This is a genomic window from Naasia sp. SYSU D00948 (assembly GCF_017916515.1).
In the GTDB taxonomy this organism is placed as follows: Bacteria; Actinomycetota; Actinomycetes; order Actinomycetales; family Microbacteriaceae; genus Naasia.
In genome coordinates, this window is the sequence record NZ_JAFMTA010000001.1 from 2945610 (window position 1) to 3001624 (window position 56015).

General features: G+C 72.1%; 55 protein-coding genes and 1 tRNA gene (2 of these 56 cut by a window edge). 30 read left to right on the plus strand and 26 right to left on the minus strand.

Going from position 1 to position 56015, the window contains the following annotated elements:
• From J3P30_RS13725 to J3P30_RS13765, 9 genes are all read left to right on the plus strand, one after another.
• Positions 1–277: the final stretch of a hypothetical protein gene (locus J3P30_RS13725; RefSeq protein WP_210481565.1), read on the plus strand. The gene continues 2093 nt to the left of window position 1, outside the view; the window shows 277 of its 2370 coding nt (coding positions 2094–2370); the start codon falls outside the window, past its left edge; its stop codon occupies positions 275–277.
• Between the two features lie 48 nt (positions 278–325).
• Entirely contained in the window at positions 326–628 is a 303-nt protein-coding gene (locus J3P30_RS13730) for a hypothetical protein (RefSeq protein WP_210481566.1), read from the plus strand.
• A gap of 162 nt (positions 629–790) precedes the next feature.
• Positions 791–1459 carry a nucleoside/nucleotide kinase family protein gene (locus J3P30_RS13735; protein WP_210481567.1) on the plus strand — a complete coding sequence of 223 codons (669 nt, stop codon included), beginning with the start codon at positions 791–793 and terminating at the stop codon, positions 1457–1459.
• Between the two features lie 96 nt (positions 1460–1555).
• On the plus strand, positions 1556–2332 hold the full coding sequence (locus tag J3P30_RS13740; RefSeq protein WP_210481568.1) for an isocitrate lyase/phosphoenolpyruvate mutase family protein: 777 nt from the start codon (positions 1556–1558) through the stop codon (positions 2330–2332).
• Between the two features lie 240 nt (positions 2333–2572).
• Positions 2573–5119, plus strand: a complete 2547-nt coding sequence (locus J3P30_RS13745) for a carboxylate--amine ligase/circularly permuted type 2 ATP-grasp protein (protein ID WP_210481569.1) — start codon at positions 2573–2575, stop codon at positions 5117–5119.
• Entirely contained in the window at positions 5100–6884 is a 1785-nt protein-coding gene (locus J3P30_RS13750; protein WP_210481570.1) for an N-acetylglutaminylglutamine amidotransferase, read from the plus strand. The genes J3P30_RS13745 and J3P30_RS13750 overlap by 20 nt, the downstream gene beginning before the upstream one ends.
• Positions 6881–8743 carry a S9 family peptidase gene (locus J3P30_RS13755; protein ID WP_210481571.1) on the plus strand — a complete coding sequence of 621 codons (1863 nt, stop codon included), beginning with the start codon at positions 6881–6883 and terminating at the stop codon, positions 8741–8743. The genes J3P30_RS13750 and J3P30_RS13755 overlap by 4 nt, the downstream gene beginning before the upstream one ends.
• Positions 8744–8801: 58 nt before the next feature.
• Positions 8802–9830, plus strand: coding sequence for an L-glyceraldehyde 3-phosphate reductase (mgrA, locus tag J3P30_RS13760; protein WP_210481572.1), 1029 nt, complete (start codon positions 8802–8804; stop codon positions 9828–9830).
• Positions 9830–11419, plus strand: coding sequence for a bifunctional phosphatase PAP2/diacylglycerol kinase family protein (locus J3P30_RS13765; RefSeq protein WP_210481573.1), 1590 nt, complete (start codon positions 9830–9832; stop codon positions 11417–11419). The genes mgrA and J3P30_RS13765 overlap by 1 nt, the downstream gene beginning before the upstream one ends.
• 4 nt (positions 11420–11423) lie before the next feature.
• Here the strand turns inward: J3P30_RS13765 and J3P30_RS13770 are convergent, their stop codons facing one another.
• Genes J3P30_RS13770 through J3P30_RS13785 form a run of 4 tightly spaced genes read right to left on the minus strand, consistent with a single transcriptional unit; the run spans position 11424 to position 13727 of the window.
• On the minus strand, positions 11424–12590 hold the full coding sequence (locus J3P30_RS13770; protein ID WP_210481574.1) for a molybdopterin molybdotransferase MoeA: 1167 nt from the start codon (positions 12588–12590) through the stop codon (positions 11424–11426).
• The gene (locus tag J3P30_RS13775; protein ID WP_210481575.1) at positions 12587–12835 is read right to left on the minus strand and encodes a DUF6457 domain-containing protein; all 249 of its coding nucleotides are present in this window, start codon (positions 12833–12835) and stop codon (positions 12587–12589) included. Before J3P30_RS13775 ends, J3P30_RS13770 begins: the two co-directional genes overlap by 4 nt.
• Positions 12832–13404, minus strand: coding sequence for a molybdenum cofactor guanylyltransferase (locus J3P30_RS13780; protein WP_210481576.1), 573 nt, complete (start codon positions 13402–13404; stop codon positions 12832–12834). The genes J3P30_RS13775 and J3P30_RS13780 overlap by 4 nt, the downstream gene beginning before the upstream one ends.
• Before the next feature lie 56 nt (positions 13405–13460).
• Entirely contained in the window at positions 13461–13727 is a 267-nt protein-coding gene (locus J3P30_RS13785; RefSeq protein ID WP_210481577.1) for a hypothetical protein, read from the minus strand.
• 185 nt (positions 13728–13912) lie between these two features.
• Here J3P30_RS13785 and J3P30_RS13790 point away from each other — a divergent pair, with 185 nt between their 5' ends.
• Entirely contained in the window at positions 13913–14182 is a 270-nt protein-coding gene (locus J3P30_RS13790) for a GlsB/YeaQ/YmgE family stress response membrane protein (protein WP_210481578.1), read from the plus strand.
• 64 nt (positions 14183–14246) lie between these two features.
• Here the strand turns inward: J3P30_RS13790 and J3P30_RS13795 are convergent, their stop codons facing one another.
• Both J3P30_RS13795 and J3P30_RS13800 read right to left on the minus strand, forming a co-directional pair.
• The gene (locus tag J3P30_RS13795) at positions 14247–14534 is read right to left on the minus strand and encodes a hypothetical protein (protein WP_210481579.1); all 288 of its coding nucleotides are present in this window, start codon (positions 14532–14534) and stop codon (positions 14247–14249) included.
• Positions 14535–14696: 162 nt separating this feature from the next.
• Positions 14697–14894, minus strand: coding sequence for a hypothetical protein (locus tag J3P30_RS13800; RefSeq protein ID WP_210481580.1), 198 nt, complete (start codon positions 14892–14894; stop codon positions 14697–14699).
• A gap of 417 nt (positions 14895–15311) precedes the next feature.
• Here J3P30_RS13800 and J3P30_RS13805 point away from each other — a divergent pair, with 417 nt between their 5' ends.
• Positions 15312–16334, plus strand: coding sequence for an isopenicillin N synthase family oxygenase (locus J3P30_RS13805; RefSeq protein ID WP_210481581.1), 1023 nt, complete (start codon positions 15312–15314; stop codon positions 16332–16334).
• Between the two features lie 172 nt (positions 16335–16506).
• Here the strand turns inward: J3P30_RS13805 and J3P30_RS13810 are convergent, their stop codons facing one another.
• The 5 genes from J3P30_RS13810 to J3P30_RS13830 form a co-directional block, all read right to left on the minus strand.
• A complete protein-coding gene (locus tag J3P30_RS13810) occupies positions 16507–16986 on the minus strand; it encodes a cupin domain-containing protein (protein WP_210481582.1) in 480 nt (159 codons plus the stop codon).
• A gap of 117 nt (positions 16987–17103) precedes the next feature.
• Complete coding sequence (locus J3P30_RS13815) at positions 17104–18294, minus strand: ROK family protein (protein ID WP_210481583.1); 1191 nt, start codon at positions 18292–18294, stop codon at positions 17104–17106.
• Between the two features lie 2 nt (positions 18295–18296).
• Positions 18297–19205: a carbohydrate ABC transporter permease gene (locus J3P30_RS13820; RefSeq protein ID WP_210481584.1), complete on the minus strand. Its 909-nt coding sequence runs from the start codon at positions 19203–19205 to the stop codon at positions 18297–18299.
• Positions 19202–20215 (minus strand): sugar ABC transporter permease, encoded by a 1014-nt coding sequence (locus J3P30_RS13825; RefSeq protein WP_307807514.1) that lies wholly within the window; start codon positions 20213–20215, stop codon positions 19202–19204. The genes J3P30_RS13820 and J3P30_RS13825 overlap by 4 nt, the downstream gene beginning before the upstream one ends.
• A gap of 55 nt (positions 20216–20270) precedes the next feature.
• On the minus strand, positions 20271–21680 hold the full coding sequence (locus J3P30_RS13830; RefSeq protein ID WP_210481585.1) for an ABC transporter substrate-binding protein: 1410 nt from the start codon (positions 21678–21680) through the stop codon (positions 20271–20273).
• A 268-nt stretch (positions 21681–21948) separates the two neighbouring features.
• Between J3P30_RS13830 and J3P30_RS13835 the strand changes: the two genes are divergently transcribed.
• The 3 genes from J3P30_RS13835 to J3P30_RS13845 are packed head-to-tail and all read left to right on the plus strand — an operon-like array spanning position 21949 to position 25063.
• Positions 21949–22995: a zinc-binding alcohol dehydrogenase gene (locus tag J3P30_RS13835; RefSeq protein WP_210481586.1), complete on the plus strand. Its 1047-nt coding sequence runs from the start codon at positions 21949–21951 to the stop codon at positions 22993–22995.
• The gene (locus tag J3P30_RS13840; RefSeq protein ID WP_210481587.1) at positions 22992–23792 is read left to right on the plus strand and encodes a sugar phosphate isomerase/epimerase family protein; all 801 of its coding nucleotides are present in this window, start codon (positions 22992–22994) and stop codon (positions 23790–23792) included. The genes J3P30_RS13835 and J3P30_RS13840 overlap by 4 nt, the downstream gene beginning before the upstream one ends.
• Positions 23789–25063 carry a hypothetical protein gene (locus tag J3P30_RS13845; protein ID WP_210481588.1) on the plus strand — a complete coding sequence of 425 codons (1275 nt, stop codon included), beginning with the start codon at positions 23789–23791 and terminating at the stop codon, positions 25061–25063. The genes J3P30_RS13840 and J3P30_RS13845 overlap by 4 nt, the downstream gene beginning before the upstream one ends.
• Positions 25064–25146: 83 nt before the next feature.
• Here the strand turns inward: J3P30_RS13845 and J3P30_RS13850 are convergent, their stop codons facing one another.
• From J3P30_RS13850 to J3P30_RS13865, 4 genes are all read right to left on the minus strand, one after another.
• Positions 25147–25617, minus strand: a complete 471-nt coding sequence (locus tag J3P30_RS13850) for a heme-binding protein (RefSeq protein ID WP_210481589.1) — start codon at positions 25615–25617, stop codon at positions 25147–25149.
• Positions 25618–25775: 158 nt separating this feature from the next.
• The gene (locus J3P30_RS13855) at positions 25776–27821 is read right to left on the minus strand and encodes a chromosome segregation ATPase (protein WP_210481590.1); all 2046 of its coding nucleotides are present in this window, start codon (positions 27819–27821) and stop codon (positions 25776–25778) included.
• 174 nt (positions 27822–27995) lie between these two features.
• Positions 27996–28241: a hypothetical protein gene (locus tag J3P30_RS13860; protein WP_210481591.1), complete on the minus strand. Its 246-nt coding sequence runs from the start codon at positions 28239–28241 to the stop codon at positions 27996–27998.
• A 77-nt stretch (positions 28242–28318) separates the two neighbouring features.
• Entirely contained in the window at positions 28319–28969 is a 651-nt protein-coding gene (locus J3P30_RS13865; RefSeq protein WP_210481592.1) for a DUF6226 family protein, read from the minus strand.
• Positions 28970–29199: 230 nt separating this feature from the next.
• On the opposite strand from J3P30_RS13865, the gene J3P30_RS13870 reads away from it, so the two are divergent.
• The gene (locus J3P30_RS13870) at positions 29200–30039 is read left to right on the plus strand and encodes a BTAD domain-containing putative transcriptional regulator (protein ID WP_210481593.1); all 840 of its coding nucleotides are present in this window, start codon (positions 29200–29202) and stop codon (positions 30037–30039) included.
• 82 nt (positions 30040–30121) lie between these two features.
• On the opposite strand, the gene J3P30_RS13875 is transcribed toward J3P30_RS13870, so the two are convergent.
• The 8 genes from J3P30_RS13875 to J3P30_RS13910 all read right to left on the minus strand — a co-directional run bounded on the left by J3P30_RS13875 (position 30122) and on the right by J3P30_RS13910 (position 41196).
• Positions 30122–31558, minus strand: a complete 1437-nt coding sequence (locus J3P30_RS13875; protein WP_210481594.1) for a phage tail tip lysozyme — start codon at positions 31556–31558, stop codon at positions 30122–30124.
• Between the two features lie 13 nt (positions 31559–31571).
• Positions 31572–33800 carry a peptidoglycan-binding domain-containing protein gene (locus J3P30_RS15665; RefSeq protein WP_210481595.1) on the minus strand — a complete coding sequence of 743 codons (2229 nt, stop codon included), beginning with the start codon at positions 33798–33800 and terminating at the stop codon, positions 31572–31574.
• A 15-nt stretch (positions 33801–33815) separates the two neighbouring features.
• Positions 33816–35108, minus strand: a complete 1293-nt coding sequence (locus J3P30_RS13885; protein ID WP_210481596.1) for a hypothetical protein — start codon at positions 35106–35108, stop codon at positions 33816–33818.
• Positions 35109–35121: 13 nt separating this feature from the next.
• Positions 35122–35754 carry a hypothetical protein gene (locus J3P30_RS13890; RefSeq protein WP_210481597.1) on the minus strand — a complete coding sequence of 211 codons (633 nt, stop codon included), beginning with the start codon at positions 35752–35754 and terminating at the stop codon, positions 35122–35124.
• A 31-nt stretch (positions 35755–35785) separates the two neighbouring features.
• Complete coding sequence (locus tag J3P30_RS13895; RefSeq protein ID WP_210481598.1) at positions 35786–37045, minus strand: hypothetical protein; 1260 nt, start codon at positions 37043–37045, stop codon at positions 35786–35788.
• The gene (locus J3P30_RS13900) at positions 37038–39281 is read right to left on the minus strand and encodes a hypothetical protein (RefSeq protein WP_210481599.1); all 2244 of its coding nucleotides are present in this window, start codon (positions 39279–39281) and stop codon (positions 37038–37040) included. The genes J3P30_RS13895 and J3P30_RS13900 overlap by 8 nt, the downstream gene beginning before the upstream one ends.
• Positions 39282–39457: 176 nt before the next feature.
• On the minus strand, positions 39458–40396 hold the full coding sequence (locus J3P30_RS13905) for a multidrug DMT transporter permease (protein WP_210481600.1): 939 nt from the start codon (positions 40394–40396) through the stop codon (positions 39458–39460).
• 77 nt (positions 40397–40473) lie between these two features.
• Complete coding sequence (locus tag J3P30_RS13910) at positions 40474–41196, minus strand: class I SAM-dependent methyltransferase (RefSeq protein WP_210481601.1); 723 nt, start codon at positions 41194–41196, stop codon at positions 40474–40476.
• A gap of 176 nt (positions 41197–41372) precedes the next feature.
• Between J3P30_RS13910 and J3P30_RS13915 the strand changes: the two genes are divergently transcribed.
• The gene (locus J3P30_RS13915; RefSeq protein WP_210481602.1) at positions 41373–42161 is read left to right on the plus strand and encodes a formate/nitrite transporter family protein; all 789 of its coding nucleotides are present in this window, start codon (positions 41373–41375) and stop codon (positions 42159–42161) included.
• Positions 42162–42279: 118 nt separating this feature from the next.
• Here J3P30_RS13915 and J3P30_RS13920 read toward each other — a convergent pair.
• Positions 42280–42364 (minus strand) — tRNA-Leu (locus J3P30_RS13920).
• Positions 42365–42563: 199 nt separating this feature from the next.
• On the opposite strand from J3P30_RS13920, the gene J3P30_RS13925 reads away from it, so the two are divergent.
• Both J3P30_RS13925 and J3P30_RS13930 read left to right on the plus strand, forming a co-directional pair.
• Positions 42564–44144 (plus strand): hypothetical protein, encoded by a 1581-nt coding sequence (locus J3P30_RS13925; RefSeq protein WP_210481603.1) that lies wholly within the window; start codon positions 42564–42566, stop codon positions 44142–44144.
• Between the two features lie 76 nt (positions 44145–44220).
• The gene (locus J3P30_RS13930) at positions 44221–45528 is read left to right on the plus strand and encodes a M20/M25/M40 family metallo-hydrolase (RefSeq protein WP_210481604.1); all 1308 of its coding nucleotides are present in this window, start codon (positions 44221–44223) and stop codon (positions 45526–45528) included.
• Between the two features lie 98 nt (positions 45529–45626).
• Here J3P30_RS13930 and J3P30_RS13935 read toward each other — a convergent pair whose 3' ends face one another.
• A complete protein-coding gene (locus tag J3P30_RS13935; protein WP_210481605.1) occupies positions 45627–46040 on the minus strand; it encodes a CBS domain-containing protein in 414 nt (137 codons plus the stop codon).
• A 197-nt stretch (positions 46041–46237) separates the two neighbouring features.
• On the opposite strand from J3P30_RS13935, the gene J3P30_RS13940 reads away from it, so the two are divergent.
• The 3 genes from J3P30_RS13940 to J3P30_RS13950 all read left to right on the plus strand — a co-directional run bounded on the left by J3P30_RS13940 (position 46238) and on the right by J3P30_RS13950 (position 48518).
• Entirely contained in the window at positions 46238–47125 is an 888-nt protein-coding gene (locus J3P30_RS13940) for an undecaprenyl-diphosphate phosphatase (protein WP_210481606.1), read from the plus strand.
• Between the two features lie 80 nt (positions 47126–47205).
• On the plus strand, positions 47206–48198 hold the full coding sequence (locus J3P30_RS13945; RefSeq protein ID WP_210481607.1) for a pirin family protein: 993 nt from the start codon (positions 47206–47208) through the stop codon (positions 48196–48198).
• The gene (locus tag J3P30_RS13950) at positions 48195–48518 is read left to right on the plus strand and encodes a GNAT family N-acetyltransferase (RefSeq protein WP_210481608.1); all 324 of its coding nucleotides are present in this window, start codon (positions 48195–48197) and stop codon (positions 48516–48518) included. The genes J3P30_RS13945 and J3P30_RS13950 overlap by 4 nt, the downstream gene beginning before the upstream one ends.
• A gap of 21 nt (positions 48519–48539) precedes the next feature.
• On the opposite strand, the gene J3P30_RS13955 is transcribed toward J3P30_RS13950, so the two are convergent.
• Entirely contained in the window at positions 48540–49466 is a 927-nt protein-coding gene (locus J3P30_RS13955) for a PAC2 family protein (RefSeq protein WP_210481609.1), read from the minus strand.
• A 135-nt stretch (positions 49467–49601) separates the two neighbouring features.
• Here J3P30_RS13955 and J3P30_RS13960 point away from each other — a divergent pair, with 135 nt between their 5' ends.
• The 9 genes in view from J3P30_RS13960 to J3P30_RS14000 are tightly spaced (at most 51 nt apart) and all read left to right on the plus strand, a layout consistent with a single transcriptional unit that may run on beyond the window.
• Positions 49602–50294 carry an HAD family phosphatase gene (locus J3P30_RS13960; RefSeq protein ID WP_210481610.1) on the plus strand — a complete coding sequence of 231 codons (693 nt, stop codon included), beginning with the start codon at positions 49602–49604 and terminating at the stop codon, positions 50292–50294.
• Positions 50291–51334 (plus strand): tRNA (adenine-N1)-methyltransferase, encoded by a 1044-nt coding sequence (locus J3P30_RS13965; RefSeq protein WP_210481611.1) that lies wholly within the window; start codon positions 50291–50293, stop codon positions 51332–51334. Before J3P30_RS13960 ends, J3P30_RS13965 begins: the two co-directional genes overlap by 4 nt.
• 51 nt (positions 51335–51385) lie before the next feature.
• Positions 51386–52348, plus strand: a complete 963-nt coding sequence (locus tag J3P30_RS13970; protein ID WP_210481612.1) for an FKBP-type peptidyl-prolyl cis-trans isomerase — start codon at positions 51386–51388, stop codon at positions 52346–52348.
• A gap of 7 nt (positions 52349–52355) precedes the next feature.
• Positions 52356–53348, plus strand: a complete 993-nt coding sequence (locus tag J3P30_RS13975; RefSeq protein WP_210481613.1) for a YafY family protein — start codon at positions 52356–52358, stop codon at positions 53346–53348.
• On the plus strand, positions 53345–54349 hold the full coding sequence (locus J3P30_RS13980; RefSeq protein WP_210481614.1) for a YafY family protein: 1005 nt from the start codon (positions 53345–53347) through the stop codon (positions 54347–54349). The genes J3P30_RS13975 and J3P30_RS13980 overlap by 4 nt, the downstream gene beginning before the upstream one ends.
• Before the next feature lie 9 nt (positions 54350–54358).
• Positions 54359–54733 carry a hypothetical protein gene (locus tag J3P30_RS13985; RefSeq protein ID WP_210481615.1) on the plus strand — a complete coding sequence of 125 codons (375 nt, stop codon included), beginning with the start codon at positions 54359–54361 and terminating at the stop codon, positions 54731–54733.
• A complete protein-coding gene (tatA, locus tag J3P30_RS13990) occupies positions 54694–54960 on the plus strand; it encodes a twin-arginine translocase TatA/TatE family subunit (protein WP_210481616.1) in 267 nt (88 codons plus the stop codon). Before J3P30_RS13985 ends, tatA begins: the two co-directional genes overlap by 40 nt.
• 43 nt (positions 54961–55003) lie before the next feature.
• Positions 55004–55750 carry a twin-arginine translocase subunit TatC gene (gene tatC, locus J3P30_RS13995; RefSeq protein ID WP_210482016.1) on the plus strand — a complete coding sequence of 249 codons (747 nt, stop codon included), beginning with the start codon at positions 55004–55006 and terminating at the stop codon, positions 55748–55750.
• 16 nt (positions 55751–55766) lie between these two features.
• Positions 55767–56015: the start of an RNA helicase gene (locus J3P30_RS14000; RefSeq protein ID WP_210481617.1), read on the plus strand. Its footprint extends 2193 nt past the window's final position; 249 of the gene's 2442 nt are visible here — the first part of the coding sequence; it begins with the start codon at positions 55767–55769; the stop codon falls past the right edge of the window.

Sequence of the window (56015 nt, forward strand, 5' to 3'; positions counted from 1 at the left end):
CGATCCTGCCGCCGTTCCCGGGGGCGGGAGTGCGCCGACACCGGCGCCGTCACGCCCGGCGGAGGCAGCGCCCACCGAGGAGCCGACGGACGAGGAGTCCGGGCAGCCGCTCGGCGGAACGACGACCGACGATCAGCCTGCACCGGAGGACGGAGCGCCGGCGGGGTCGGACGGGGAGCAACCTGCCTCCGACTCCCCGTCCGAGCCGTCCCCGCCCCCGACGACCGCGCCGACAGCGGAGTCCACTCCGGAGCCGGACAGCACTCCGGCGGGCTGATGGGCTGTCCCCGCGGCGTCCGCCGAGCGGTCCCGTTAGCGTGATCGGGTGCCGTCGTACCGGGTGACCCTCACGGTCGGCGCTCTGCGGCCGGGCGTTCCGCCCGAGTCGGTGCTTCCGGCGGCCGCCGACGCGGTGAAGGAGCTGACGACGCTCGAGGCGTCGAGCGTGGCGGTCGTCCGGGGCGAGCCGCGCCTCGTCGTGCGCTTCACCGCGGAGGACGACGAGATCGCGCGGCAGATCGCCGCCCATGCCGCATCCGTCGCGGGACAGCTCGCCGAGGTGCTCGATGCTCGGGTCACGCGCCGCTCCCGGAACCGGTGGCTGAGGGTCCCCGAGGACCGGGGCTGATCCGCTGCTCGGGCGGGGCTCCGGAGGCGACCGCGCAAGGACCTGGGCTGATTCGCTGCTTGGAGCGGAAGCCCCGGGAGCGTATGACCCGAGGGCCGCAGCCGGCCCGCGGCTCGAGGGCGCAGCTCGGAAGGCGGAAGCAGCGGGCTGGGCGGCCGTAGCATGGCGGCCGTGACCGCCCCCACCGCCCAGAGCCTCCTCGACCGGGTCCGCGCCCTCGCCGACGGGAGCGAGCGCGTGCTGCTCGGCATCACCGGCGCGCCGGCCGCCGGGAAGTCGACGCTCGCGGAGTGGATCGCCACGACGCTCGACGGCGAGGGCCTGCCCGCCGTGTGGGTCCCCATGGACGGGTTCCACCTCGCCGACGCCGCCCTCGACCGGCTCGGCCGCCGGAACCGCAAGGGAGCGATCGACACCTTCGACGCCTACGGCTACCTCGCCCTCCTCCGCCGCCTCCGGGCCGAGACCGGGAACACCGTGTACGCGCCGGCGTTCGAGCGGGACCTCGAGCAGCCGATCGCGGGGAGCATCCCGGTGCCCCCGGACGCCCGGGTGGTCGTCACGGAGGGCAACTACCTGCTCACGGACCCGGACCCGTGGCCGCACGTCCACCGCGAGCTGACGGAGGTGTGGTTCACCGAGACCGAGCACGAGGTGCGGCGCGCGCGTCTCATCGCCCGGCACGTCCGCTTCGGGAAGGCCCCGGACGCCGCCGCAGCCTGGGCGGACGAGGTCGACGAGCCGAACGCCCGCCTCATCGCCGCGACCCGATCGCGCGCCGCCCTCGTCGTCGACTTCGACGCGCTCGGACTCGGTGCCCCGGTCGCCTAGCTGACCGGCCCCGCCTGCCGCCCGCGCCGTAGCCGTCCCGGTTCCGGCTCGACAACCCGTGCCTGAGCAGCGGGAGGCGGGCGTACCGTGACCGGCATGGACATCAGCGCACGGGGCCGTCGCCTCATCGAACTGCACGAGGCCCCCGAGATCCTGTGCCTCGTCAACGTCTGGGACGCGATCAGCGCCAGAGTCGTCGCCGGCCTTCCCGAGACCACGGCTCTGGCGACCGCCGGCCACTCGATCGCGGCGACCTTCGGCTACGAGGACGGGGAGAAGATCCCCCTCGACCTCCACCTCGACATGATCGGCCGCATCGTGGCCGCCGCCGGCGACCTTCCGGTCTCCGCCGACCTCGAGGCGGGGTACGGGAACCCGGGCGAGACGATCCGCCGCGCGATTGGAGTCGGTGTCGTCGGCGCGAACCTCGAGGACCGGATGAAGCCGCTCGACGAGTCGATCGCCGCCGTCCGCGCGGCTGTTCAGGCGGCCGAAGCGGAAGGGGTGCCGTTCGCGCTCAACGCCCGCACCGACGCGTTCGTCCGCGGAGGCGACCGGCCGACGGGCGAAATCCTGGCGGACGCGGTCGAGCGCGGGGTGGCGTACCTCGAGGCGGGTGCGACGTGCGTGTTCGTGCCCGGCAGGCTCACCGACGAGGAGATGGAGGAGCTGGTGGCGGGCATCGGCGACCGGAAGGTGAGCCTGATCGGCGTCCCCGGGTCGCAGACGCCGCCGCGCCTGCAGGAGCTCGGCGTGGCCCGCGTGTCGCACGGCCCGTGGACGCAGCGCATCGCACTCACCGCCCTCGAGGACGCGGCCCGCGACCTGTACGCCGGCGGCGTCGTGCCGAGCGGTACGCGTCCGCTCAACTAGCAGCCGGGGTAGCTCGGCGTCCGACCGGAGCCCGCGACCGCCGACCCTCCCCGACGCTCACTCGCGCTCAACAGGCACCATCGACGCCAACAGGCCGACACGCCGCGGTTTCTCCTGTCGGCGGCGATCCTGCCTGTTGAGCGCCAGGCGTGCGCCAGGACGGAGCGCCGATCGGTGCAGGTGACGGGGGTGTTACGGGCACCTGAACGCCGAGCCAGGCCCCGCCCATAGACTGCGCACATGTCCGCGGAGCTGACTCTCGGCGCCGAGGAAGAGCTCCACCTCATCGACCGGGAGAGTGGGAAGCTGGCGGCGCGCGCGCCGCAGCTGCTCTCCCGCCTACCCAGTGAGAGCTACTCCGCCGAGCTCCAGCGGACGACCGTCGAGACCAACACGGCCGTGGTGTCCTCGCTCGACGACCTCCGCGCCGAGCTGCTGCGGCTGCGGAAGGGCGTCCTCGACGCCGGCGCACCGGACGGTGTGGGCATCGCGGCGGTCGGCACCGCGCCGCTCTCCGCGCTGGCGGACTTCGAGCTCACGAACACCGGACGCTACGGCCGCATGCAGGAGCAGTACCGGCTCCTCGTCGACGAGCAGCTGATCTGCGGCCTCCAGGTCCACGTCGGTGTCTCGGATCGGGACCTCGCCGTCGCGATCATGCAGCGCGTGTCCCCGCAGCTGCCCGTCCTCCTCGCCCTCTCGGCCAGCTCCCCGTTCTGGAACGAGCACGACACGGGCTACGCCAGCATCCGCTCGATCATCTGGCAGCGCTGGCCGACGGCCGGGGCGACCGGGCCGGTCGGCTCCGCGGCCGAGTACGACGCGCTGCTCGAGGACCTCATCTCCTCGGGCGTGATCGCCGACGCGAAAATGGCGTACTTCGACGTCCGGCCCTCCGCGCACGCGCCGACCCTCGAGCTGCGCATCTGCGATGCGTGTCCGCTCGTGGACGACGCCATCCTCGTCGCCGGCCTGTTCCGCGCGGCGGTCCGGGCCGCCGAGCTCGACATCGAGGCCGGGCGACCGTTCGTGCCGCAGGCGGTGCCGCTGCACCGGGCCGCGATGTGGCAGGCGGCCCGCGGCGGCCTCTCCGGCAAGCTCCTCGACGGCGGAGAGCATCCGAAGCCGGTGCCCGCACCGGATGCGGTCCGGGGTCTGCTCGCGAAGCTGCGGCCCCAGCTCGAGGAGCTCGGGGACTGGGACCAGGTGCGGGAGCTCGCCGCGACGGTCGTCGCCCGCGGAACCTCCGCCGACCGCCAGCGTGCGGCGTTCGCCGAGCGCGGCCGCCTCGAGGACGTCGTCGACCTCGTCGTCCGCGAGACCGAGGGGCCCGCCGGGGGAGAGGTCCCGGCCGCGCCCACCCTGCCCGGCTACCGCACCCGCGCCGGCGACGAGGCGGTCGGGCTCGGCTCGGTGCCGCGTGCGCCCTACCGCGACCTCCTGACCCACTTCCGCGGGCTGGACGAGTCGAGGCTCACGCAGCTTAAGGACGCGAAGGAGCGCTGGGCCACGGACCGGGGCCTCAGCTTCGTCGTGGCCGGGCGCCCGCGCCCGTTCGACGTCGACCTCCTGCCCCGCGTGATCACGCCGCACGAGTGGAAGGTGATCGAGGCCGGGCTGCTCCAGAGGGCTCGGGCGCTCGAGCTGTTCCTGCAGGACGTCTACACCGAGCAGCGCGTGCTCAAGGACGGCGTCATCTCCGAGGACCACCTCCGCGAGGCGTCGGGCTGGCGCGAGGAGGGCCGGAGGCTGCCGCCGGGCACGGTGCGCGCCGCGATCATCGGCTTCGACCTGGTGCGCAACGAGTTCGGCGGCTGGCGGGTGCTCGAGGACAACGCGCAGACACCGAGCGGAGCGGCGTACGCGATCGCGGCCCGCGAGCTGACGGACACGCTGCTGCCGGACCTGCCCCGGCCGCCGACGCTGCTGGATCCCCGCCGCGTGTTCTCGATGCTGCGTGAGACGCTGGCCGCCGGGGCCCGGGAGGGCGCGCTCGCGCTCGTCTCGCCGGGACCGGAGGCGAAGGCCTGGTACGAGCACCGGCGGCTCGCGGAGGGTGCCGGCCTCCTGCTGATCCGGCCGGACGACCTGGACGTCGCGGACGGCGTGGTCCGGATGCGCTCGACCGGGTCCCGCATCGGCGCGCTCTACCTCCGGCTCGACGACGAGCTGCGGGACCTCGCCGACTCGGACGGGCGGGCGATCGGAGCGGAGCTCCTGGCCGCCGCGGAGACCGGCTCGGTGTTCCTCGCGAACGCTCCCGGCTCAGGCGTCGCGGACGACAAGGCGCTGTACTGCGCCGTCCCCGAGCTCATCAACTACTACTTGGGGGAGCATCCGCTGCTGGACTCGGTGCCGACCTACCGCCCCGAGAACGAGACGGAGCGGCAGAGTGTCCTCGAGCGGGTGGGCGAGCTCGTCACCAAGCCGGTGAACGGGCAGGGCGGCGCCGGGGTGCTCATCGGTCCCGCCGCCCCGGCGATCGCCGTCGCGACCCGGCGGGCCGAGATCCTCGCCCGTCCGGAGGCCTGGGTGGCCCAGGAGGTCGTGCCACTGTCGTCCCTGCCGACGTTCTCCGGCGCCCGGCTGGAGCCGCGCCACATCGACCTCCGCGTCTTCGTGCACGTCCGGGGCACCGGACCTGGGGACGTCGTGCTCGCGCCGGTCGGGCTCACGCGGGTCGCGCCGCACGGCAGCATGGTCGTGAACTCCTCCCGCGGCGGCGGCGCCAAGGACACCTGGATCCTCGGAGCGGAAGGGGACGGCGATGTGCGGCCTGGCCGGTGAGCTGACCTTCGACGGGACGAGAGCAGACCGGGACGCGGTCGCGCGGATGACGGCGTGCCAGTCGCATCGGGGACCGGACGGCGAGGGCAGCTGGACCGACGGCCGTGTGGCGCTCGGGCACCGCCGGCTCTCGATCATCGACCTCAGCGCTGCCGGCTCCCAGCCGATGGTCGACGGCCCGCTCGGGCTCACCGTCGTCTTCAACGGCTGCATCTACAACTACAAGGACCTCCGCCGCGAGCTCGAAACCGCCGGCTACAGCTTCTTCTCGACGTCCGACACGGAAGTCATCGGCAAGGCGTACCACCGGTGGGGCCTCCACTGCGTCGACCACTTCTACGGCATGTTCGCGTTCGCGATCATCGAGCACGGCAGCGGCCGCGCGATCCTCGGGCGCGACCGACTCGGCATCAAGCCGCTCTACCTCGCCGAGTCCTCCGGCCGGCTCCGCTTCGCCTCCACCCTGCCTGCCCTGCTCGAGGGCGGCGGCGTCGACACCTCCATCGACCGGACCGCGCTCGCGTACTACATGACGTTCCACTCGGTCGTCCCGGCGCCGCGCACCATCCTCAGCGGGGTCCGCAAGCTTCCGCCCGCAACCGTCCGCGTGATCGAGCCCGACGGAACCAGCACGGACCACCTCTACTGGTCGCCCGAGTTCACGCGGGATCCCGACCGAGCCGACTGGAGCGACGAGGACTGGCAGGATGCGCTCCTCGCCTCCCTGCGGACGGCCGTCGAGCGGCGCATGGTCGCGGACGTCCCGGTCGGCGTCCTGCTCTCCGGCGGCATCGACTCGAGCCTCGTCGTCGCGCTTCTCGCGGAGGCCGGCCAGCACGGGCTGAAGACGTTCAGCATCGGCTTCGAGTCGGCCGGCGGCGAGTCGGGCGACGAGTTCGAGTACTCCGACATCGTGGCCGAGCGCTTCGGCACGGATCACTCGCGGATCCGCATCGACAGCTCGCGGCTACTTCCCGGGATCGACGGCGCCGTGCGCGCGATGAGCGAGCCGATGGTGAGCCACGATGCTGTCGCCTTCTACCTGCTCAGCGAGGACGTCGCGAAGTCGGTCAAGGTCGTCCAGTCCGGGCAGGGCGCCGACGAGGTCCTCGGCGGCTACGACTGGTACCCGCCGCTCGCGGACGTGCCGCGGCAGGATGCCGTGGAGGCGTACGCGAAGGTCTTCTTCGATCGCCGCTGGCCCGACCTCGCCGGGCTGCTCCGGCCCGAGTGGCTGATCGACTCGGACGCTCCCACCGAGTTCATTGAGGAGGCGTTCGGCCGGCCCGGCGCCGAGACCGCCGTCGACGCCGCGCTTCGCAACGACACGACCGTGATGCTCGTCGACGACCCGGTGAAGCGCGTCGACAACATGACGATGGCGTGGGGCCTGGAGGCGCGCGTGCCCTTCCTCGACCACGAGCTCGTCGAGCTCGCGGGCCGCATCCCACCCGAGCTGAAGCTCGCCGACGGCGGGAAGGGCGTCCTGAAGCGCGCCGCGCGGGGGATCGTGCCCGACGAGGTCATCGACCGCCGGAAGGGCTACTTCCCGGTGCCCGCGATCCGCCAGCTGCAGGGCCCGTACCTCGAGCGCGTGCGCGACGCCCTGACCGACCCGGCCGCCGTCCGCCGCGGCCTCTTCGCCCCCGAGGCGGTCGAGCGCATGCTCGCCGCTCCCAACGAGACCCGCACCACACTCGGCTCGAACGCCCTCTGGCAGCTCGCCCTGCTCGAGATGTGGCTGCAGACCAACGGAATCCGATGACTGACCGCGTTCTGCCCGATGTCCGCACCAGCGTCGAGGAGGCCGTCGAGCTCGGCGAGCAGCTCGTGGACGCGTGGGGATGCTGGAGCCCCACGATGACGAGGAACGCGGATCGCGTCGCCTACATCAGCGACCGCTCCGGCATGCCCGAGCTCTGGGTGCAGGACCTCGAACCGGCCCCCGCACCGGCCACTCGTGTGCCGCTGACCGAGGATCCGGTCGTCGCGGTGGAGTGGTCCGCGGACGGGGCCTGGCTGTCGTGCGCGGTCGCGACCGACGGCGGAGTGCGGACGCAGGTGTGGGTCGTGCGGCCGGACGGCACCGACGCCCGCCGCGTCGCCGGGAACCGGCACGTGCACGCGGAGCTCGGACCCTGGACCCGCAGCGGCCACCGTGTCGTTGTGATGGTGCCCTCGCCGCATCCAGGGGAGGGCACGTCCTGCTACCTCGCCGACCCGGCCACGGGGGAGCTCACCCAGCTCGCCGTCGGCGAGCTCATCCACGTGCTCGACATCTCGATGGAGGAGCGCCTCCTGGTCCTCCGGGACGGGCGTCGCGGGCACGAGTTCTGCGTCGTCGTGGACCGCCTCACCGACCGGGACCACCGCCTCCTCCCGCCGGACGAGACCGGATCGACCGAGGTCGCGTTCGTGCGGCGCGCGCCCGAGGACGATCCCCACCCGGCGGTCGCGTACCTGGTCACCGACGCCGGCCGCCCGCGGCGCCAGCTCGTCGCGGCGCCGCTCGCTCCCGGCGGACGCCACGACGCCCCCCGCACGCTCGCCGCCCGGGACGATGCGGAGCTCGAGGACATCGACGCCGACGACGCCGGCACCGTCCTCATGCTGGTCTGGAACGTCGCGGGCCGCAGCGAGCTGGAGCTGATGGACGCGCTCACCGAGGAGCGGATCCACGTCCCGGACCTGCCCGGCACGGTGGCGTCGGATCCCGTCCTCAGCCGCGACGGCTCCTCCGTCGTCGTCACGGTCGACGGACCCGAGCGGCCGCGGGCGCTGTGGCGGCTGGACGTCGCCACCCTGACGTGGACGCCCGTGACCGAAACGCCGCCGCTGCCCGACCGCCCCCTCGTCGCGCCGACCCTCGAGACGTACCGCTCCTCGGACGGCCTCGAGCTGACCGGCTGGCTGTACCGCGTCCCGGGACGGACGGAGCCCGGTCCTGCCACCCTCTGGTTCCATGGCGGGCCGGAGTCGCAGGAGCGGCCGGACTTCACGCCCGAGCACCAGGCGCTCGTCGCCGCCGGCATCGCGGTCTTCGCGCCGAACATCCGGGGCTCCAGCGGGTTCGGGCGGGAGTTCGTGCACGCCGACGACATCGCCGGCCGGTACGGGGCGTTCGCGGACGTGCTCGCCAGCGCGGCGCACCTCGAGGCGATCGGGGTCGCCGACCCGGAACGCATCGCCGTGACCGGGCGCTCCTACGGCGGCTACCTCACCCTCGCGGCGCTCGCGTTCCATCCCGGCCTCTTCGCGGCCGGCGTCGACATCTGCGGGATGTCCGACCTCCGCACCTTCTACCGGGACACCGAGCCGTGGATCGCCTCCGCGGCGTTCCCGAAGTACGGGCACCCCCAGCGCGACCGGAAGCTGCTCAAGGCGATCTCCCCGCTGCGCGCGGCCGCGAACATCGAGGTCCCGCTGCTCGTCGTCCACGGCGAGCACGACACGAACGTGCCCATCGGGGAGGCGCATCAGATCGTCGCCGCCCTGCAGCACCTGGGCCGGCCGGTCGAGTACCTGGAGCTGCCGGGGGAGGGCCACGTGTACCGGCGGGCCACCTCCCGGAAGCGCCTCGTCACGGAGTTCGTGCGGTTCCTCTCGCGCACCCTGCGCGCCTGACCGCCCGCGGCTGACGCCCCCGTCGTCCCGGGCGCGCCCCCGTGCCAGGATGACGAACGTGAACTATCTCCCCGATGAGGAGCGCTACTCCTCCATGCCGTACCGGCGCACCGGGCGCAGCGGACTGCTCCTGCCCGCCGTCTCGCTCGGGCTGTGGCAGAACTTCGGGGACACCGTGCCGCTCGACACGCAGCGCGAGATTTTGCTCCGGGCGTTCGACCTCGGCATCACGCACTTCGACCTCGCCAACAACTACGGCCCGCCCTACGGGAGCGCCGAGACGAACTTCGGCGAGCACCTGCGCCGGGACCTGGGGCGGTTCCGCGACGAGCTCGTCATCTCGACGAAGGCCGGCTACGACATGTGGCCCGGGCCGTACGGCGACCGGGGGTCGCGGAAGTACCTCCTCGCGAGCCTCGACCAGTCCCTGTCCCGCATGGGCCTGGACTACGTCGATATCTTCTACTCGCACCGCGCCGACCCGGACGCGCCGCTCGAGGAGGCGATGGGCGCCCTGCACTCGGCGGTGGCGTCCGGCAAGGCGCTGTACGCCGGCATCTCGTCCTACTCGCCGGAGCGGACGCGCCGGGCGGCGGAGATCCTCGCCGACCTCGGGACGCCCCTGCTGATCCACCAGCCCTCGTACTCGATGTTCAACCGCTGGATCGAGCAGGGCCTGCTCGAGACGCTGTCGGATCTCGGCGTGGGCTGCATCGCGTTCTCGCCGCTCGCGCAGGGTCTTCTGACCGACCGGTACCGCCAGGGCATCCCTGCGGGCTCCCGCGCGTCCCGGCCCGGCTCGCTCTCCCGGAAGATGGTGAACGAGGAGACCCTCGCCGCCATCCACGCCCTCGCCGAGATCGCGGCCGGCCGCGGCCAGACGCTCGCGCAGCTCGCGATCTCGTGGGTGCTCCGCGAGGCCGGGGTGACGTCCGCCCTCGTCGGCGCGTCCTCGGTCGCCCAGCTCGAGACGAACGTCGAGGCCGTGGGCCGGCTGGACTTCACCGAGGAGGAGCTGACCGAGATCGACCGGCACGCCGTCGACCGCGGCATCGACCTCTGGAGCGCGTCGAGCGGGGTGATCTGATGCCGTCCCGCCCGAGCAAGTACCGCGCGACCAGGGTCGCGCTGCGCCGCACCCGCCTCATGCCGCGTTGGGTGCTGCAGACGGACGAGCGCGCGGCCACCTGGATCAACGGAGCGTCGGACTCCGTCCGCGTCGACACCGCATTCCGGCGGCTCTCGCACGCGGCGGACCGCGGCCTGCTGTGGTTCGCGGCGGCGACCGCCCTCGCGATCGGGGGACGGCCGCGAGCCGCGCTCCGCGGGGTGCTGTCCCTCACCGCCGCCAGCATCCTCGCGAACCTCATCGGCAAGCGGGTCTTCGGCGGAGATCGGCAGCTCCTCGACGACATCCCCGTCGGCCGGCGGCTCCGCAGGCACCCGACCTCGCCGTCGTTCCCCTCAGGGCACTCGGCCAGCGCGGCCGCCTTCGCAACCGGGGTGGCCCTCGAGGCGCCGGTGGCCGGAGCGCTGCTCGGTCCCGTCGCCGCGGGCGTGGCCTACTCCCGCCTGCACACCGGGGCGCACTGGCTGTCCGACGTCGTGGGCGGCGTGGGCCTCGGAGCCGGCGTCGCCCTCCTTGGAGCGATCCGGCCCTGGCGCGTCCCGTCGCACCCCATCGGCGGTCCCGGGCGCGCGGTCGCCCTTCCGTCCTCGGCGGACGGCGAGGGAGTCCTGATCCTCGCGAACGAGAGCGCCGGCCGCCACGTCGCGCGGCGCGATCCGCTCCGGATCGTGCACCGTCGGCTCCCGCGGGCGGTCGTCCGGGTGCTGCGCAAGGGCCAGCGGGCGGAGGACGTCGTCGCGGCCGCGATGCGCGGGCCGCGGCCCCCGAAGGTACTTGGGGTCGCCGGCGGCGACGGCACCGTGTCGGCCGTCGCGCACCTCGCCCGCCAGTACGGGCTGCCGCTGCTCGTCGTGCCGGCGGGCACCTTCAACCACTTCGCGCGGGCCGTGGGCGCCGTGAGTGCCGACGAGGCGATCGACGCGCTGCAGGCGGGCGCGGGACTGTCGGTGGACGTCGGCGAGGCGACCGTCGACGACGCCGAGCCGATCACGGTGCTCAACGCCGCCTCGGTGGGCGTCTACCCGGACTTCGTGGCGCTGCGGGGCGGATACGAGGAGCGCTGGACCAAGTGGCTCGCCTCCCTCATCGCCGCGGCGAAGCTCGCCCGGCGCCTTCGCCCGGTCACCGTGGCGGTCGCCGGGCGACGGGCGAGCGCATGGTCCGTCTTCGTCTCCATCGACCGCAACGACCCGCGTCTGGTGGCAACCCTCCAGCGCCGGCGGCTGGACGACCGGGTGCTCGACGTCCGCGTGCTGCACGCGGGAGGGTCGAGGCTGCGCGCCGTGACCTCGCTCATCTTCGGCAGGCGAACGGGCGCGGTGCTCCGCGCGCTCCGGCTCATGCCCGCGAAGTCCCGCATCGAGTCCTTCCTGACCAGGGAGCTCACGATGACCGTCCGCGCCCGGGACGGCGTGCTGCCGCGGATCGGGCGCGACGGCGAGCTCGACCGGCCGGCACCGACGGGCGCGGCGTCCTTCGTGCTCCGGATGCGGGTCGTGCCCGGCGGGCTCCTCGTCTACAGCGCGGGACCGGACCGGACGGAGTGACGCCTCACCAGGCGGGCGGCAGCATCGGCACCGACTCGCCGGCCCGCACCCCGCCCTCCGGGACGACGGCGAGCACGTCGGCCTCGGCCGCGCCCCGCACCGTCCCCGCACCCTGAAACGCGACGGGGGACACCCCCTCGCCGGTCCGGCGGCATGCGACGACTCGCACCCCGGGCCGCTCGTTGCCGATGTCCTCGGCGGCGGGTGCGCCGAGAAGCGGCGGGCTCGGCCGCCCGAGCATCCCGTCGAGCAGGGGAGCGCCGAGGGTCAGCAGCGCCACGAGGGCGGCGAACGGGTTCCCCGGCAGGGCGAGGACCGGCCGGCCGTCCGGGCGCACGGCGAGGAGCGCCGGCGCGCCGGGACGCATCGCGACACGATCGACCACGAGCCGGCATCCCGCGAGGGCCGACCGCAGAACGTCGGTGGGGCCGTCGGCCGTCCCGCCGGTCGTCACGAGCAGGTCGCCACCCGCCGCCTCGAGCGCAGCGAGGACAGCCTCGCGGTCGTCGCCGGCGAGCACGGGGGCGGCGGAGCGGGCGCCGAGCCCGGCGAGCACGGCGGGGAGCTGCGGACCGAGGGCGTCCCGCACCCGGCCCGGCGAGGGGACGCCGGCCGGCTCCACCTCGCGGCCGAGGACGAGCACGTCGGCGAGCGGCGGGATGCGGACAGGGAGCTCGTCGAGGCCGGACGCGGCGGCCAGGGCGACGGCGGGCGGGGTCAGGACACGGCCCGCGTCGAGGACGGGCTCCCCGGCGGTGACCTCCTCGCCGCGGCGGCGGATGTCCGCGCCGGGCAGCGGCGCACGCGCGTCCAGCACGACGCGAAGGACGCCGTCCCGCTCCTCGCCCCGCTCCCGGCGCAGGATCGCCACACCACCGGGCGGGACGGGCGCTCCGGTCGCGATCGGGCGCGCGACGCCGGAGGGGAGGGGACTGCTCGGAGGCGGATCCCCGACCGCGATCTCCGCCTCCAGAAGCCATGGACCCGGTCCCGAGACGGCCCAGCCGTCCATGGCGGACGTGTCGGCTCCGGGAAGATCGCACAGCGCGGCGAGCGGAGCGGCGAGCACGCGCCCGGCGCCCTCGGCGACCGGAACGTGCTCGTACCCCGTGAGCGCGTCCGAGCCGACCGTCCGGGCGATCGCGCGCGCCTCGGCCCAGGCGACCGTCATCCTCGCTCGAGGGCGAGGCGGGTGGCGACGGCGGCGGCCTCTCGGATGTCGTCCGGGCTGCCGCCGCGCCGCGCAGCGGCGTAGCCGACGAGGAACGTGGTCAGCGGGGCGGCGGGGCGCGCGACGCTGTGAGCCGCGTCCCGCGCGAGGTCGAGGACGAGTGCGATGTCGACCGGCAGATCCTGAAGGCCGAGCGCGGCGGCGAGCTCCGCCGCCCAGGCGTCGAGTTCGGCGGGGTTCGTCACGGTCCATCCTCTCCGGGAGCTCGGATCCCGAGCCGGCGCACATCCTCAGCCGTGTCCACGTCGGAGCAGAGCTCGGACGGCAGCGGCACCTCGACGATAGCGAGCCGGTCGAGGACGCGGCGGAGGGGAAGACCCGCGAGGTCACCGAGCCCGGTGAGCGCCCGCCGGAGCGCGTCCTCCCGGTAGATGGCGAGCAGCGGCTGCCGGCGCCTCTCCTCGTCGACGGCGACCCACCCGTCCGCCGTTCCCTCGACGGCTGCGCGGAGCCGGGGGAGGGCGTCGGCGACGTGCGGCTGGTCGGCGGCGAGCACGGCGACGACCTCCTCGGGCCGGGGTGGCAGGGCGGCGAGTCCCGCGGCGAGGGCGGCGACCGGGCCGCCCCAGCGCGGCTCCTCGAGCACGGTGGGGACTCCTGCCGGCACCGCGCCCGCTCCCACGACGACGCGGTCCGCCCCGTCGGTCGCCGCAAGCGCGTGCTCGAGCAGCGAGAGCCCGCGGTACTCGAGCGCCGGCTTGTCGATCCCGCCCAGGCGGGATGCACGACCGCCGGCGAGGAGGACGGCGCGCATCAGCTCAGGATGCCACCAAGTGGGCCTGCGGTGCCGCCTGGCGGCAGTCGGTCGCGCTAGACCTCGTTGTCGCGGCCGAGGGTGCGGGGGAGGATCTCCGGACCCGCGGGGTCGGCTCCGCCGAGACGGTCGCGGCCGTCGAGCTCGAGGTCGTCGTCGTCCCCGGGCGCCGAGGTCGCGTCCGCGCCGCCTGACCGCTCGCCGCCGCTGCGCAGCTCGCTCTCCGCCGTGCCGTCAGACTCGCCGGTCGTGTCGCCCGCCATCGCATTCGTCTGGTCGAAGCCCTCTTCCGAGAGGCCGGATCCTGTGCTGCTCGTGCTCATTCCCGCACGCTACTGCTGCCGAATTCCGCGACCGACTACTCCCAGGCGCGTCACAGAAAGCGGCGGATTTGAGCAGAAGCGCGACGCGAATCGCAAGGGGTGTCGGCGATTTCCCAGCATCTGGAAGGCTGAAGCTCATCCGGAACGTTCACGTCCTTCCGGACCTTCACGAAAGGAAAAGCACCGTGAGCTTCATCGCGTTCCTCGTCCTCGGTCTGATCGCCGGGGCCATCGCCAAGCTGATCCTGCCCGGCAGGCAGGGCGGCGGATGGCTCGTCACGCTCCTCCTCGGAGTCGTGGGCGCTCTGCTCGGCGGCTGGCTCGGTGGTCTGCTGTTCGGCGCGAACCTGGGGGACTTCTGGTCCATCCAGACCTGGCTCCTCGCGATCGTCGGCTCGATCATCGTGCTGCTGATCTGGGGCCTCCTCACCGGCCGGCGCAGCCGTCGGGCGTAGACCCTCACACCACACAGCACCAGGAAGGGCTCCCGGCTGACGCCGGGAGCCCTTCCGCTTGCGGTCAGAAGTCGAGATGCACGGTCTCGGCCGGCACCGCCTCCGGCTGCGGGGACCGAGGCGTCAGGAGCATGCGTGTCCGCTTCTCCAGATGATCGATGAGCTCCTCGTCCACGGGATCCGGCGCGGATCCGACATGCGGGAGCGACTCCGCGGCGATCTGACTCGTCGGGCTGAGGAACAGGGTGGTGTGGCCCGAGCTGCCGTCGAGCCGCCGCGTCGGGACCTCGACGACGTCGTGGCCGTTGGTCTGAGCGAGGGCGGCTGCGTACCGGACGAGAGCGTCGGCCACCCGATCTCCTGTCAGGAAGGTGTTTCCTGCACAGAAGTACACGGACTGCATGATCCGACCCCGCTTCCTCTCGACAGCGACGACTTCCCGGGGGCCTGGGGAGCTGTACCCGATCAGGGTACTCCTGTCGGAAGGAAACGGGGCTCGTGATCAGGCTGTTCGTCAGCGACCGAAGAGGCCGCCGAGGCCGCCCCCGAGCTTCCCGATCAGGTCCTGGGGATCGATGCCGAACCGGCTCAGCAGGTCGCCGTCCTTGTCGGTGTCCACCTTCTCCGGAAGCTCGGACTTCGCCTTCTCGGCGTCGTCGTGCTTGCCCATGCTCGTGAGCAGCTCCAGGATCTGCGACTTGTCGAACTGCATCGGTGTCTCCCTCGTCGATACGGCAGCGGAACGCTGTCCATCGAAACACCGCCCGCTCCCGCCCCGCCCGGGGTTGACGGGCTCCCGTCGCTGGCACTCACCAGGCGGATCCGCGGCTCGCCCCCCTCGCTCAACAGGCACATCGTCGGCTCGTCCTATCCCTCAACAGGCACCTTCGGCCTTCAGCAGGAGGGAAGGCGCTTCCCCCTGCTGTTGAACGCCTTGTCCGCCTGCTGAAGCCTCGCGGGGTGCCTGTTGAGGGATGGTGAAGTGCCCGCTGCGCGGCTGCCGGTGCCCGTCGAGGGGCGGCAGGGGCTGGTCGAGGGGCAGCAGGGCGGATCGGTCCGACCGTCGGCAAGGCCGCAAGGACGCGTAACACTGGCGCTCGGCCGTCCCGGGCCGGGTGACACTGGAGAGGTGATCACCTCCCTTCCCGTTCTCGACCTGTCCCAGCTGGATGCCGGTGAGGAGGCGGCTGCTCGCTTCCGCGACGAGCTGCGCCGAGTCACCCACGAGGTTGGCTTCTTCTACCTCGTCGGACACGGCATCGACTCGTCGCTGATCGCCCGGGCGCTCGACGTCTCCCGGCGCTTCTTCGAGCTGCCCGAGGAGGACAAGCTCGCCATCGAGAACGTGAAGAGCGCGCAGTTCCGCGGCTACACGCGGGTGGGCGGCGAGCTCACGCACGGCGACGTCGACTGGCGCGAGCAGATCGACCTCGGCGTGGACCGCGAGCCGATCGAGCCGGGCGAGGGCGTTCCCGACTACTGGCGGCTCGAGGGCCGCAACCTGTACCCCGAGGCCCTCCCGGAGCTGAAGGAGGTCTTCGACCGCTGGAACGAGGAGCTCAGCGCTCTCTCGCTGCGTCTGCTCCGCACGTGGGCGGTGTCGCTCGGCGCTCCCGCGGACGCGTTCGACGACGCCTTCGCCGAGCGTCCGTTCTCGGCGATCAAGATCGTCCGGTACCCGGGCAAGTCCGGGAACGCGCCCGAGCAGGGCGTCGGCGCGCATCGCGACGGGGGAGTGCTGACGCTCCTGCTCGTCGAGCCCGGCAAGGGCGGTCTGCAGGTCGAGCACGAGGGAGAGTGGATCGAGGCCCCGGCGCTCGAGGACGCGTTCGTCGTGAACATCGGCGAGATGCTCGAGCTCGCCACCAACGGTTACCTGAAGGCGACCCTGCACCGGGTCGTGTCCCCGCCGGTCGGCGAGGACCGGATCTCGATCCCGTTCTTCTTCAGCCCGGCGCTCGACACGGCGATGCCCCGGATCGACCTCCCCGAGGAACTGGCCCGCGAGGCCCGAGGGCTGTCGGTGGACCCGACGAACAGCCCGATCCTCGAGGTCTACGGGGAGAACGCGCTCCGCTACCGCCTCCGCGCGCATCCGAACGTGGCGGAGGTCCACCACTCCGACCTGCTGCTCGCTCGCACCCGAACCTGATCGGCGGCACGGGCCGCCCTCGCCGACACCGAGCGCGCCCCGGAACACCGAGTGCGCCCCGTGCACGAGGCGCGCTCGGCGCTTCGAGGTGCACTCGGCGGTTCGGGGTGCGCTCGGTGGGCCGGCGCTCGGCGGCATCGCGCTCAGCGGACCGCGCCACCGCGCCGCGCGCTCAGTCGGCGTGCTCGTCCGGCGCCGGGTTCTTCGGCTGCTCCGTCCACTCGGGCGGCTCGTCCTTGCCCGACTCCTCGTCGCGCTCGGCGTCCTCGGCCGTCGCCTGGACGATGCCCGCCGCGTGATGGCTCGGCGAGTACACGACGTAGAGCCGCATCGGCTCGTCCCCGATGTTCGTGACGTCGTGCCACGTCCCGGCGGGCACGAGGACGCACCATCCGTCCGAGACCTCCTGCTCGAAGGTGAGCCGGTCCTCGGCCTCGCCCATCTGCACGCGGCCCCTGCCCGCGTCGAGGCGGAGGAACTGGTCCGTCTCCGGATGCTTCTCGAGCCCGATGGACTCGCCGACCGGGATGGACATCAGCGTGACCTGCAGGTGCTTGCCGGTCCACGCGACGACGCGGTAGTTCGTGTTCTGGGTGGTGGCCGTCTCGAGGTCGAACGAGGTCGGCTGGGGTCCCACGTCCTGGATCGTCATGTCGTCGTGCTCTCCTTCCGGACCGGTCCGCACCGGACCCGCACCTCCCAGTTCACCCACGCACGACTGCAGGGCACCAGGGGTGGACGGCGGCGCCGATCGTCCTCCACGCGCGGCTCAGGCCGGCTGAGCCTCCCGTGCCGCGAGGCGGGCGTCGACCGCGTCGGGCGAGAACGCCTGGTCCATCACCATGTGCCGCGCGCCCTGCACGGCCGCGTCGGGTCCGAGGGCGCTGAGGACGATCGACAGCTCACGCGTCGCGAGCGGGACCGTGCGGCGGAAGATGCTCTCCCGCACGGCGTCGAGGAACTGGGAGCCGGCCGCGGCGAGACGCCCGCCGAGGACCAGGACGCCGGGGTTGAGCAAGGCCACGGACGTCGCCAGCACGTCGCCGAGCAGGTGCCCGGCGCGCTCGGCGAGCGAGACCGCGAGGGGATCCCCGGCCGCGATCAGCTGGGCGACGTCCTCGACGGAGGAGACGGACCGTCCCTGCTCCGTCAGCTGCCGGACGAGCGCCCCGCCGCTCGCCTCCGTCGCGAGGCAGCCGAGCGCCCCGCACGAGCACCGGTGCCCCTCGCTCTCGGGAACGATTCGAATGTGGCCGATGTCGCCTGCGCCGCCGGCGATCCCGCGCTCGGGCCTGCCGCCCAGGATGACGCCCGCGCCGATGCCCGTGCCGACCTTCACGAACAGGACACTGGCCGCCTCCGGGTGGCGCGCCCGCACCTCGCCGAGGCCCATCAGGTTCGCATCGTTGTCGAGGAAGACCGGCACCCCGAGCGCCGACCGCAGTCGCTCCGTCACCGGGTAGTCGTGCCAGCCGGGCATCAGAGGCGGCATGTTGGGCCGCTGGGTCGAGAAGCGGACGGGCCCGGGGATGCCCACCCCGACGCCCGCGAGCTCCGACGGCGAGCGGCCGGAGCGCTCGACGAGCTCGCCGATGCGGCGGCCGAGGGAACGGATCACCTCATCGGGCGACGTGTCGAACTTGAGCGGTCCCGCCTGCTCGCGAAGCACCCGTCCGCTGCCGTCGAGGAGCGCGAGGTGGGCGTGCGTCGCGCCGAGGTCGACCGCGACGACGAGATGGGACGCCTCGTCGAAGGAGAGGATCTTCGCCGGGCGGCCGGTCGAGCCCGCCACCTGCCCGGTCTCCCGCAGGTAGCCGGCCGAGGTGAGCTGCACCATCCGGAGCGACAGCGTCGAGCGGGACAGGCCGGTCGTCTCCTGGAGCTCGCGGCGCGTCCGCACCCTGCCCGAGCGCACGAGCTCGAGGATCTGGCCCGCAGAGGCACCCGGTGTCGCCGGCACTCCTATCCCTTCTCCGCCCCTGCCGTGAGGCCGCCGGTGAGCAGCCGCTCGGTGGCGAAGAACAGGATGATGATCGGGACGGTCAGCACCACAGAGCCTGCCATGAGCACGGTCGTGGGGACCTCGATGGAGCCGGACAGGCGGGACAGGCCGAGCGAGACCGTCCACTGCTCGCGGCGGTCGACGAGGAACAGCAGCGCGAAGAGGAACTCGTTCCAGGCGATCATGAACACGAACAGCCCGGTCGCCATCACCGACGGGAGGGCGAGGCGGAGGCTCACCCGGCGCAGCACGCCGATCCGGCTGAGCCCGTCGACCAGGCCCGCCTCCTCGACGGACACCGGGACGGTGTCGAAGTAGTTGCGGAGCATGTAGATCGCGACGGGCACCGTCTGCGCCGTGTACACGAGGATCAGGCCGACCAGCGAGCCGCGCAGCCCGAGCCGGCTGAACAGCACGAACAGCGGGATCGCGATGACGATCGCGGGGAACAGGTACGACGCGAGGAAGAGCGCGTTCACCTGCCGACGTCCGAAGAAGGGGAGCCGGGCGATGGCGTACGCCCCCGGGATCGCGACGAGCAGGGCGAGGGCGACGGAGGCGAGGGCGACGATTGCACTGTTGCGGAGGAACGTGAGGAACCCCTGGCCGCCGTCCTCCTGCGGCGCGAGCACCTCGACGTACGTGTCCAGCGTGAAGTCTCCGGGCGCGACGATCAGCGATCCGGGGTCCCGGAGCAGGGCCTCGATCGGCTTCACCGACAGCAGGAGCATGTAGTAGAAGGGCAGCAGGACCGCGAGCAGGAACAGCGCGATCACGACCCAGCGCAGCACCCGGAAGGTGCGCCGCTGGATGCGGTCGCGGCTGACCCCGCGCGACTGCGCGCGTGCTCCGGAAGTCTGGGCGCTCATGCTCGCTCTCCTCTCCGGCGCAGCATCAGTCCGTAGATCGTCAGCAGGATCACGAGCACGACCGCGAGCACGAGGGACTGCGCGGCCGCGGCGCCGACGTTCCGCTGGACGGTGAGCAGCTCGTACACGCGCACGCTCGCGACCCCGGTCCCGGCGGCGCCGCCCGTGAGCAGGAAGATGTCGTCGAACTCGTTGAACGTCCAGATGCTCCGCAGGACGGCCAGCAGCGCGATGATCGGCATGAGCTGGGGGAGGACGACGAACCGGAAGGTCTGCCAGGGCGTCGCTCCGTCGACCAGTGCGGCCTCCTCCGGCTCGGACGACATCGCCTCGAGCCGGGCCATGAGGAACAGGAACGCGAACGGGAAGTAGCGCCACCCCTCGAAGGCGATCACCGTGAGCAGGGCGGTCGGGACCGGCACCTCGGCTCCGAGGACCTCCCACACGGCGCGGGTCTGGGAGAGGAACGGGATTCCCTCGTTCCAGCCGAGGAACGTCCTGCCCGCCTCGTTCACGATCCCGAACTCGGGGTTGAGCATCACCCGCCAGATGAAGGTGACGGCCACCACGGGGGCGACGTAGGGGAGGAGGAACGCGGCCCGGACGAGCGTCCGCCCCCGGAACGGCTTGCGGACCGCGAGGGCCGCGATCAGGCCGAGCAGGATGGCGAAGACGACCGACCCGACGGTGTAGACGAGGGTGATCCAGAGGCTGCTCCAGAGCGTGGAGGAGCCGAGGACCCGGGTGATGTTGTCGAGCGTCAGGTCCTCGAAGATGCCCTGGCGTCCGACGTTGATGAGGCGCAGGCGCTGGAACGCGATGAGCACCGACCACAGCAGCGGGACCACGACCACCGCGAGGACGATGATGAACGTGGGGGAGACCAGCAGCAGTCCGGTGCGCGCGTCGCGGCGGGTGAGGGTGCGCCGCCCGCTGCGCCGCGGCGGGACCAGCGGAGCGCCGCCTTCGGTGGTCGGGACGACGGGCTTGGTGCCTCCGGCGAGGGACACGGGAACCTCCTGACGAGCGGAGGTGGGGTGCCGGTCGCCCGGCACCCCACGCGGATCAGAGCCCGAGGTCCTCGCGGACCGTCTGCGCCTCGTCGGCGGCGCGCTGGGCGGCGTCCTCGGCCGACAGCCCGGAGTTGAGCATGTCCGAGATGATCCTCGGCACGATGAGCTGACCGCTCACCGCTCCGGAGAGCTCGCCCTGCCCCTGCGGCAGGCCCCAGCGGTCGAAGCCGTCCGGCGCCTCGGCGACGGCCTGCAGCACCTCCTCGGGGTAGATGGAGGACAGCACGGCCTTGGACGTGACTCCCGCCTCGAGCGTCTGCCAGGCGTCCGCGTACTCGGTCGGGTTCTCCGCGTTCCCCGCCCGCACCGGCACCTTGCCCTCGGGAGCGATGGCGAGCCAGTCGACGTAGGAGTCGCTCATCATCCAGGTGACGAGGTCCTGCGTCTCCTGGGCGGCGCCGTCGAGGATGGCCCACGACACGATCTCGCCGTAGGAGGCGGGCTCCTCGCCGCTCGGACCCTGGATCGCGCTGACGATGCCGGTGTTCGCCGCCAGGAAGCCCGGGTCGGCCGCGCACTCGGGGCAGGTCGGAAGGGCGTCCTCGCGGAGGCCGGCGAGCTCGTCCAGGAGGAACGAGGACCAGACCACCATCGCGGCCCCACCCGAGAAGTAGGTCGCGCGAGTCGTGTCCACGTCCTGGTTGCCCGCGACCGAGTAGTTGCTCGCCACGTTGGCGTACCAGTCGAAAGTCTCGACGCACTCGTTGCTGCCCAGGGCGATCTCGCCGTCGCCGTCGGCCAGCTCGCAGCCGTTCGCGAGCGCGAAGTACTCGAAGGTCTGCTGGGTGAAGCCGTCGCCCGGGGCGGTGGCGATCGTGATGCCCGCCTGCCCGTCGGTGTTCAGCGCCTCGGCCGCCGCCTCGATCTGCTCGAAGGTCGTCGGCGCCTCGAGACCCGCCGCCTCGAAGAGGTCGGCCCGGTAGAAGAGCAGCTGCGCCCAGCCGTCACTCGGCACCGCGAGGGCGCCGTCCTCGTTGCTGACGAGCTCGAGAGCACGCTCGGAGAAGGTGTCCTCCCCGAGCTCCTCGATCACGGCCGCCGCGGCGTCCCGGTCGAGCAGCTCGTCCGTGGCGAACTGCTGGATCGAGTTGAGCGGCACCGCCGCGATCGCGTCCGGGAGCTCGCCCGAGCCCGCTGCGGAGGAGAGGACCGTGCTGAGCTGGTCCTCGGCGACGGCCTCCAGCTCGACCTCGATGCCGGTCTCCTCGGTGAAGGCCGCCATCATCTCCTCCTGCAGGGTGACGCGCTCGGCGACGTCCTCGATCGTCCAGATCGTCAGCGGGCCCCCGCCGCCACCACCGTCGTCCCCGCCGTCGCCGTCTCCGCCGCCGTCACCGGCACAGCCCGCGAGAAGCAGGGCCGAGGTGACGCCGAGAACCACAATGCTGCGTCGTCTGCGCATTCGTCTCTTCTTTCGGTCGCAGGAACTGCTCTTGCCGCCCGCCGCCGTCGGCGGACACTTGCGCCGGATCACCGTTGATCGGATCCGCGAACCTGCGGCACATTGAACACCCACTAATGTCCGGCAACAAGGCCGAACTGCCCGACGTGGCGCAATCGTGATAGTCGTGGCCTCGGTTCTTTCGTCCGGAACGCGAGCGGAATATTGCGGGCGGTGCGCACCGGGCCTATCGTGAGCACCAGTCCCGGTCCGAGCAGGGAGGGCGGCGATGCCGACGGTCGTCACGGTCGCCGCTCCCCGGTCGGTGTCCCTCGTCGAGGAGGAGGACGGGCCGGTCGGGCCCGGCGAGGCGCGCATCCGGACGCTGTACTCCGGCATCTCGGCGGGCACGGAGCTCAGCACGTACCGCGGCACCAGCCCGCATCTCACGAAGGCCTGGGACGCCGACGCCCGCCTGTTCCGCGACGGAGGCGGCGACGAGCCTGCGTACCCGGTGCGGAACCTCGGGTACGAGGAGGTGGGCGAAGTCGTCGAGGTCGGCTCGGCGGACGCCGGCGTCGCGGTCGGCGACATCGTCTGGGGCACGTGGGGCCACCGCACCGCGGCCGTCCTGCCCGCCGCATCGGTCGCGGCGCGGCGGCTCGGCCCAGAGGCCGACCCGAGGATCGGCATGTTCTCCCACATCGGCGCCGTCGCGCTCAACGCGGTCCTCGACGCCGAGATCCGGGTGGGCGACACCGTCGCCGTGTTCGGCCTCGGGGTCCCGGGTCAGCTCGTCGCTCAGCTCGCCCGACTCAACGGCGGCGAGGTGATCGCGGTCGACGGCATCCCGGCCAGGAGACGGCTCGCGGCGGACCTCGGCGCCGCCGTCACCCTCGATCCTGCGGACTCGCCGGCCGAGCGCATCCGCGAGCTGACGGCCGGCCGCGGCGCCGACGTCGCGATCGAGATCTCGGGGAGCTACGCGGCGCTGCACGAAGCGATCCGGTCGGTCGCCTACAACTCCCGAGTCTGTGCGGCCGGGTTCTACCAGGGGCCGGGCGAGGGACTGCGGCTCGGGGAGGAGTTCCACCACAACCGCGTCCAGGTGATCTCGTCCCAGATCTCGGGCGTCGCACCCGGCCTCGGCCACCGCTGGGACCGCTACCGCCTCAACACCACCGTCCTCCGCCTCGCCGCGGACAACCGGCTGCGGGTCCTTCCCCTCATCTCCCATCAGCTGCCGTACACCGAGGCGGCTGAGGCGTTCCGCATGCTCGACGCCGACCCCCACCAGGTGCTGCAGCTGGTCCTCGACTTCCGGGAGGCGCCGTGACGAACCCGATCTGCGTGCAGGAGCAGCAGCTCCGGGGCACCGACCTGCTCGAGAAGTGGGACGTCGCGCAGGAGTGGGGCTTCGACGGCATCGAGCTGCGCGGACGCGGCGAGGGCGCCTTCGCCACCCGGATGCCGGACCTGCTGCGCGCCGCCGCCGCCGGGGTCGTCATGCCGACGATCTGCGTCGAGATGTCGCACTTCCTCGGCGCGTTCGACCTCGACCTCCGCCGGGACGCCATCCGGCAGATGAGCGACCAGCTGCGCGGCATCGGCGAGCTCGGCGGCCGCGGCGCCATGACGCCCGCCTCGTGGGGGATGTTCTCGCGGCGCCTTCCACCGTTCGAGCCTCCGCGCTCGCCCGAGGAGGACAGGGAGGTCCTCCTCGAGGGCCTGGCCGAGCTCGGCGAGGTCGCGGCGGCGGCCGGCGTGATGCTGTTCCTCGAGCCGCTGAACCGCTACGAGGACCACATGGTGAACACGCTCGCGGATGCGGCGTCCCTGATCCAGGAGCTCGGCATGCCGAGCGTGCGCATCGGCGCGGACACGTACCACATGAACATCGAGGAGGCGGACCCCGCCCGGTCCCTGCTCGAGGCGGGCGAGTACATCGGTCACGTGCAGGCGAGCGACTCCAACCGCCTCGAGCCGGGCGCGGGGCACGTCGACTGGGCCCTGGTGGGCTCGACGCTCCGCGCCATCGGCTACGACGGCCCGGTCGCCATCGAGAGCCGTCTCTCCGGTCCGGCGGAGGAGGCGCTGCCCCGCGTCCCGCCGTTCCTCCGGCGGTACCTGTGACCTCGGGCCTCGAGCCGGCCGCCACCCGCGTGCTCGTCTCGAACTGGCGAGGCCGGTACACGGTGCCAGCGGGCGGGCTGTATCCGCATCAGTGGAGCTGGGACTCGGCGTTCATCGCGATCGGGCTGCGGCACCTGTCCCCGCGGCGGGCCCAGCAGGAGCTCGACTCGCTGTTCAGCGCCCAGTGGGCGGACGGCAGGCTCCCGCACATCGTCTTCAGCCCCACCCGGAACGACTACTCGCCCGGGGCCTCCTTCTGGCGCAGCGGCGACGTCGCCGGCGCCCCGCCCGTGGCGACATCGGGTCTCATCCAGCCGGCGAATCATGCGTGGGCGGCGCTGCTCGTGCACCAGGCGGACGAGCAGGAGTCCCGGCGGCGCCGGTTCCTCGATCGCGCCTATCCCAGCCTGGTCCGCTGGCACGACTACCTCTCGACGCGGCGGAGCAGCCCCGACCGCCTGGCGGTCGTGCTCCACCCGTGGGAGAGCGGGACCGACAACAGCCCGCTCTGGGACGATCCGCTGTCCCGGGTCCGGGCGACGGTGACGGAGATCCCGCGCCCGGACCTCGAGCACGCCCCGTCCTCGGAGCGCCCCTCCAACGCGGAGTACGGGAAGTACCTCACCATCGCGGCGGCGTATCGCGACACCGGCTACGACGACGCCGACGCCGGTCTGCTGTTCCGCGTCGAGGATCCGCTGTCGACGGCGCTCTGGGCGCGGTCCGAGTTCGCGCTCGCCGAGATCGCCGAGCAGGTGGGGGCGCCGGGGGAGCACCATCGGGATCGGGCCCGCGCCCTCACCATGGCTCTCGACGAGCTGTGGGACGGCGAGCTGGGCTGCTACCTCGCGCGGGACCTCCGAACGGGCGAGCGCCAGCGGCACCGGACGGTGAACGGGCTGGCGCCCCTGCTGCTACCGGACCTTCCTCACGCGGATGAGCTCCTCGCGACACTGCGGAGCGGCTCCTTCGCGCTCGGACGCGCGGTCATGGTCCCGAGCGCGGACCTCACGGCGCCCACCTTCGACCGCTCCCGCTACTGGCGCGGGCCCTCCTGGTTCAACATCGCCTGGCTCCTCGCGATGGCGCTGCTGGAGCGGGGCGAGCGCGCCGCCGCCCGTGAGCTCGAGCGGCAGATGGGACGCCTCGCGGTCGCCAGCGGCTTCGCCGAGTACGTCGACCCGTGGACCGGCGAGCCCCGCGGGACCCTGAGCTTCAGCTGGACCGCGGCCCTCGCCCTCGACCTCGAGCGCCGCTTCCGGGACCAGTGACCGGAGGCGATGCCTCCCGGCAGGCGCGTCGCGGATGCGGGCATGGCCGAGCCCGAGGTGGCCGGCCGTAACGCCCCCGAGAGTCAGGACGAGCGCTCAGCCACGAACCTTCGCAGCGCCTCCTCGGCCGCCGCGTGGTCGAGACGGTCGTTCGGCTCACCGGACGTCGAGATCGTTGCGGCGAGCTCGCCGCGCACGAAGATCGGGATGCACCCGCCCCAGAACTTGTACCGGTCGTCGAGGCCGTCCGCCACCGACGGATCGGCCTCCTTCTCAAGGCCTGCGAGCATCGAGCTGTGGCCGAAGTGCAGGGCCGTGAGCCGCTTGCCCGCCATTGTGTCGGCGTTGCCCTGCCCGGTGCTGCCGAACTGGGCGCGGAAGGCCAGCTCGTCCCCGATGTGGATGTCGACTGCGAGGTCGAGCTCCCACTCGCGGATGACGGCGATGGCGATCTCGCCGAGCCGCACCGAGTCGTCCCGGGTGAACTGCGGAAGGTCGACGGGCGGCTCGTTCTCGAGCTGGTCGATCGTGTAGGTCGGGTCGGGGCGCGCCATCGGGACTCCTTCGCTCTCGGTCCGCCGGTGAGAAGCGCGGACAGCCTCACCCTACGGGCGCCGGCAGGAGGGGGGACACGGGTGCCTCCATCGGCTCGCGGGACGCCGAAGGGCCCCACCCGCCGCAGCGAGTGGGGCCCTCCGACCGGGTGCCCGGGTCAGGCGAGGCAGCCGCCCAGCAGGACCTGGCTGTCGATGGCCGCGATCCTGTCGAGCACTGCCGCGTACTGCGTCTGCAGGCCCGCCACGACGGCCTTCTGGGCCGCGACCTGGTCGCGGTTGACCTTCTTCGCGCTCTCGAGAGTGCGGAGCGTCGCGCTGGCAGTGACGATCTGCGCGTCGATCTTCGAGAGGTCGGCCTTCGCAGTGGTCAGCGCGGCCTCCTTCTCGCTGATCTGCTGGTTGAGCGTGTTCAGCGAGGTCTGCAGCGGGGTCAGCTGGTTCTGCAGGGACAGGATCGTGTTCTCCGCCGAGGTGATCGCGGTGTTCAGCGACGCGAGCGTCGAGACGAGCTTGTTGACGTCGCCGTCGAGCCGGGTGACCTCGGCCGTCTGCTCGGTGACCGCGTTGTCCGCTGCGACCAGGTCGGCCTGAAGGCCCTGGAGCACGCTCTCGAGCTCGCCGAGCTCGCCCTTCTTGGTCACGATGTCGGCCTTCACGGCCTCGACGTTCTCGGTCAGGGACGGGAGGGAGGCCTCCAGCGCGGCGATCTCCGCCTTCTTCGCCTCCACTGCGGCGTTGGCGTCGGCTGCGGCCTGGTTCGCGATGCCCTGGACCCGCTTCGCCTCCGCGAGCGCCGCCGTGGCACTGACGAGCTGCTGGTTGGCCCCGGCGAGGCTGGTCTGGAGCGGCGCGAGCTGCTGCTGCAGGTTGCTGCTTTCCTGCTGCTTAGCGGAGAGCGCGGCGTTCAGCGTCGCGAGCTCGCCCTGGAGCTTCGTCAGGTCGCCGTTGAGGGCCGCGATGAGCGCGGTCTTCGTGGCGGCCTCCTTGGCCGCGGCGTCGATCTTGGCCCGGAGGGCGACGATCTGGTCCTGCAGCTCCTTCGCACGAGGCCCGCTGTTGTTCGCGAGCGCCTTGCGCTCGGCCTCGAGCTTGTCGAGCTGGGCCTGCAGTCCCGTCACATCGGTCGTCGGGGTGGCCTGGGCGGCGGCGATCTCCTTCTGCTTCGCCGCGATCTCCGCCTCCTTCGTCTTGATGTCCGCCTGGAGTCCGGCGATCTCGGTCTGGAGCGTCGGAAGCTTGGCCTGGATGTCGCTGATCTGCAGGGTCAGCGTCTGCACCGACTGCTGGGCGAGGCGCAGGTTCTCCTCCGCCTTGACCACGGCAGCGGTCGCGGCGGCCGCGTTCACGTCGGCCGTCTTCGCGGCGGTCTCGAGAGCGGGCAGGGCGGAGCGGGCGTCGGTGAGCTTGGTGCCCGCCGCCTCGAGGAGGTCCTGAGCGGTGGCGCCCTGGGCCAGGAGGTCTTCGAGCTCCTCGGTCGCGGCCTGGATCACCGCGATCTGCGCATTGACGGCGTTCTGTGCGGAGGTCGCGACTCCCGTGAGGTTCGTCAGCGTGCTCTTGGCGGCGGCGAGGTCCGCCTCCGCGGTCTTGAGGGTCGCCTCGACGCCGGTCCTCTGCTGGGTGAGTGCGGCGAGGGTCTTCTGCTCCGCATCCAGCTGGGTCTGCAGCGGCGCGATCTTGTTGACGAGCTCGGTGCGCTGGGTCTGCAGGGTGCCGAGCTCCGTCGTCGCAGAGGCGATGGCGGCCGTGAGGGTTGCCTTGTCCGCCTCCAGCTTCGTCAGGGACATCGTCACGGTGTCGATCTGACCCACGAGGGCCGCGTACTCGGAGTCGAGCCGGGCGATCTCGCTCTCGGCGGTCTTGATCTGCGCGGCCAGAGACTCCTGCGTGGTCACGAGGGCGGCGCGCTCGGTCTGGAGCTTCGCGATCAGCTCGGCGTTCTGCTTCGCGGCGGCCTTGAGCAGGTTGGGCTGCACGTTGCCGCGGTGCGAGAGCTGGTTCACGACACCGTTGCAGATGCCGGTCGTCGTGGTCGAGGCGGTCGCGGACGCGGGTCCGGCGAAGATCAGCATGCCGGCGACGACACTGGGCAGGACGATCCCGGCGGCCAGGCGGCGGGCGTTGCGGGAGGCGGGGCGGACGGAGCGCTTCGGGGTAGCAGCGGTCTCGTCGGAGCCAGCCGTCTTCCGGAATGCGAGCATGTGATGGAGCCTTTCGGGTTCGGGTTCTTCGTCATGGGGCCGGATCGTGTCCGGCGACGTCATTGACGATAAGTTCCCGCACCCCGCTTATCGGCTCGCCCGTTTAGGCCCTTGAACCGGTCGTTCAGCCATCTGAACGGTCGGCGTTCAGGGCGCGCAGCGCCGCCTCCCGGATCAGCCCCGTTCGGCGACGTCGAGCCGGCGCACCTCGAGGTGGTCGACCTGCAGGTGCTTGATCCGCAGGTCCTTGATCACCGCCCTGCGCACCGCGAGCCGCCACACCGCGACCACCCCCAGGGCGGTCGCCGCGAGCGCTGTCGCCCCGATCGCCAGCGCACCCACCGCCGCCGTTCCGAGGCTCCCCGCCCCGGTCGCCGACGCCCCACGTGCCTCCGCCGCTTTCACCATCCTGCGCTCCATGGCCCACTCCTACCGTCGTCCGGAATGGCGGGATGCTAGCAACGGCCGACCGCCAGGAGCAGGAGTCGGAAGGACCTTCATCCGGCGAGCGCCGGCCACGGACGCCACCCCTCGGGGAGCCCGCGAAGCGCCCGCTCGGCCGCCTGCAGCCGAGCGTTCTCGTGGTCCTCCACGCGGGAGCGGCCGCTCCTCCGAGCACTGCCGTCGCCTCCCCGGAGGGAGTACTCGACGCCGAGGCCGGCATCGCGGGAAACGGCTTCCCGGTACCCGCCCGACGCGACCGCGAGGACCTGCCACTCCATCTCGTCCGCCAGCGCATCCCAGGTCTCGTCGCAGGCGTCGCACCCGCACGTCGGGAACGGCAGGTCGTGCAGGAGTCCGGCGTGGATGACGACCGAGGGGAAGGACGTGAACACGAACGTCAGGGCTGCGGCGCCCGGATCGGCCGGCGTGAGCCGGACGGCTCGCACGATCTCGTCGGGAGGGCGTATCAGGTCCCGGGCCACCTCGGGCCCCTCCTCGACGGCCACGTCGTAGGCGGACCGCAGATGGTCGACGAGCGCGTCCGCGATGGTGTGCAGCGGAGCGAAGCGGGCCAGGTTGGAGGTGACGCTGTAGGAGTCGTCAGGAGGGGGCCCGTCTCCCCACCTGGCGCCATAGCGGACGACCCGCCCCGCGGCGTCGCGGAAGACGAGGGGCTCGACGAGGGGACGGGCGTACGCGGCCACGCCGAGAGTGTAGGCCCGAGGACGAACGGGCTGGCGACCGCCGGAGTCCGAGCAGGGGACCGGACCGATGGGCGCGGCGCAATGGGGGCAGACCAGGCGCGGTGAGGTAGACCGAACTGTCTCACCTCGTCTCCCGGGAGTCAACGGGCGGTAGACCCTGGCGCATCCGGCTGTGCGTACTACGTTGCGAGTCGTCGCTGACGATGGGGAGGGCGCCGGTGGGGACTCGAATGACTGCCCGTGTGACGCTCCTCGACGGCTTCGGGCTCCGGCTGTCGGGGTCGGATGCACCCGCGATGCCCGAGGATCTGCCCCACAGTGTGCAGAGGCTCGTCGCGCACCTGAGCATCAGCGCCCGTCCCCTCCGCGCGGCCGTCGCAGGCCAGCTCTGGCCGGATGTGCCCGAGGACCACGCGCATGGCAGCCTGCGGTCTGCACTGTGGCGCCTGAACAAGGTGGCGCCCGGGCTCGTCGAGGTGAGCGGGGGGTGCCTGACGCTCGCGGACGGGGTGCTGGTCGACATCCACGAGCTGGGGGAGTGGGCACGGCGCGTCATGGATCCCGCCTGCTCGCTGGAGCAGCTGGAGGTCGGGGAGTCCGCGATCCAGGGCGAGCTGCTCCCGGGCTGGTACGACGACTGGGTGCTGCTCGAACGCGAGCGGCTGCGGCAGCTGCGCCTGCACGCGCTCGAGCGAGTGGCCATTCGCCTGGCGGCCGCCGGCCGGTACAGCGACGCCCTTCAGGCGGCCTTCTCGGTCGCACGTGCGGAGCCGCTGCGGGAGAGCGCGCATCGCATGATCGTCGAAGTGCACCTGGCGGAGGGCAACATCTCGGAGGCGCTGCGGGCGTACGAGAACTTCCGAGCGCTTCTCGCCGACGAGCTGGGCGTCCAGCCGACGCAGAGACTCGTGCGGCTGGTGGAGGGCCTGCGGGAGCCGGTCTCGTCGGCCGCAGCCGAGTCGACGCTCGTTCCCGCGCGCACCGCCCTCGCGCCGCGCCTTCAGTACAACGCTCCCTCCCTCCGGATCTACCGGCTGTCGCCCCCGCGCGAGAGAACGCCCCGCGGCTAGGCGTGCATCGATAGGCGGCCGGGCTGCATCGACAGGACCGGTGGCTGCCGGTGCTCGATGGAGCCTGGTTCGATCGCCGCGCCTAACGCCCCTCGCCGTAGGCGCGGAGGGCGCGATGCGCGAGGGGCCTGCGCTTCCTGAACGTCGCCTGCACCGCCGGATCCGTGCGGGGGAGGAGCTTGCGGTCCGGTCCGAGGACGCTCCCCGGCGTCTCGAATCGATAGAGCACCTCGTCGCAGGCGTCGTCGACCGAGACGTCGGCGCGCCGGAGAACCGCGTCCACTCGGGGATAGGAGCGTCGCAGCTCGTGCACCAGGTAGTCGACCTGCGCGTCCATGTCGAACAGGATCGCGCCGCCGAGCACCCTCCCACGGAAGGCGTGCTGGAACAGTCCGACTCGGCGATTCGCCGTGGTCCACTGGGCGAGGCCGATCCCCGGCAGCTTCGGCCCGCTGCGGTTCGGCACCCTATGCACGATCTGATCGGGGGTGAAGTCGACGACGACGCCGGAGGCGTCCTTGGCGCGCATCGGTGTCGCGGCCGCGCTGCCCTCCACCCGATTCGGGATGATCTCCGACTCCGCCCAGAGGTTGCCCACCAGACCGGCCGCTCCGTTGACCGGGTAGCCGTAGTTCCGGACGAGCAGGCCCATCACGTACCGCGCCCGCTGCTCCGCGGGGATCCTGCTCCAGTCCTGACCTGAGCCGCTGGGGCCGACAGGTGTGGGCGGCGGGGTCGGGACGGGAGGTGGAGTGGGGCCAGGCCCAGCCCGTCCGGCAAGGGCTGCGGCGAGAGCCGCCTTGGTGGCCGCGCCCACGATCCCGTCCGGGGTGAGCCTGCTGCGGGACTGGAAGGAGCGAACCGCCTGGTCCGTACGGCCTCCGAAATCGCCGTCGGCAGCGAGCGGATAGCCGAGGTCCGTGAGGACCCGCTGGAGGGCCGCGACGGCGGGACCGCGGCTGCCGCGGCGCAGGGCTGGGCCGACGGCGAGGGCAGCGAGGCCTGTGAGTCGCGCCGTGAGAGTCGGGCCGGTGGTCTCGGCCGCCAGCAGCTCCTGAAGAACGCCGAGGGTCCCCGTGGTTTCGTCGCCTCGACCCTCCCACTCCGACGTGGTGACCACCGCCGGCTCGGCGGCCCAGGCAGACTCGCGCTCGTCCTCGCCGATCGCGGGCCCCTCGTCGAGCCCCTCGAACTCGTCTCCTGCCGCCCACTGGTCGGGGCTCCACTGCTCCACCGCCCACTGGTCCGGGCTCCACTGCTCCGCCGCCCACTGGTCTGTGGCCCACTGGTCTGTGGCCCACTGGTCTGTAGCCCACTGATCGGTGGTCCACTGGTCCGTCCACGGGCCGACGGCGGTCTGGTGCTCACCCTCGGTCCACCCGGCGCTCCCGCCCTGCGCGCCGGGGGCGGTCCACTCTCCGGACGGGGGCTGCGCTCCACGAGCGACTGCCTCGGCTGCCTCGTCGGAGCGCGCCTCGGACACGCGCGTCCACTCCGCGGACCACGGCGAGTTGGTCATACTGCCTCCTCCGTCAACGGCGCACCGGCGCGATGTCGAGGTGGAAGTGGAGGACGAGCGGTCCGTGCCAGTTCAGGTTGGCGCCGTCCGGTCTCGTCTGGCCGATGAAGACGACTTGCCGCAGGCCGGTGTGCCGGTTGATCGCCGCAGCGACCGCATAGTCGTTGTACAGCGCCCGCCAGGTGGCGCCGACGGCCGATGCGGCGGCGTCCAGAGCCAGGAGCATGCCGACCGCATTGTGCCGGTGGTAGAAGCCGCGGTCGTCGAGCCCTCCACCGATGGTGAGGTCGATGGAGAACCCGCGGTTCTTGAACTTCCCGCCTCCGTGCCCGGCGTAGTTGCCCGCGCTGGTGCTCGGCCAGCGCGTCCACAGCTCTCTCAGAAGCCGATTGACCAGGGGCTGCACCGGCGGCACCGTCGGCTTGGCACGCTCCAGCGGCTCCAGGCGATCGGCGCCCGGTGGTGGCAGGAAGGTGTCGATCGGGTGGTACCGGCCCCCTGCGCCGAGGGTCTCGAAGTCGACCTCCTCACGCCGGCCGGACATCCAGCCGAGCGCGACCGTCCTGAAGCGGCACGTCGTCCGCTGGTTCCTTGCACGTCCCGCGCTGGCGCGGATGGTGGCTGCGAAATCCCGCTCCAGGGCAGCCACGTCGGCGAGCGCGATCGCACGAGGAGTCGGCGCTGTACCGGTGCGCCGGCGGTTGCGGTCCGCGGCACAGGCGGCGAGGTCTTCGGCGAATCTGCGGATCGCGGGAACCCCGCCGAAACCGGATGGGTCCCCGTCCAGGCAGGACCTCCCCGTGTCCTCGAGCGTCGGCAGCTGCACGCACACCGCCGGAACCGGGATCGGGATCGCGGCCGGGGTCGACGGCGTTGGCGCCGGCGGGGTGGGGGCGGGCGGCGTGGGCATCGGCGGGGAGGTGCGCCCCCCGAGTGCGGCCGCGAGGGCCGCCTTCGTCCGAGGTCCCACGATGCCGTCGGGGGTGAGGGAGCTGCGGGACTGGAAGGCGCGCACCGCCTGCTCCGTGCGCGGCCCGAAGTTCCCGTCGGCAGCGAGCGGGTGTCCGAGGTCGGTGAGGACACGCTGGAGGGCTGCCACGGCGGGCCCCGTGCTTCCGCGCCTCAGGGTGGGTCCGACGGCGAGTGCGGCGAGACCCGTGAGGCGGGAGGTGACGCTGACGGCGCTCGTCTCCTCGGCGAGCAGCTCCGGAAGCAGCATGACCGCGGCTGACGCGGCCTCGCTCTCGCTCTCCGCCTGCCAGCCCGCCTCGCCGTCCGATCCACCCGCGCCCTCGTAGCCGTGCAGTTCGCCGTCCCATCGGGCCTCGGCGTCGAGGGAGGAGCTGAGGTCCTCCTCGGCGTCCTCCTCGTCGCGACTCTCCCAGGAGGCGGACTCCTCGCCGGCTGCGGAGGCCGGCCCTGTCCACTCCTCGGACTGCTGCGGCCACGCGAAGATGGTGCGGGTCTCCTCTGCGGCGAGACCGTCTTCCCGCTGGGTCGGGCCCGCGGCGAGCAGGGCACGAGCGCGGGACGCGATCCCGGCCATGTCGAGACCGCCGGGATCCCAGTGCGCGTTGTCGGGGACGTCCTTGTGTCCGCACACACCGGCGAAGTCCCGCCACTGCGCGGGCGACATACGGCACGGCGAATGGAGCCCGTAGCAGCGCTCGGTTCCGGGGGGCCGCACGTCGCCGAGGTTGAGCGGCACGAGCCGCGCCACAGGGGCGAGGAGTCGCCGGGCGAGCCAGTCGAGGACGTCGGACGGCGCGCTCGCCATGTCCTTCGCGAATCCCCAGAGCTCCACCTGGACCGCCTGCCGCCGATTGGTCTGCACGGTGCCGGGTCGGGCGAGAGCGTACGCGGAGCGGTTCAGCGGGATCGTCTGCAGCAGCAGGTCCGCCTGGGGCATCGCCCACAGATGCGGGGGCTGTCGGTGACGAGCGGCCAGTGCACGGAATCCGGCCGGGCTCGGGCGGCCCTCGATGGTGTGGAAGACGAACCGCCATGGCCCGCCCACATAGGTTCCGCCGCGTGAGCGCGGGTTGCTCACCCGTTCGGCGCCGGGCACCCACAGCATCTGCTGCACCGTCGTTCCCGGCGCGAGCAGTTCCTCGGACGGCGCGACGAGCTCATGGCCCAGCTCGAGCTCGAGGTCGCCCTCGTCCTCGGCCTCGAACTCCTCCTCATGCCAGGCCTCCGTCTCGCCGGGGATGGCCTCCGCCGGAGCGCTACGGTCCCACACGGTGGACATAGCGGGTCACCGCGTCTGCCCGTTGGAGCCGACCAGCACGGACGAGGTCGCCGGTGTCTGCGCGAAGGACCGGGTGGGAACGGGGGCGGCCGGGCGCGGCGGTTCCCCGGGGGTGGGCAGGCGCAGGGGCTGGCGGTCGACGGCGACGGCAGTGCCGGTGGGGCGCTCCTTGATCCGCTCGCCCGTTGCGGACTGCCACTGGTTGATGAGATCGCGCATGTCCTCGCCGAGCGCAGTGTTCGGGTCGAACAGGGTCGCCGCCGCGTTGGCGGTGTCGAACAGGCCACGCTCGATGGCGCGAAGGAGACTGGACATGGGCTCGGCGAGCTCGAAGAGCTCCCTCGAGCGCTGCGCCGGTCGCATCCCGACCCTCTCCGCGATGCCCGTCAGCCGCTCCGCGGGACTCGAAGCCTCCGCCTTGAGGTCCGCGACGATGGGCGTGTTCGTCTGCAGGGTCAGGTGGAACCAGCTCATCGTCGTCACGTAGACGAACTCCTCCCGAGCGAGCAGGCCACCGCGACGACGATCCCGCATCATGTCCCGCAGCGCCTCACAGAGCGACGAGATGAACGCCGGATCCGTCGGGTTGGGACCGGACCCGTTGTTGAAGTTCTCGAGGCCGATCCACACCTGGCGCAGGAGCTCGGTCCACTTGGCCCGGAAGTCGCTGTTGACCCCGCCGCCCAGGTCCGACTTCCACAGCGCAGCGTCGCCGGCCCCCCAGCGCGGCGGGACGGGGTGCGGGAGGTCGAAGCCGAACATCCGCCAGTAGGCGTTGCGACGGTTCACGCGCTCCACAGGACGGAGCTCGCTGCGGACGCCCGCGATCGAGTACAGCGGCGGATCGCGGAAGAAGAGCTCCTCCGTCGTGCGCATCCACTTGACCGACTCAGGGCGCAGCTGCCCGAGGGTCTCCCCGACGACCAGCCGGCGGACGATCTCCGCGAAGATCTCGAATGCTCCGGTGCTCTCGATGAGGTAGGCGTAGATCAGGTGGTGCCAGAGGAGGCCCGCTTCGGAGACAGGACGGTCGTTCTCCTGCCACGTGTCCACGTCGGCCAGGTCTATCCCCGACGACAGCAGGTAGGGAGCAGGGCCTGGCTCGAACGGCAGGTCGAGGGCGCTGACGATGTCCGGGCTTCCGAGCTCCGGCGCGCCCTGCGGGACGTCCGGAAGCGGAGGGATGCGCGCCGCCGAGGCCCACGCTTCGTCCAGCCACCTGCTCAGCTGGAGTGGATGGATCAGGAAGACCTGTTCGCGGCGATCCGGGCCCAGGAGGTTGGCGAGGTTGAGGAACACGGCTAGGTCTCCTTCAGCTGGCGTAGATGTACTGCGAGGACGGCGCGAGACGCGGACCGAGCGCGACGCGCTGACCCGTCTGATCGAGCCCGATGAGGACGTCGATGGGGCGCTCGCTGACCAGCTCCTCGTGCCGCTCGAGACGGACCCGGGCCGGCCGCTTGCGGTCCGACTGGTCCTTCTTCGACGGGGCGTCCCTCAGGACCTTGAGTGATCGCCGGAAGGCGGGAAGCGACCGGCCCTCCTTCGTGGTGAAGGCCGGGGCGTGCACCTCGACACGGTCGACCAGCGCGGGGAGCCTGATGAGCTCGATCTCGTCGTCGTCCCACCTGGCCGCGAAGATGCTGAGGTCGAAGCCCCGAGCAGCCGGATTGCGCCCCATGAGCGCGCCGAGGCTCCTGTAGGCGAAGTCGACGCGTTGCCGCTCGAGCCGCCGTCGTTCCTCCTCCGAGTCGTCCCTGGCGACCGCCGCCATCCTGCCGCTCGGCTGGTCGGCCGCGCCGTCCCCTGGAAGCAGGGGAGGAAGGCGCATGGCGAGCTCATGGATGGAGGTGCTCAGCTCGGCGATCTTCGCGAGCACCTGCTGCTCGTCGAGCTGCCCGGGCGCCTGCTGCCCGTTCCCCTGGTGCTCGGCGTTGTCGTTCATCGCTGTTCCTCCCTTTTCAAGGGTCGCCGCCCTACGCCGCGAGCGCGGGGCGGACACTGGAGTCGGCGCCGAGGTCGGAGATCCACGCCCGGAAGCGGGCGCGATGCTCGGCCGCATGCGCGGGATCGGTGACGGTCCTCGACGCGAGCACGGCGAGGATGCGGAGTGAGTCGCGGCGGCGCAGGTACGACGACGTCAGCAGCGATCCGCCCGCCTGCCTCTCGAGATCGCGCAGCGCCTCGGGGTGCACACGCTGCGGGTCGAGCACGGCGGCGAGGGACCGGCCACCGAATGCCTGCATCGGTCGCCGGGTGCAGACATCGACGATCTGGTCGAGCGCCTCGAGGCTGGTCGCCGCGACCGATGCGATCGCGGGATCCGCGTCGCTCGGGGGGTGGCGCCGCATCCACGCAGCTCCCACGTCGTCCCACGGGCCGGATCCGAACCAGCGCCGGCACAGCGCCACGTTGAACTGGACCCGGATCCAGGCGAAGGGGTGAGGGTCGCCGAGGCGGATCCGGAACACGGCTGCGGAAGGACCGTCCACGACGTTCGCGAGTGCGGAGACCGGCACCCAGCCCGCCTGGGCGAAGGCGTGCACGTCGGCGGCCACCTCTCCGGCCCAGGACCGCCACAGCGTCGCCAGCTGCGGGGAGCGGGGCGCCAGCACGGTGTACAGGGCTTCGGCGAGCTCGCCGTTCCAGCCCGACAGGTGTCCCACCTGGTGCCCGGTCTCGTGCAGCAGGGCGGTAGGGAACGACAGGTTGTGACGGGTCAGCTTGATGGCGGCGGCAGGGGAGGGGTGGGCCGCATCCCATAGGCGGATCCCGGCACGCAGGATCGAGGCGCCCAACCCCTTGTCGACGTACGTGAGGGCGGGCGGAGACGAGATGCCGAGGGGCCGCAGCGACGCGGCCATGGAGTCGCCCGCGAGGGTGTCGAATCCGCGCAACAGCGCCCGGAGGGTGGGGTTGGTGCGGGTGTTCACGGCGTCGCCGTAGAAGTCGAGCACCGTCTCGGCCTGCAGGTACCGCCGGCGAAGGCGCAGCACGCCTGAACGGACGGACTCCGGAGACGCACCCGCGGCCGCGCGATTCTCGAGGGCCCGGGCCTCGACTCCGAGCGCCGCGACGACGGCGGCCAGGCGGTCCCGCACGCTCTGCTGCAGATACACCTCCAGTCCGGCCCACGCCTCGGGGGCGGCGACCGCGTCGAGGTCGGCGAGCGCCTCCGCGGCGAGTCGCCAGTGGGTCAGCTCGGCCAGCGTCTGCCGGGACTCTGCGTCAGACACGGCGCGCGCCGGGACGGATGGTGAGAGTCGGCTCGCCCGGCGTCGCGGCGATCAGCGCACTGCGGTCCGCGAACGGGAAGGCGAATGTGAGCGTGATTCCCGAAGCGGGGTCCTTGGCGGCAGTGGCGAGTGTCGCGGCGGCCTCCGGGAGCCGCGCGGCGACGACCCGCTCGAGGGCCGCGGCGATCTGCGCGGCGAGCTTCACGCTGCCGCCCTCGGGCAGGGTGATGCCGCGCCGGGCGAGCATCCGCCCGATGCGCACCGCGAGAGCCCGCTGCCAGGCCGGCCCGATGAGACGCCGCACGGCGGCGACGACGACCGCGTGCCGGCGCCGCGTCAGCTCCCCGGCGAGGATGTGGGCCAGCCGCTCGCTCACCAGCAGGGAGACCATCAGCTGGGGAGCGGCGCCGGTGAGATCGAGGCGGAGGGCGAAGCGCCTGCGGCGCCGGATCGGCCGTCCCGCCACCCGCACCCTCACGTAGCGCCGCCCGATGCCGGGCCGTCCCATGGCGGACCGTCCGAGCGCCCGTCCTCTGGGCGGCATTCCGGGCAGCAGGCCCTCGTCCTCCAGCTCGGCGAACTGGAGGGTGGCGTCCGCGAGCGCTTCGTCGGAGGCCTCGAACGCGGCCACGTGACCCAGCTCGCCGCCGGGCAGGAGCTCGTAGGTGGTCACCTCCGCCGTGACGGGCCAGGAGGTGAACCCCTCGTCGAGCAGCCGCTCCTCCAGGGTGTCGCCCTCGCGGAAGACGACGGAACGCGCCGTCAGCCGGTTGATCGTCACGGGCCGCACCCTGCTGTACATGCGGTACCGCCGGCGGGCGCCGGCTCCCCGGGGCATCGGAACCCAGATGCCGCGCTCGTCCTCGCCGCCGCTCAGGCCCGTCCGCAGGACCTGCTCGGGGAAGTGGCGGATTGCGGCCTCCTCGAAGGCGTCCTGCACCGCGGCCTCGAGCAGCAGCTCCTGCTGGAGCGACGCCTCGGGCAGCGACAGGACCTCGCGGATCGTGTCCTCGGCCGCCGCGACGAGCGCCTCAGCGCCGACGAGGTCGCGGGACTCCGCCTCCAGCCCGAGCAGCCGGAGGCCCGCGTCGGCCACGTGCTGCGAGAGCGGCTGCGCGATCTGGGGACCCACCATCGGCTTGATCAGCTGTGCGAGGAGCTTCGCGATGAAGCCGATGATCTTCTGACGGCCGATGACCTTGACCCCGAGCTTGACGAGCGGCATCGCGGCCATGACCACGGGGATGAACTGCTCCATCTCCGCCGTGGGATCGCTGCCGGCCTCCGCCTCGCTGAGCTGCCGCGAGAGCCGCTGGCGCGCGTCGTCCAGGGCCTCGAGCTCGAATCCGCCGTCCCGGACCGCGGCGGCCTCGGCCTCCAGCTGAGCGAGCGGAGCACTTGCGCCGGCCTCGCTCGGTGCGAGCAGCGCCTCCGCGAGGGCCGTGTCGAACTGCTCGGTCAGGCCGGCCGCCTCGTCCTCCTGCTCCTCGGCCGCCTCCGCAGCTCCGGGCAGACGGCCGGCCAGCTGCCGCGCGGCGGGCTGCAGGGCCGGCGGGAGCTTCCCGATCGCCTTGGCCAGGACGCGCTGGAGGAGAGGACGCACGAGCTTGCGGAGGAGGGCGAACACCCGGCCGACCGGCAGGAGCTTGCCGACCGCGGCGACGCCGCGCTTGACCAGCTTGGCGGCGCCCTTCACGACGTTCGCGGCCTTGCGCACCAGCTTGCCCAGGAACTGCTCCTGCGCATCGACCAGGCCCTCGACGCCCTCGTACGACGCGGTGGCGCCCGCCATCGACTCGAGCTCGAGCTCGGACACCGCGTCCACCGGCCGGTCCGCGAAGTGCTCCTCGAACTGCGCAAGGCGGTAATCCGCCTCGGCGGCGAGCGTCTCGAGCCACTGCTCGACCTCGGCTGCCGCGAGCCGGCCGCCGTTCGCCTCGTGGCTCCAGGTGCCGGTCGACCGGAGATGACGGCCGGCCGCCTCGTCTATCAGCGCCGCGACCGCCTCGGTGAACTCCTCATCCTCGAGCTCCGACGTCAGTGCGGTCACCGCCTGCGCCTCGAGCTCCTCCTCCCCGGCGGAGGCGAGCGCCTCCGAGAACGGTGTCTCCAGGGCGCCGGCGACGGGGACCTCCCACGTGGTCGGCGCCTCGGTCTCGACCTCTGGCGCGGAGAATGGTGACAGCAGCAGCGTGTCGGCGGGTCCGATGCCGTTCTCCGTCTCGAAGCCGCTCATGGGCCACCTCCGCTGACTCTCCGAAGCGGCACGAGTCTGCTCGCGGGGCCGTCACGGGCCCGTCACTCGGATGTCACGTGGGCGTCACCGCAGCGGCCGTGCCGCCGCGGAAACCTGCCCCGCCGAGCCCGAGGGATGGTCGGGGCTGCGAGGACGGGCTCCGGCTCGGTCTCCGGTCAGCGCCCCTGCGGTGTTGTCACGAGGTGCTCCTTTCGGCGGGAGAGCTGGACCACCCCGAGAACGGCGACGGCGCCGGCAACGACGAAGGCGACCGCGGCCCACGGCGGCGCAGCGGTGGCTTCGCCGAGCACGACGATGCCGAGGGTGACCCCGACGAGCGGGTCGATCACGGTGAGCCCTGCGACGACGAGGTCGGGCGGGCCGGACGAGTAGGCGGTCTGGACGAGGTATGAGCCGCCGAGCGCGGCGACGATGACCGCGACGACGACGAGGATCGTGAGGCCGTCTCCGGGCTGGAGCTCGAAGCCGTTGAGCACGATGGTCTGCACGCGGGTGATCACCACCTTCGCGAGCGTCGCGACGAACCCGAAGAGGACGCCGCTGGCGATGATGTAGAAGATCGTCGGGGACCTCTTGCGGAGGAGGACGAACCCCACACCGAGGAGCGCCAGCACGGCGGCGAGGATGACCAGCACGATGACGAGCTGGTCCGTGTCGATGGGCACGGACGTCGTCGTGACCGCGGCGATCCCCACGAAGGCGGCGATGCCACCGACGCAGAGCAGCATCGCCCGGATGGACTCCCTGCTGAGCCGGGTCTTCGTCGCTCGTGCGTTCAGGAGCGCCGTGATGACGAGGGCGAGTGCCCCCAGCGGCTGCACGACGGTCAGGGGCGCGAGGAACAGGCTGAACAGCTGCAGCACGATGGCGCACCCGAGCAGCAGCGTGCCGATCAGCCAGGAGGGACGACTCGCGAGGGCCCAGAGCTGTCCGACGCGCATCCCGGTCCGTGCGGTGTGGCGGCTGGCCGCCTCCACCTTCGCGACGCCGCCGTGCTGGAGCTGGGCCCCGACGGCGAGGAACACCGCGCCGAGCAGGGCGACGGGGATGCCGAGCGCCTGCAGCGGGGAGAGCGACACGAGTTCGCCGACCATGCCCACAAGTTACGCGTCCGCAGAGACGGCAGGGTGTGAACGCGCCAGAGGTCCGCCCCGGCGCGATCCGAGGGGAGTCATGCCCGCCGGAGGACGTACTTGGCGAAGATCCGGTCCTCGGAGTACTCCGCCTCCTCGACGGCGAATCCGGCGCGCGCGAGCATGGGCTCGAGCACCCAGCTGAAGGTGGAGTGCTCGTCTCGGATGTGCTCCTCGATGTCGGCACGGACCCACTCGGAGAAACCCGAGGCGTCGTCCAAGGTGGAGCACCAGGCCTCGAGCCTCTCCTCCGCCGCCGCCGGCTCGAAGCTGTAGACGATGTCCCAGAGCCGGAGGACCCCGCCCGGGCGCAGCATCGAGTGGATGTTGCGCAGCGCCAGCGCCTTCCAGAAGTCCGGCAGGTGGTGGAGCGCGTAGCGCGAGTAGACGAGGTCCGCCGCGTCCCTCCGGTGGCGGTAGGTCAGGAACCCGCCCAACTCGACCTCGACGTTGTCGTGCCGCGCCTGGTCGACCTTGCGCCGCAGGACCTCGAGCATGACCTCCGACACGTCGACGGCGACCACTCGGCGGAAGCGAGGAGCCGCGGCGAGCGCGAACTGCCCGGTGCCGGCGCCCAGATCCACCACGACCGAATCCGGTGAGAGCCCGAGCCCCTCGGCGAGGCGGACCTCTTCCTCCGCGGGCCAAGGCTCCTTTTCGTCATACCGGGAGACGTGGACCGCGTCGAGGTTCTCACGTCCGGCCGCTGCCAGCTCGTCCAGCATCCAGCTCGGCACGTGGGCGTTCGGCGAGGAGCTCACGGTGCCATCGTCCCTCAGGAGAGGGCCGCAGGGCATGCGACCCACACCCCATCCTGATCCACTCCGGATCGCTGCTCCACCCCAGCCCCCTTGCACGGGCGCAGCTCCCCCCTACGCGAGCAGACCCATCAAGGGAAGCCCTCGGCAGGGCGCCCGACGGGTGCTTGCCTGGACGCATGAGTTCGATCCCCGAGACCACGGAGATCTACGATCGCGCGAAGTCCGAGGGCGACCGCCGATTGAGCATGCCTCCCCTCGAGCAGATGTCGAACGGCTTCATCGCGGGGATCACCATCGTCTTCGGCGTCGTCGCTCTCGGGATCGCGGAGGCGTACACCAGCCCCGCTCTCGGTCCCGGCCCCGCCTCACTCGTCGGGGCGCTCGCCTTCGGCACCGGCCTCGTGTTCCTCGTCGTCGGGCGGACCGAGCTGTTCTCGGAGAACTTCTTCGACCCTGTGGCCGCCGCCCTGGAGGAGCGACGACTCGATCGGTGGCTGGCGCTCCTGCGGTTGTGGGCACTCGTCCTGCTCTTCAACCTGCTCGGGGGCGCGGTCATGGCGGCCGTGTTCGTGGTTCCGCAGGCCCTGCCAGTCGGGGCTCCTGAGGCGCTCGTGAGCGTTGCAGAGGAGATCGCGGCGAAGAGCGGATGGGCGACGCTCTTCCGGGGCGTCGCCGCCGGCGCCCTCATCACGCTCCTGTCCTTCCTGCTGCATGCGGCGGAGGGAGTGGGGGCGCGCGCAATGCTCGCCTACCTCGTCGGGATCCTGCTCGCACTCGGACCCTTCGACCACGTGGTCGTCTCGGTGCTCCACCTTCTGATGGGGCATTGGTTCGGCGCGAGCGTCTCGTTCGGGGACATCGGCCTCAACCTCCTTGTCGCAGGCGCAGGAAACGTGGTCGGCGGGGTCCTGCTGATGACGCTGACGCACGCGGTCCAGGTGATGGGCGCGCGACAGAGGAACTGACGGGCGTGCGGCATCGAGTCTCGCCCCAGTCGTCGAACGGGCCTGAGGAACGGGCGGCCGCCGTGCCAAAGCGAAAGGCCCCGCCGAAGCGGGGCCTTTCCTACGGTCTCAACCAGTGTGTCCGAGGGGGGACTTGAACCCCCACGCCCTATACGGGCACTAGCACCTCAAGCTAGCGCGTCTGCCATTTCCGCCACCCGGACGAGTGAGCGACCTTCGATCGCCGAGGAAAGAGACTAGCACGACGCAGACCGCGCCTCGTGCCGTCGGTGCCCTGGGGGAGCCGACCGGTTGGGAGGATATCCAAGGTGCCGACGGAGCACTCCTCTCGGCGCGACGCAGCCGAGCGGCCGGCGGGATCGCCATTCCGAGAAGCTTCGGTATTTCGAGACAGGACAGCAGATGACCGATGTGAAGATGCAGCCCGCCGCGGTGTCGTTCCTGGACGTCGGGTCGGACGCCGCTCTGGATGCGTCGTTCCATCGGCTCCTGGCGGCCGACTACGCCGTGGCACCCGTGATCGAGGAGAGCATCAGCAGCGATTGGCCAGGGGATGTCGCGGGCCGCCTGCTGCTGTCCCTGACGCGCCTGTGGCGGAGCGGCTATCCCACGGAGGAGCGGTCGCGGTCCCTCTTCGCCGCGATGCTCGGAGCCGTCAATGCGCAGGGGTACTTCGGGCGGGAGCTCGGGGACGTCGTCGACGAGCAGCAGCTGGCCTGCCAGGGCTGGGTGGTGTCGGGCCTCCTGCAGTACTTCGCCGTGACCGGCGACCGAGAGGCGGAAGCGGCGGCCGTGCGGATCGTCGACAACCTGATGCTGCCCGCGCTCGCGCGCCTCGGCTCATACCCCCGCCATCGCCGGGTGGAGGAAGCCGGAGCACCGTCGGGCACCCTGACCGTGGAGAAGGACGGGTGGCTCCTGTCGAGCGACACCTGGTGCGTCCTCCTCGCGCTGAACGGACTCGTCCCCGCCTTCCTCACGACCGGTCGGGACGACATCCGCGAGGCGATCGAGCAGCTCCGGGATCTTCTGGCGAGCATTGATGTGCGCGAGCAGCGCGCCCAGCTCCACGCGGTGCTCGCCGCAGGCCGGAACCTCGCGCAGTTCGCCGAGGAGACCGGGGACCCCGCCTCGGCCGACCTCGCGGCCGGTGTCTACGCGAGCTACGCGCACCACGGCCGCACCCTGAACTTCGCGACGTGGAACTGGTTCGAGCGCCCGGACTCCTGGACCGAGCCCTGCGCGATCGCCGACTCCCTGGGGCTCGCCCTGGCCCTCTGGCGGCTCACCGGGCAGCAGCACTACCTCGCGGACGCCGAGCTCATCGAGCTCAACGGCCTCGGGTTCGCGCAGCGCTCGGACGGCAGCTTCGGCCTCGACTCCGTCGCGACGGAGGCCGATCCCGTCATCCAGCCGATCCACCCCGACGCCCGGTGGTGCTGCACCATGCGCGGGGCCCTCGGGCTGGTGGAGGCGCAGGACGGGTCCCTCAGCTACGACGCACCGTCCGGAACGCTGGAGATCCAGATCGTGCGACCGGGGACGCTCGGCATCCCGACGGACGCCGGCGACTGGCGCATCCGGGTCGAGGCCGACCGCGTCGGGGGCGGAGCGGTGCGGTTCACCGTCGAGCAGGCGCCGTCGTCCGGCTTCCTGGACGTCATCGTGCACGCGCCGGACTGGCCCGCGACGCTCGAGTCCCACGAGCATCCGCGACGCCGGGAGCGGCTGCGGATACCCGCCGAGCCCGGGTTCGCGGGGAGTGTCCTGCTCGAGCGGGGCGCCGGGCGGCGATCGCTGCCGGACGGCTCCACGAGCCGCTTTCAAGGGCCGTTCCTCCTGGCCGCCGCCGAGGGCGAGGACGCAGACCAGCGGACCGGGTTCCCCGGCGTCGATCGGCTCATGCCGCTGAGCCAGGCGCCGAATGCGATCGGGGACTCCGGGGAGGCTCCGAGGTATCGGCTCGCGTTCCCCTCGTCCTGATCCCCGCGCCTCGCGCCGGGGGTCCTCACCCGGGCGCCGCGCGGGGCGGGACCGGGACGACGGTACCGTGGAGCGCATGACGACTCCGGCCGAGGAGCTGCCCGAGGTCGCGGCCGTCGCCCGTGACCTGCTCCGCTTCAACACCGTCAACTGGGGCGAGGGGCGCTCGGAGGGGGAGACCGAGGCCGCCGAGTACCTGGAGGCGCGGCTCGCGCGCATGGGCCTGTCCCCGCGCCTGTTCGAGCCCGAGCCCGGGCGGGTGTCCGTCGTCGCCCGGGTCGAGGGCGCAGCTCCCTCCCGTCCCGCTCTCGTCCTGCACGGGCACACCGATGTCGTGCCCGCCGATCCTCGGCACTGGAGTGCCGACCCGTTCGGCGGCGAGGTCCGCGACGGGATGCTGTGGGGCCGCGGCGCCGTCGACATGAAGGACATGGACGCGATGATGGTCACCGCCCTCGGCGACCTGCTCGCGTCCGGACGACGTCCGGCACGGGACCTCGTGGTCGCGTTCTTCGCGGACGAGGAGGCGGGCGGGGTGCTCGGCTCTCACTGGCTCGTCGACAACCACCCCGACCTCTTCGCCGGCGCCACGGAAGCCGTCAGCGAGGTCGGCGGCTACTCGGTCACCTTCGGCGGTCAGCGCTCGTACCTCCTCCAGACGGGGGAGAAGGCGCTCGTCTGGGTGAGGCTCACGGCGCGGTCGCCGTCCGCGCACGGGTCCCGGCTCATCCGGAACAACTCGGTGACCCGGCTGGCGGAGGCCGTCGTCACCCTCGGCCGCCGCGACTGGCCGATCCGGCTCACGCGCACCACGGAGGGACTGCTCGCCGCGGTCGCACGGATCCTCGGCGTCGACCCCGAGCGTGTGGGGCCGGACGAGCTCATCCTGCGGACCGGCACGGCCTCGGGGTTCCTGCTCGGCACGCTGCGGACCACGACCAATCCGACCGTGCTGAGCGCCGGCTACAAGCACAACGTCATCCCGGAGGAGGCGACCGCCCTCGTCGACATCCGCTGCCTGCCGGGCGAGGAGGAGCAGACCCTCGCCGAGGTCCGCGAACTGGTGGGGGAGGACATCGAGGTCGACATCGTCCACGCGGACGTCGGTCTGGAGACGCCGTTCGAGGGTCCCCTCGTCGACACGATGATCGGGCTCCTCGGGCGTCACGACCCCGGGGCGACGGTCCTGCCCTACCTGATGTCGGGCGGAACCGACAACAAGGCGCTGTCGAAGTTCGGCATCCGAGGCTACGGGTTCGCGCCGCTGCTGCTGCCCGAGTCCCTCGACTTCCCGGCGATGTTCCACGGCGTCGACGAGCGCGTCCCGATCTCGTCCCTGGAGTTCGGGCACCGGGTGCTCACCGACCTCCTCCTGGAGTGCTGAGGCAGGACTCGAGCGGGACGCTGCGCTCGCAGCACGGAACGCCTGATGCGGGCGCCCTCCCCGGGAGGAGTGGAGGGAGCCCGCTCAGACGCGCGGGGCTACGAGGAGATGTCCTCGAGGAGGTCGCCGACCTTCTCGGGAGGAAGGGCCTTCGCGATGTCGGCCTGGGCGACCATGCCCACCAGCCGGTGCCCGTCGATGACCGGGAGACGGCGGACCTGGTACTGGCGCATGGTGCGGATCGCCTCGTCGAGGTCGTCGTCCGCGCCGATGGTGATCGGCTTGCCCTCACCGAGCGAGCCGGCCTTCGTGCTGGCGGGGTCTCCGCCCTCGGCGATGCACTTCACCACGATGTCGCGGTCGGTGAGCATGCCGTGCAGCTTGTCGTCCTCACCGCAGATCGGCAGGGCTCCGACGTTGAGGTCCCGCATCTTGCGGGCGGCGGTGACGAGGTCGTCGTTCTCCCCGACACACTCGACGTCGGACGTCATGATGTCGCGTGCAGTTGTCATCAGCATCTCCTCCTCGGGTCAGGGCCGCAGGAGGTCCTGCGACCCGCGCTTGATCGGAACGTACGCCGGAACGAGCGCCGTCCTCAAGGGGTTGCAGGGTCGGCGACCTGCCGACGCCGCGACGGGGCCCCGGAGGCCCGGCGGGTAGGGTGGCAGGAGCAGGGGACCTCCTGCTCGCTCGCGATGACGGAGGCCACATGCCGCTCTTCGAGGCGCTCCTGCTCGGCTTGGTGCAGGGTCTGACGGAGTTCCTGCCGATCTCCTCGAGCGCCCATCTCCGCATCGTCGGGGAGTTCCTGCCGGGCGCGCAGGACCCGGGCGCGGCGTTCACCGCGATCACCCAGATCGGCACCGAGACGGCCGTCCTCGTCTACTTCTGGCACGACATCGCCCGCATCGTGTCGCGCTGGTTCCTCTCGGTTCTCGGCCGGAAGGACCGGCTCGGGCGCCCCGTCGTCCCCCGCAGCGACCCGGACGCCCGGATGGGGTGGCTGATCATCGTCGGCTCGGTCCCGATCGTCGCGCTCGGCCTGCTCTTCGAGGACGACATCGAGACGACCTTCCGCTCCCTGTGGGTCGTCGCGTTCACGCTGATCGGGTTCGGCATCCTCCTCGGGATCGCGGACTGGGTGGGCAGGAAGGAGCTCCGGCTCACGAACCTGACGGTCCCGCACGGCATCGTCTACGGCTTCGCGCAGGCCCTCGCGCTCATCCCCGGGGTCTCCCGCTCGGGCGGCACGATCACGGCGGGACTCTTTCTGGGCTACCAGCGCCGCGCGGCCGCCCGCTACGCCTTCCTTCTCGCGCTGCCGGCCGTCTTCGGCAGCGGGTTCTACCAGCTGTACAAGTCGATCGCGGAGCCCTGCTCGGCCGCCGGCGAGGCGGCGGGGACGTGCGCACCGGAGGTGTTCGGCCCGCTCGAGACGGCGCTCGCGACGGGAGTCGCGTTCGTCGTCGGCCTGGCCGTGATCGCGTTCTTCCTCAGCTACATCTCGAAGCGGTCGTTCCTGCCCTTCGTGGTGTACCGGATCGCGCTCGGCATCGCCATCATCGTGCTGCTGTCGACGGGGGTCCTGCAGCCGTAGCGGGCTCGGGAGTGCGTCCGGATCTTCTCCGTGAGTCCGCTGACGCCGTGCCTGGCGGCGGGCGGTGCGAGGATGTGGGCGTGACCAACCTCGAGCGGGACCCGGCGCTGCTGGACTGCGACGCCGTGGCCGCCGCCGCGAGGGTCGAGGTCCTCGAACCGCGCGACGTCCCGCTCGGCGGGCCGCGGGCCATGTCGGTGCGCCGGACGCTCCCGCAGCGGAAGCGCTCCCTCATCGGCGCCTGGTGCTTCCTCGACTCTTACGGTCCGGACGACGTCTCCGTCAGCGGCGGCATGCGGGTGCCCGGGCATCCGCACACCGGGCTCCAGACGGTGACGTGGCTCTTCGAGGGCCAGATCGAGCATCGGGACACGCTCGGCACTCGGCGCGTCATCCGCCCGGGCGAGGTGAACCTGATGACCGCCGGCTACGGGATCGCCCACTCCGAGTACTCGACGCCCGGGACCAGGAGGCTACAGGGGGCGCAGCTGTGGGTGGCCCTGCCGGACGCGCGGCGCAGCGGCGCACGAGCGTTCCAGAACTACACCGCTCCGCAGTTCTCGATCGGGGACGCGAGCGTCCGGGTGTTCCTCGGCGAGCTCGCGGGGGAGCGCTCGCCCGTCGAGACGTGGACGCCGCTGCTGGGCGCCGAGGTGCTGCTTTCCGCCGGCGGGACGGTGACGCTGCCGACGAGCGTGGAGTTCGAGCACGGGGTGCTGATCGACGAGGGGACGGTCGCGGTCGACGGGGTGCCCGGGACGCGATCCCAGCTGCTGTACCGGGCTCCGGGAGCGACGACCCTCACGCTGTCCGCGGCGGAGGACGCCCGCCTTCTCCTGCTCGGCGGCGCTCCGCTCGGGGAGCCGATCGTCATGTGGTGGAACTTCGTGGCGCGCACCCACGAGGAGATCGTCGAGCATCGGGAGCGCTGGCAGGCACAGATCGCCGCTGCGGAGGCGGGGGAGCGGGACGGGCCGTACGGCGCGTTCCCCGACGTGTGGCAGAAGGTCCTGCCGGCGCCGGAGCTGCCCACCGTCCGGCTGCGGCCCCGGGAGCAGGGAGGACACCCGTGAGCGAGAGCACGACCGACGTCCGTCTCGAGGAGGATCGGGATCGGTACGTCCTGACCCTGGAGGGGGAGTTCGCCGGGGTGGCGCACTTCCTGCCGCACGGCGAGCAGGTCGTGTTCACGCACACGGTCGTCGACGACCGGTTCGAGGGCCACGGACTCGGCAGCATGCTGATCCGGACCGCTCTCGACGACGTCCGCTCACGCGGGAAGAGGATCGTGCCGGTCTGCCCGTTCGTGCAGGCCTACCTGGCGAAGCACCACGAGTGGGACGACATCGTCGACCCGCCGACCCGCCGGCTCAAGAAGGACCTTCCCGACTGACTCGAGGCGGGCCCTTGAGCCTCAGGACTGGGGCCGGTCGCGCGCGTCGGGCCAGCCGTCGCGGCCGTCGCCGCGGCGGCGCAGGTACCGCTCGAACTCCTTGGCGATCGCCTCGCCGCTCGCCTCCGGCGAGTCCACGGTGTCACGAGCCTGCTCGAGCTGCTCGATGTAGGCCGCCATGTCCTCGTCCTCGCCGGCGATCGCGTCGATGCCGGACTCCCAGGCGCTCGACTCCTCCTCCAGGTCGCCGTGCGGAACGGGGATCTCGAGCACCTCCTCGAGGCGCTTCACCAGGGCGAGGGTCGCCTTGGGCGACGGGGCGTTGTGCACGTAGTGCGGGACGGAGGCCCAGATCGAGATGGTCGGGATGCCGACCACCTCCGCGACGTCGGCGATCACCGACAGGATGCCGACCGGTCCCTCGTACGTGCTGCGCTCGAGCCCCAGCTCGTCGCGGAGGTCCGCATCCTCGCTCGACGCCCAGATCGAGATGGGCCGGGTGTGCGGGACGTCGGCGAGCATCGCCCCGACCACGATGATGCCGCTGATGTCGTGCACGAGAGCGGCGTCGAGGATCTCGGCCGCGAAGTTCTTCCAGCTGCGGGAGGGCTCGCTGCCGAGCAGCACGAAGACGTTGTCGACGCGCTCCAGCGAGGTCGACGGCAGCTCGGCCTCCACCTCGGGCGGCAGCTGCTCCTCGCTCGGCGGGCCGTACATGGTGGCGTGCGGCCAGCGCAGGCGCCTCCGACCGTCGTCGTCCACGTAGACGACCGGGCGGGTGAACTGGTAGTCGAAGTACTGCTCCGGGTCCACCTCGTGCACCGGGGCGAGGCCGAGGGAGTCGCGCAGCACCGTGACGGCCCCGGAGGCCGCCTCGCCCGCGTCGTTCCAGCCCTCGAACGCGACGACGAGGATCCGTCCGTCGCTGAACCGTCGCTCGTCCGCCACGTGCCCTGCCTCTCCGCCCGCGCGCGGGCTTGATCAAGGATAGGACTCCTCCTTCCCGGCGACGGGGGCGCGCGGCACCCGTTCGCCGTCAGCCGATTCCGGTGGGCGCGCGGTCGCTCCGTACACTGGCGCGTTATGCGTACCGACCTGCCCGCCGCCGTCCTCTGGGACATGGACGGCACCCTCGTCGACACGGAGCCGTTCTGGCAGCAGGCCGAGGAGAAGCTGGTCACGTCGTTCGGCGGGCGGTGGCGGGCCGAGGACGGGCTCGCGCAGGTCGGCATGAGCCTGTGGGTGTCCGCGGAGATGCTGCAGGCGAAGGGCGTCCCGTGGGACACCGCCCGCATCATCGACTACCTGCAGGCGGAGGTGATGGGACGGCTGGCGCGCGAGGTCCCATGGCGGCCCGGCGCGCGCGAGCTGCTCGCCGAGCTGCGGGAAGCCGGCGTGCCGACGGCCCTCGTGACGATGTCGATGAGGCCCATGGCCGAGCAGGTGGCCGCGGCCGCGCGCCGCGACGGCCCCATCTTCGACGTGATCGTGACCGGGAGCGACGTGGACCAGCCGAAGCCGCATCCGGAGCCCTACCTCCGGGCGATGGAGCAGCTCGGAGTCCGCCCCGACCTGTCGGTCGCCATCGAGGACTCCCCGCCGGGGCTCGCGTCCGCCGTCACCGCCGGCGCCTCGGCCGTCGGCGTGCCGCACACGGTCGACCTGCCTCCGGGGACCGGCTACGTCGTCTGGCCCACTCTCGCCGGCCGGCACATCGCCGACCTCGCCGCCCTCGTCCCGCGGGACACCGAGGTCGAGGAGGAGCTGGCCTCGTGAGCGTCTTCTCCGGACCGTTCCAGCAGGGGGACCGGGTGCAGCTCACCGGTCCGAAGGGGCGCCTCAACACCATCACGCTCACCCCGGGCAAGCAGTTCCACTCCCACCGCGGCGTGCTCGACCACGACGCGCTCCTCGGGCTGCCCGACGGCTCGGTCGTCGCGAACTCCGGGGGAGTGGAGTACCTCGCGCTCCGGCCGCGGCTCGCCGACTACGTGATGTCGATGCCGCGCGGCGCGGCGATCGTGTACCCGAAGGACGCGGCCCAGATCCTGGCTCAGGCCGACATCTTCCCCGGGGCATCGGTGGTGGAGGCGGGCGTCGGCAGCGGTGCCCTCAGCCTCTGGCTGCTCCGGGCGATCGGTCCGACGGGGTCGCTGCTCTCCTTCGAGCGGCGCGAGGAGTTCGCGGACGTGGCGGCGGGCAACGTCGTGGGATTCCTCGGCGAGGAGCCGCAGAACTGGCGCATCGTCCTCGGCGACCTCGTCGAGGAGCTCCCCGCCGCGGCGCCTGCCGGGTCCGTCGACCGGGTCGTGCTCGACATGCTCGCGCCGTGGGAGTGCATCGATGTCGTGGCCGACGCCCTCACCCCGGGCGGGTCCCTCCTCTGCTACATCGCGACGGCCACCCAGCTCTCCCGGGTCGCGGAGGCGATCCGGGACTCGGGCGTCTTCACCGAGCCGGAGTCGAGCGAGACGCTCGTGCGCGGATGGCACGTGGAGGGGCTCGCGGTGCGGCCGGACCATCGCATGGTCGCCCACACCGGGTTCCTCCTCACGGCACGCCGGCTCGCGCCCGGAGCCGTCCTTCCGGCGCTCAAACGGCGCGCGTCGAAGACCGAGTACGGCGAGGAGGACGTGGAGCTCTGGACTCCCGGCGCCCTCGGCGAGCGGAACTCGAGCGCGAAGGCCCTGCGCCGGAAGGTCCGGGAGGCGAAGGCGGGCGCCGCCGCATCGCTCGCCCGCGGGTCCTCAGGGGCTGCCGAGGACGGCGACGCGGCCGACGCTGCTCCGCCCGAGGCGAGGGAGGGCGGCCACTAGACTGAGCGGCGGCCGATCCCGGCCCCCGGCACTTCTGGACGGCTCCTGACGATGAACAGACGACTTCCGCGCGCGGCATCCGCCCTTCTCGTGGCCGCCAGCCTGCTCGGCGGCCTCTCCGCCTGCTACGTCGGCCCCTCCGGCGCCGCCGAGTGCCGTCCGGAGGCGCGCCCCGGCAACGCCTCCGACGCGGTGAAGGCGAGCGGAGCGGTGCTCAGCCAGCCGACCGTCAGCTTCCCGACGCCGCTCCTTCCCGGCACCACGCAGGCGAGCACGGTCATCCGGGGTGAGGGCGAGCCCATCCGCGGCGACCAGTACGTGGCCGGCTACCTCAGCATCTTCAACGGCTCCACGGGCGAGCTGCTCGACCAGTCCGACTACGGCGCAGGACTCCCGTCGTCCTTCGTGATCGACCGCCTGCCGATCGAGGGCCTCAAGAAGGGCCTGCAGTGCGCCGAGGTCGGCAGCCGCGTCGCCGTCGTCATGCCGGGCGATGAGGCCTTCAGCGACGAGAACCGTCCCGCCGGGCTCACCGCCGAGGACTCTCTCGTCGTCGTCGTCGACTTCAAGGACGCGTACCTCGGCCGCGCGCAGGGCACGGCGCAGGTCGCGCAGGCGGGCATGCCGTCCGTCGTGCTCGCCCCCGACGGCCGTCCGGGCATCACGGTGCCGCAGGCCGCCGCTCCCGAGAAGCTGCGCGTGTCGACCCTGATCGCCGGCAACGGCGAGAAGGTCGCGGAGGGCGACTCGGTCCTCGTCAACTACACCGGGGTCCTCTGGGACACCGGCGAGGTGTTCGACTCCAGCTGGGAGAACGGCGCCCCGATCACCATCGCCCTGAACGAGGGCGAGGCGATCCCGGGGTTCCTCTCCGCGGTCACCGGGAAGCGGGTCGGCGACCAGGTGCTCGCGGTCATCCCGCCCGATCAGGGCTACGGCGACCAGGCGACGGGCAGCATCCCGGCCGACTCCACGCTGGTCTTCGTCATCGACATCCTCGGGATCGTCGAGTAGGCCCTCGGTGCCGACCGAAGCGGTCCCCGTCGAGGAGCGGCTCTTCAGCCTGGTGCTCGCCCTCGTGGCGACCGAGCACGGCCTGACCAAGAGCGAGATCCTCTCCTCGGTGCAGGGCTACCGCCATCGGTACGTGCCGGGCGGCGACAACGCGAGCCTCGAGCGGCAGTTCGAGCGGGACAAGGACGACATCCGGGAGCTCGGCGTCCCGCTCGAGACGCTGGAGACCCCCGCCGAGGCCGGCAACAACCAGAACCTCCGGTACCGCATCCGGAAGGGCGCCTACGACCTGCCGGCGGACGTGACGTTCACGCCGCAGGAGACGACCCTGCTCAACCTCGCCGCCGAGGTGTGGCGGGAGGGCTCGCTCTCCAGCGAGTCGCACCGCGCTCTCCTCAAGCTGCGGTCGCTCGGCGTCGACGCGGACGACCCGACGATCGGGTACGCGCCCCGGATCCGCGTCCGCGAGCCCGCGTTCGAGCCGCTGCGGGCCGCGATCGAGCGGCACCTCGTCGTCCGGTTCCCGTACCTGAAGCCGGGGGAGTCCGAGCCGACCGAGCGGACCGTCGAGCCGCTCGCGCTCGTCAAGCACGAGGGCCGGTGGCACCTCGCGTCGTTCGACCGGAACCGCCAGGAGCGGCGCACCTTCCTGCTGAGCAGGATCGTCGGCAAGGTGACGACGACGCGCACGGCGTTCACGCCGCCTGAGGAGGACGTGGCGGAGGCCGCCCTCGCCGACCTCGACCGCATCCTCGCGGGCGGCCGCGTCCGCATCCGCGTCGCCCCCGGCTCGGACGCGGAGACCCGGCTGGAGCGCCGCGCGGCGGAGCAGCCGGCGCCCGGCGAGCTGCTACTCAACTACTCGGACTCGAATCTCATGGCGGACGAGCTCGCCTCCTACGGGCCGGAGGTCGTCGTCCTCGAGCCCCAGCATCTGCGGGACCGGGTCGTCCAGCGCCTCCGCCGCGTCGTCGCCGACCACGAGGGCGCGACCCGATGAGCGCCCGCCCGCTCCAGGCGCAGGACAAGCTCGCGTTCCTGCTGTCCCTGGTCCCGTACCTCATCGATCACGAGGACGTGAGCGTCGCGGATGCCGCCGCGCACTTCGGGGTGACCGAGGACGAGATGCGGCAGGCGGTCCAGCTGATCGCGGTGTCCGGCCTCCCCGGCGACAGCGCGGCGTACCTTCCCGGCGACCTGTTCGACATCAACTGGGACGAGTTCGAGGACAACGACCGGATCGTCCTCACGCACTCGGTCGCGATCGACGAGGCGCCGCGCTTCTCCGCTCGGGAAGCGGCCGCTCTCCTCGCAGGCCTCCAGTACCTGTCGTCGCTCCCCGAGAACGCGGACCGGGCGGCGCTCACCTCGCTGATGAACAAGCTGGCCCGGGGCGCCTCGGCGCCGCCGAGCCCGGTGGTCGTCGCCCAGGCGCGCGTCGACGCCGCCCTGCCCGTGCTCCGGGACGCGCTCGTCGCCCGCCGGCAGGTGGAGTTCGACTACCGCGACGCTCAGGGCTCCACCGTCCGCCGGACCGTGGACCCGCTGCGCCTCGACTCCGACGACGAGAGCTGGTACCTCCGTGCCTGGGACCACGGTCGCGAGGCGGTCCGCACGTTCCGGCTCGACCGGATCACCCGGCTCAGCTCGACGAACCGGCCGGTCAGCCGCGGCGCCGACGAGGTCGCGCTCTCCGACGCCCTGTTCGAGACCTCCGCGGCGGACCTGACGGTCGTGGTCGAGGTCGCGGAGGCGGCCCTGCCCCTGCTCGGCGACTACCTGCCCGAGGGCACCCGCACACGCCCGGGCACGCGTCCCGGCGTCGTCGAGGCCACCCTCCGCGTCGGGCACTACCACGGGCTCAAGCGGCTCGCCACCCGCCTCTCGGGGATGGTCCGCGTGCTGGAGCCACCCGAGGCGCGCACGGTCGTGGCCGACTGGGCCCGAGCCGGACTGGCCGCGTACGCCGGTCCTGAGCCGACGCCTCAGGGAGGACCCTAGACTCGGCGTATGCCGTGGTGGTCATGGGTGCTGATCTGGACGCTCCTCGTCCTCGCCCTCCTCGGCATGCTCGCCTTCTTCGCCTGGTGGCTGTTCAAGAAGGCGATGGTCGCGATGGATGCGCTCGGCGAGCTGGCCGGCAAGCTCGAGCTCCTCGACGCGGCGAGCGAGGAGGTGTCCCCGTACCACTTCACGCCAGCGGTCCTCCGCGACCGGGCGGAGGTGCGCGAGGCGCATCGCCTCCTCGCCGAACTCAGGGCAGACCGCAAGCGGGAGCGCCGAGAACGTCGATTGGCCAGGGGTAAACTCCTCGTGACCGCCGATCTGAGAAAGAGGACTTTCCCATGGGAATCTTCGGCAACGCGTTCACCGGATGGCACCTGATCGCCGTCCTGGCGATCGTGCTCCTGCTCTTCGGCGCCCCCAAGCTCCCGGCCCTGGCGAGGAGCATCGGCCAGTCCATGAAGATCTTCAAGCAGGAGATCAAGACCGACAAGGCGGACACCGACACGCGTGAGCCGGAGGCGCTCCGTGCCGAGGCTCCGCCGGTCGCAGCCGTAGAGCCGGCGCCGAAGGCAGCGGACGCGCCGCCGTCTACGCCGAAGCAGTAGCCCGATGGCCCGCTCAAGGCGGGATGTCGACCCCGACCGGCGGATGTCGCTCGGCGAGCACCTGGTGGAGCTGCGCCGGCGTCTCATCCTCTCGGTCGTCGCGCTGGTCGTCGGCATGGTCGCCGGTTACCTGCTGTCGGACTGGGTCTGGGACCTGCTCCGCACGCCGATGCTCGCCGTCGCGGAGCATCACGACGCGAGCATCAACTACACGAACATCACCCAGGCCTTCGACCTCAAGCTGCGCATCGCGTTCACCGTGGGGCTCGTCCTCTCGGCCCCGGTGTGGCTGTATCAGATCTGGGCGTTCATCGTCCCCGGCCTGACGCGCAAGGAGCGGCAGTACGGCTTCGGGTTCTTCTTCGCCGCGGTGCCGCTGTTCTTCGCGGGCTGCTTCACCGGCTGGTACGTCTGGCCGCACATCGTCGAGCTCATGGTCGGGTTCGCTCCCGCCGAGGACTCCGTCTTCCTCAGCGCGGGCGACTACCTCGATTTCGTGCTCAAGCTCATCGTCGTGGTGGGCGTGGCCTTCGTGCTCCCGGTCTTCCTCGTGCTGCTCAACTTCGCCGGCGTCCTGCAGGGGATCAGCATCCTCAAGAGCTGGCGGGTCGCCATCCTCACCATCACCCTGTTCACCGCGATCGCGACGCCGGCCGCCGATGTGATCTCGATGTTCCTGCTCGCCATCCCGATGGCGCTGCTCTACATGGCGGCCGCGGGGATTGCCATCCTGCACGACCGCCGCGTCGCTCGGAAGACCGCCGCACTGACCGCCGAGTACGCCTCGTGAATCGGGGAGGGGACCGATGACCGCCGAGCTATCACCCGCAGAGCGGTTCGCCGCATCCCGCCGGAAGCGCCGCTACCCCCTGCTCGACGCGTTCCGCGCTCAGCAGAAGTTCGACCTGGACCCGTTCCAGGTGCGGGCGTGCGAGGCGCTCGAGGAGGGCAGGGGCGTCCTCGTCGCGGCGCCCACCGGGGCGGGCAAGACGCTCGTCGCGGAGTTCGCGGTCTACCTCGCGATGCAGGAGCCGTACGCGAAGGTCTTCTACACC

Excerpts from the sequence above, each read along its gene's own strand:
- J3P30_RS13735 (WP_210481567.1), top strand. The coding sequence starts at position 791 with ATGGCGGCCGTGACCGCCCCCACCGCCCAGAGCCTCCTCGACCGGGTC.
- J3P30_RS13740 (WP_210481568.1), top strand. The coding sequence starts at position 1,556 with ATGGACATCAGCGCACGGGGCCGTCGCCTCATCGAACTGCACGAGGCC.
- J3P30_RS13745 (WP_210481569.1), top strand. The coding sequence starts at position 2,573 with ATGTCCGCGGAGCTGACTCTCGGCGCCGAGGAAGAGCTCCACCTCATC.
- J3P30_RS13750 (WP_210481570.1), top strand. The coding sequence starts at position 5,100 with ATGTGCGGCCTGGCCGGTGAGCTGACCTTCGACGGGACGAGAGCAGAC.
- J3P30_RS13755 (WP_210481571.1), top strand. The coding sequence starts at position 6,881 with ATGACTGACCGCGTTCTGCCCGATGTCCGCACCAGCGTCGAGGAGGCC.
- J3P30_RS13765 (WP_210481573.1), top strand. The coding sequence starts at position 9,830 with ATGCCGTCCCGCCCGAGCAAGTACCGCGCGACCAGGGTCGCGCTGCGC.
- J3P30_RS13770 (WP_210481574.1), bottom strand. The coding sequence starts at position 12,590 with ATGACGGTCGCCTGGGCCGAGGCGCGCGCGATCGCCCGGACGGTCGGC.
- J3P30_RS13780 (WP_210481576.1), bottom strand. The coding sequence starts at position 13,404 with ATGCGCGCCGTCCTCCTCGCCGGCGGTCGTGCATCCCGCCTGGGCGGG.
- J3P30_RS13785 (WP_210481577.1), bottom strand. The coding sequence starts at position 13,727 with ATGAGCACGAGCAGCACAGGATCCGGCCTCTCGGAAGAGGGCTTCGAC.
- J3P30_RS13800 (WP_210481580.1), bottom strand. The coding sequence starts at position 14,894 with ATGCAGTTCGACAAGTCGCAGATCCTGGAGCTGCTCACGAGCATGGGC.
- J3P30_RS13810 (WP_210481582.1), bottom strand. The coding sequence starts at position 16,986 with ATGACGATCCAGGACGTGGGACCCCAGCCGACCTCGTTCGACCTCGAG.
- J3P30_RS13820 (WP_210481584.1), bottom strand. The coding sequence starts at position 19,205 with ATGAGCGCCCAGACTTCCGGAGCACGCGCGCAGTCGCGCGGGGTCAGC.
- J3P30_RS13830 (WP_210481585.1), bottom strand. The coding sequence starts at position 21,680 with ATGCGCAGACGACGCAGCATTGTGGTTCTCGGCGTCACCTCGGCCCTG.
- J3P30_RS13835 (WP_210481586.1), top strand. The coding sequence starts at position 21,949 with ATGCCGACGGTCGTCACGGTCGCCGCTCCCCGGTCGGTGTCCCTCGTC.
- J3P30_RS13850 (WP_210481589.1), bottom strand. The coding sequence starts at position 25,617 with ATGGCGCGCCCCGACCCGACCTACACGATCGACCAGCTCGAGAACGAG.
- J3P30_RS13855 (WP_210481590.1), bottom strand. The coding sequence starts at position 27,821 with ATGCTCGCATTCCGGAAGACGGCTGGCTCCGACGAGACCGCTGCTACC.
- J3P30_RS13860 (WP_210481591.1), bottom strand. The coding sequence starts at position 28,241 with ATGGAGCGCAGGATGGTGAAAGCGGCGGAGGCACGTGGGGCGTCGGCG.
- J3P30_RS13870 (WP_210481593.1), top strand. The coding sequence starts at position 29,200 with ATGACTGCCCGTGTGACGCTCCTCGACGGCTTCGGGCTCCGGCTGTCG.
- J3P30_RS13875 (WP_210481594.1), bottom strand. The coding sequence starts at position 31,558 with ATGACCAACTCGCCGTGGTCCGCGGAGTGGACGCGCGTGTCCGAGGCG.
- J3P30_RS13890 (WP_210481597.1), bottom strand. The coding sequence starts at position 35,754 with ATGAACGACAACGCCGAGCACCAGGGGAACGGGCAGCAGGCGCCCGGG.
- J3P30_RS13900 (WP_210481599.1), bottom strand. The coding sequence starts at position 39,281 with ATGAGCGGCTTCGAGACGGAGAACGGCATCGGACCCGCCGACACGCTG.
- J3P30_RS13905 (WP_210481600.1), bottom strand. The coding sequence starts at position 40,396 with ATGGTCGGCGAACTCGTGTCGCTCTCCCCGCTGCAGGCGCTCGGCATC.
- J3P30_RS13915 (WP_210481602.1), top strand. The coding sequence starts at position 41,373 with ATGAGTTCGATCCCCGAGACCACGGAGATCTACGATCGCGCGAAGTCC.
- J3P30_RS13925 (WP_210481603.1), top strand. The coding sequence starts at position 42,564 with ATGACCGATGTGAAGATGCAGCCCGCCGCGGTGTCGTTCCTGGACGTC.
- J3P30_RS13930 (WP_210481604.1), top strand. The coding sequence starts at position 44,221 with ATGACGACTCCGGCCGAGGAGCTGCCCGAGGTCGCGGCCGTCGCCCGT.
- J3P30_RS13935 (WP_210481605.1), bottom strand. The coding sequence starts at position 46,040 with ATGACAACTGCACGCGACATCATGACGTCCGACGTCGAGTGTGTCGGG.
- J3P30_RS13940 (WP_210481606.1), top strand. The coding sequence starts at position 46,238 with ATGCCGCTCTTCGAGGCGCTCCTGCTCGGCTTGGTGCAGGGTCTGACG.
- J3P30_RS13960 (WP_210481610.1), top strand. The coding sequence starts at position 49,602 with ATGCGTACCGACCTGCCCGCCGCCGTCCTCTGGGACATGGACGGCACC.
- J3P30_RS13970 (WP_210481612.1), top strand. The coding sequence starts at position 51,386 with ATGAACAGACGACTTCCGCGCGCGGCATCCGCCCTTCTCGTGGCCGCC.
- J3P30_RS13980 (WP_210481614.1), top strand. The coding sequence starts at position 53,345 with ATGAGCGCCCGCCCGCTCCAGGCGCAGGACAAGCTCGCGTTCCTGCTG.
- J3P30_RS13985 (WP_210481615.1), top strand. The coding sequence starts at position 54,359 with ATGCCGTGGTGGTCATGGGTGCTGATCTGGACGCTCCTCGTCCTCGCC.
- tatA (WP_210481616.1), top strand. The coding sequence starts at position 54,694 with ATGGGAATCTTCGGCAACGCGTTCACCGGATGGCACCTGATCGCCGTC.
- tatC (WP_210482016.1), top strand. The coding sequence starts at position 55,004 with ATGTCGCTCGGCGAGCACCTGGTGGAGCTGCGCCGGCGTCTCATCCTC.